Raw genomic sequence first — 57671 nt, 5'->3', positions numbered from 1 at the left:
ACTATTAAAAATGGCTTTTTAAGCATCTTTTTTCACCTGTTTCTATATTAAATGGATAGTGGGGAGGATATTACTCCCCACTAATTAAAAACCCTTATATTGAGGCTCTTCCTGCTCAATCTGTTGTACACGAGGCTCTACAGAGTTTAAAATGCTTTGGGTTTGTTGTGCAGCTTGCTCGTATAATTGTTTTGCTTGCTTATTTTCAGTTTGTAAAGCAAACTGTTCAAAGCTTGCTTGCACACTCTTTAATCCTGCAACAGCTTGTTTAATTTGACTTCCTACAGTCATATGAAGTTTCCTCCTCAAGTAGAAGCTCATTACCATTATCGTGACAGTGAGTTGAAATAGTGTATTTAAAAAAGGTGCTCCTCATTGGAACACCCATAGTCTTTGTATATTTAGTTTAATTTAACCACGTAAAAATCTGGTAACATGTTTTAGTACACCTGGAGCATGATGTCCTTGATTTCATCATTACTGTTTTCCAGTTCCTCTTTATAGGTAGGAGAGCTATCTGGGACTGATATTGACAAAGTATCTTCATCAATCCAATTCATGCTCGATAAGGTGAATAGAGATTAACAGGGAGATAAGCAACAATACCTATTTCTTGATAGTAGACGTGTTTAGAAATAGTTATCAATTTGAAAAAAATTTGGTACACTGAATTTATATAGAAGGATAGAAGGGAGGGGACACGATGAAGACGTTCCTACTAAAACAGTTACAAATTGTTGAAAGTAATAACGAAGATATCGTAAAGACAGAAGTTGAATTAATCGATGGTTTAGTCATAAATAGAGAAGATGGTAAAAACAGCTGGCTTATCGAGGCACTGATCAATAAGCAATATATGGCTTGGTTTGAAAATATGCAAAATACGCGTGACCAAGTTATGATTGAAGTGAAAATTTCAAAAATGAGCAATGCTCCTGCCACATTCATTACCTCCATTGATAGTATAAACAATATAGGTGAGCATATTAATGTCATTTTTACTGGTACTATTGTTGATAAACGAAAAAGTAAAATTGAAGAAATGTTAGGTGAGCTTATCGAACAAGGCTACCAAGGTGAACAATTATTAGAGAAGTTTAAAAAGCTGATGTAGAAAGAGGCTAGACAGTATGTAGCCTAGCCTAAAATATTATTGCGTATGATTACTTGTTTCATATGCCTCTAATAATAAGTCTACAATGTGGACAGCACGGATGGAGTGAGTTAGACCTTCGCGTTCTATCCCTAAGTTCATCTGGAGAAGACAGCCAGGGTTTGCTGTTACGACTGTTTTTGCGTTTGTATTTTTCGTCTGTTCCATTTTATAATCTAATATTTGCATAGACATCTCAGATTCAACAATATTATAAATACCAGCAGAACCACAACATCTACTTGCGTCCTTCATTTCTACATATGTGACACCTTGAATAGATTGTAATAATTTTCTTGGTTCCATAAAGGTATTTTGACCATTTTTTAAATGACAGGAATCTTGATACGTTACAATTTGATCCGGTAGGCTTAATCGTTCTTTATGAAAGTCTAATTCTACAAGGACACTAGTTATATCTTTAACTTTTGATGAAAATGTAGCTGCTCGCTCCTTCCATTCTGGATCATCCTTTAGTAAATAGCCATAATCAACAAGGAAAGCTCCGCAACCCCCGGCATTAGTAATGATGTAATCGACTTGCGCCTTTTCAAAGGCTAGTATATTTTTCTTCGCTAATTCCTTCGCTTTATTTCGTTCACCACTGTGACCATGTAAGGCACCACAGCAATTTTGTGTATTAGGGATTACAATTTCACATCCGGCATATTGTAGCAGTTTCATCGTTGCGTCATTTGTTGACATAAATATAGTATCCATTAAGCAACCTGAGAAGAAGGCAACTTTCTTCCTTTGCTGTTGTAGTGGTAATAGATGTGTTGGTCTACTCTTCAATTGTTTTTTCTTTGGCACAGGTGGAAGTACTTTTTCCATCGTTTTTAATGTGTCTGGGAAAAAATTCATAATACCACTTTTTCTAGCTATTTTCTGCAATCCTGACCTTTGATAGAAGCCTAGTAAACTGGTGGCATTGATTATTCGATTTTGTTTCGGAAATAAGTTGTGAAATACCATACTTCGTACAGTCTTTACCGGTAACGATTGTTTTTTATTTTGAAAAATAATATCTCTAGCTTGCTCGAGTAAATGTCCATATTTTACCCCTGATGGACAGACCGGTTCACAGGCTCTACACCCTAGACATAGATCTAACGAACGCTTAACATCATCATCTGGCTCGATATCCCCATCAACAACTGCTTTCATCATGGCAATTCGTCCTCTAGGAGAATGTGCTTCATCCATTCCTGATTCGATATAGGTTGGACAACTTGGAAGACAAAAGCCACATCGCATGCAGTTTAACAGCTCATCATAGTCCATTTTTTCTTTAAATTCATGAGCAATTCGTTCTTTTTCTCGCGTTTTCATCATTTATGAACCACCACTCTTCTTCTATCGGATTTAGCAAAGATTTTGCCTGGGTTCATAATATGGTTAGGGTCTATTGCTTCCTTGATATTACGCATAACCTCTATCCCTGCTTCTCCAACTTTTAAATGTAAATAAGGTAGTTTCATTGCACCAACACCATGTTCACCTGTAATGGTTCCTCCTAATTCAATTGCTTTAATAAAGATTTCCTCAAATGCTTTTTCCACACGTTTCATTTCTTCTTCATCACGAATATCTGTTAAGCAAGTAGGGTGTAGATTTCCATCACCAGCATGTCCGAACGTACAAATGTTAACATCGTAACGCTTGGCAATTTGTTGAATGGCGTTTACCATCTTCGCGATTTCAGATCGGGGAACAGTAGCATCTTCTAAAATAGTAGTTGGTCGTAAACGAGCGAGTGCAGAAAGGGCAGACCTTCTTGCTGTTGTTAAGGCTTCAGCTTCTTCAGCTGAAGAGGCTAATTGTACTTCTACAGCGTCATTGTTTCGACATATGGTAGTGATTTTTTCCATATCTTGATCAACTTCACGTTTAGAACCATCTTGTTCAATTAATAAAACCGCCTTGACATTCGTGGGTAAGCCGATTTGTGCAAAATCTTCTACAGCTTTTAAAGTGGGTTGGTCTAAAAATTCTAGTGTAGCTGGAATTATCCGATTGGCAATAATGGCAGATACAGAACGTGCAGCAGCATCGAGATCTTGATAAAGTGCTAGCATTGTTTTTTTCGTTTCTGGTTTAGGGATGAGTTTTAAGGTTGCTTCCGTAACGATTCCTAATGTGCCTTCAGAGCCAACAAATAAGCTAGTAAGATCATATCCAGCTACATCTTTTGCTAATTTTCCTCCAGTGCGAATAATTTCTCCATTTGGTAATACAATCTCTAGTCCCATCACATAATCACGTGTTACACCGTATTTAAGACCACGTAATCCACCAGAGTTTTCATTAATGTTACCTCCGATTTGAGATATTTTCATAGAACTAGGATCAGGTGGATAGAAGAACCCCTTCGATTCCACCGCTTCAATGAGGGTTTTGGTAATAACTCCTGGCTGAGTCCTTACGGTTAAATTTTCTTCATCTATTTCTAGTATTTTATCGAAATGCTTCATTAGGATGACAATTCCACCGTGTAAAGGGGTCGTACCAGCACTTAGGTTCGTGCCAGATCCCCTTGGAGTAATGGGGATGTTATGCTCGTTACAAAGCTTTACAATGTTGGAAACTTCTTCTGTATTTCGTGGAGATAGTATTGCATCGGGAAAGGATTGAAATCCTGGTGTAGCATCATAGGAATAGGTAAGTAAACTAGTTCTTGAATCCTGGAAGTTTTTCTCCCCGACTATGGTGATGAATCTTTGTTTCAGTTCTTCCGTAAACATAGGCTATTCTCCTAAATGTTTTTTATTTTATTCTAAAATAAATGCCTATGATTTAATATGGTGAAATATACAAAAAAATTTAATTATAAGCTTATTTTTTTGGGTTTTCATCCAAGAAGGAAAAAGCTATATAGAAAACAGCAATGGTATAGGTGTTTTTGGGATTCAGTCCTGTCAACTGCTCAATTCGACTTAAGCGGTAATGTAATGTATTAATATGGATATGCAGCTCCGAAGCAGTTGCCTTTAAATTTAAATTATTCTTTAGAAATACTTTTAATGTATTGAGTAAAGCCTCTTCTTTATCTAATGGGGACAGTACTTTGTTAATAAAGTCGATTCGAACATTATGACTAACTTCATCCAAGCAAGTCTCTAATAATAATTCATCATACGCTGTAATGGTATTAGCGTTTGTAAGAGATAGGGCTTTTGTTGCTTTTTGATAAGAGTCTTTAATGAAGAAAGAGTTTGATTTTGATCCAATACCAATTGAAAACGGTATACGTAACTTGTTTATTATGTAGCTCTGGAATGTTTCAAACTGTATTTTCAACGTATCCAATTCGAATTTATCTTCTTCAGTTAATAGTACGATACGATTATGTCCCCAGCGAATCGCTACACACGGCAGTTTTAACAAAAGGAGGTCTAGAATTTCATTTATGACATCCTTATGCTTGGAGAAATCGATTTCTATGATTGAGCACCTTAAAGGAGGGGAGAGATGAATATCAAGTAGTTTACCTCTTTTAAGGAATTCTTCAGATGGTTGCTCCATTTGCACCCACTCAAAGAAATAGGCTTCCATAGCCCGAGCGTGCCATTCAAGTTCTTGAACATAAATATTCTCCCGTATTAATAGCTCTGTCATTTTCTTCATGAGTGATGCAAGAGGAATAATTTCTTTTGGATTACCAGTAATGCCGATAACACCAATGACATGATTCTCGATAGTTATCGGTAAATTAACACCGGGACGTATTCCTTTCATGCTCTGTAGATGGTCCTCTGTTAATATTGTAGTCGTGTTGTTTTTAATTGTTTGAAGGGCGCCTTCGTGGAAATCACCTATTCTAGAGCAGTCGGTACTTGCTATAATGATGGCTTGATTATTGACAATAATAATATTTTCATTGATTAATTTCTTTGTTTCGTTTATTATTTTTTGTCCTAAGGTAGGGGTTAATTCCATTTACACTCCTCCAAGCGTATGTACAAGTCTTTCCAAATGGTCTTTTTTTCGTTATAATTTTTGGATGTTGTACTAATATTTTATAGGGAAACAAGCGAATTGTCGAAAGTAGAGGAAAATTTTTAGAATCGTGCTATAATTAAAACGAAAGAACACTCTGAATAAAAGTGGTCTAAGGAGTCTGTAAATACATGTTTTTACCAAAATCATTTTCTAGGTGGATTAACACACTTTCACCAGTACGTATTATTTTATTCTTTTACATAATAGCTGCAATATTTTCTACTATATTAATGAGTTTACCAATTGCTTATAAAGACGGGGTAGAGGTAGATTTTATTGATGTCGTATTTACCGCAGTTAGTGCATTAAGTGTAACCGGATTAAGTACGATTACGGTAGCAGACACGTTAAGCACAACAGGTATATTTCTTTTGGCGTTTATTCTTCAACTTGGTGCGGTAGGTGTTATGGCCATAGGTACATTTATTTGGCTATTGTTAGGGAAGAAGATCGGCTTAAAGGAACGTCAATTAATTATGACAGACCAGAATCAAACCAATTTTGAGGGCATGGTTCGTTTAATTAAACAAATTATTCTAGTATTACTTACAGTTGAGTTTATTGCATTTTTAGTGTTAGGTACATATTTCTTAAAATATTTCTCTTCTCCTGGAGAAGCTTATTTACATGGTTTCTTTGGAACAATTAGCGCAGTTACCAATGGTGGATTTGATATTACTGGGGAGTCTCTAATACCATTTCAGCATGACTACTTTGTACAGTTTCTAAACATTTTATTAATTATTTTTGGCGCTATCGGATTTCCTGTATTAATTGAAGTGAAGAATTTCTTATTTTCCCGTAATCGCATGTTAACCCATTTCAGTTTATTTACAAAGTTAACGACGTTGACTTTTGCAATTTTAATATTTGTTGGGACTATAGGTATCTTTTTATTAGACGTACAGCATTATTTTGTTGGAAAAAGCTGGCATGAGTCGTTATTCTATTCGTTGTTCCAGTCTGTTACGACTAGAAGTGGTGGACTTTCTACAATGGATGTTAGTGAGCTTTCGGAATCGAATCATTTGTTTATGTCGTTTTTAATGTTTATTGGGGCGTCACCGAGTAGTGCCGGCGGGGGAATTAGAACGACTACTTTTGCTTTAGCAGTTATTTTTATTATTACGTATGCACGGGGTGGAAGTAGTATACGGATATTTAGAAGAGAAATACATGAAGAAGATTTAATGAAAGCTGTAACCGTTACACTAATGGCAATCTTTATGGTATTTATCTCTGTATTATTCATTACTACATATGAACCTTTTACCATCACGCAAATTTTATTTGAAGTAACGTCTGCTTTTGGAACAGTAGGGCTCTCCATGGGTATCACATCAGAGCTATCAACCACTACTAAAATTATTTTAATGACATTAATGTTTATTGGTAGAGTAGGGATTCTTACCTTCTTGTTCATGTTTAAGAAAACAAAGCGATCAGGGGATTATCACTATCCAAAGGAAAGAATTAGTATCGGTTAAATTCAGAGACAAGTGAGGAGAAATCAAATGAGTGAGCAGCTTACCATGCCATTAAATAGCCAAATATTATCTTTTTTTAAAGAGGCAATTGTGTTTGTAAGCAAGGATGGAATGATTATTGAAGGTAATCTAAAGGCATATACCTTATTGAATGAAGAACAGATAATTAGTAATTCTATCGAAGATTACATTGATTTTAGATTATTGTTGGATGCTTCTCAATCTCACTTGTTAATGGAAATGAAAACAGAAAAGGGAAAATTATTAGAAGTTAAATCACTTCAAGTAAACGAAAATCTCTATTGTTTGATTCTTGATGAATTGTCCATCAGGAATCGAGCAGATGAAATTAAACGCTATATTAATCAAATCTCGAATAACTCCGTAGAGGGGATCGTTTTATACGGGAAAAGAGCTATTATAGATTGTGATGACACGTTTGCTACGATGTTTGGGTATCAAATAGAAGAATTGAAACGGAAAACGATGGATCAATTAATCGATGCAAAGAGCTATCGAAAGCTTATCGAGACTGATTTGGTTACTATTAATGGTGTACTTGAATTAAAAGGTGTACGCAAGGATGGAACATTATTTTATATTGAAATGGTCGAATACCCTTATTATAAGAATGGTAAGATTATACGTGCTGCTAGTGTGAAAGATATAACGGAACGAATTGAAGCAGAAAATAAAATTGAGTATATGGCTTATTATGATGAGTTAACCGATTTACCTAATCGAAATTTTTTTAATAAAGTGTTAAAAGATGCTATTATACAAGCCGAACAACAAGAAGAAAAAGTCGCAGTTTTCTTCTTAGATTTGGATTATTTTAAAGAAATTAATGATACTTTAGGTTATTCGTTTGGCGATAAGCTTTTGCAGGCTTGTGCGAATCGGTTGAAATTATTCCAGCAATTGGATACGTTTCTTGCTAGAATGGGGGGGGATGAATTCTTACTTCTTCAACGGCATACAGAGAAAGAAGATGCAATTGATTTTGCTGAAAAGCTAATTGCTGAATTTGAAAAACCGATCACGATAGATGATTATGAAATATATACTACTGTCAGTATTGGGATTAGCATCTTTCCGGATAACGGGTTAACAGCTTCTGATTTAATTAAACATGCAGACTCTGCTATGTATGTAATTAAGGAACGACATCGGAATTATTACAATATATTTGATTCTACTATCTCAGAGAATTTTAAATTAATGTTAACGATGGAGGCAGAACTGAGACGGGCCTTAAAAGAAGGACAGTTTGAATTGCATTACCAACCCCAAATAAATCTACTAACGAATGAAGTTGTTGGTCTAGAGGCGCTTATCAGATGGAACCATCCGGAGAAGGGATTTATAAGTCCGAGTGAGTTTATACCATTGGCTGAGAAGACAGGATTAATTATTGATATTGGGGATTGGGTATTATCGGAAGCATGTCGTCAGAACAAAGAATGGCAAGACAAGGGATATAAGCCAATCACAGTAAGTGTTAATTTATCTGCTAAACAGTTTTACCAACGTAATTTAGTTGAGAAGATTAACGATATTTTAGATGAAACGGGCCTGGAGCCTTCGTATTTAGAACTAGAAATAACAGAGAGAATGGCCATGTCCAATGAAGAAGAAATATTAGAGACGTTACATGCACTTAGAAAGCTAGGTGTTCTCGTTTCAATAGATGATTTTGGAACTGGTTACTCATCTTTTAAGTATTTGAGTGTTTTTCCAATTACAAAATTAAAAATAGATAAAATGTTTTTAGATGAACAAAAGAAGGAAAATCAAGCAATTGTAAAATCGATTATCCATATGTCCCACTCCTTGAATATGAAGGTGATTGCTGAAGGGGTTGAAACGAGGGAACAATTGGATTTTCTGACAAGTGAAAGATGTGATGAAATGCAAGGATATCTCTTTAGTAGGCCTCTACCACCAAAAAAACTAACACCGTTTCTAGGGTGATTAAGATAGAAGGAAGACCTCGGAGCTTCGTGATCATGATTAAAGAGCTCCGTGGTCTTCCTTCTTGATAGATAGGAAAGTAAAAAAAATACATTCCGAAAGCTGGATCATAAGAAAAAACTAACACACACACAATCGTTAGAAGAGGAGTGATTGTGCTGTTTTTTCTTATGATTAATCTTGTTCTTGATAGTCAATTCCTATAATCTTCAACTGGTCATTTTCATACCCGATGGTAAATTCATATTGGATTTGTTCTTCTAACTGTTCCTCTTCGTTTGGTTTATTTTGGGTTAATGTAACATCTACTAGAACAGATGCATGATTGCTATCCAAAATAGAAGTCGACTGGTGGGTATAGTTAACATCTACTATTTGGATATAATCTTCACGAAAACTAGCGTAAGAGGTCGTAGATTGAATGGAATCACCGAGTAGTGAATATGCAGCGACATAATCGCGAATCGTAATACTATCGATAAAGTACTCCATCACATATTCCGCATCCTGCTTCATTTGCTCGGGATTAATCGAATTAAGTAAATCCTCTGTACTTGTATAGGTCAATTCACTATTTTGAGCTTCCTTTGACCAGCCTTCAATCTCTTGAATGACATCAACAATAGGTATACTAAAGCCAATGGTTCCGTCTTCAGTTCCAACAGAATTTATTCCAATCACTTTGCCACTGTTGCGATTAATTAAGGGACCGCCACTATTACCATGTGTGATTGGAGCAGAGATTTGATAGGCATTTTTATAATCGTAACCTTCTACATAGAAGTTACGTTCACTACCTGAGATAATGCCAAGTGTAACGGTATTTTGAAATCCATGAGGGCTTCCTAACGCGATTACTTCATCACCAAGTTCAGCTAATTGATCTTTCTCTATAGAGAGACCTTTTTCCCCTGCTAGCTGAGGTACACGTATAACCGCTATATCGGTTTCTTCACCGATTCCAATGACAGCAGCAGGGTAGACACGGGCATTGGCAGTTCGGACATATATTGTATCTGCCTGTTTAATAACGTGTGCATTTGTTATGATATCGCCTTTTTCATTATAAAGAAATCCTGAACCGGTTAGGGTTTGGGAATCATTCTTAGCTTCAATTTGGACGACATTTTTCTCTGCCTCGTGAATAATCGTCTTTAAGTCAACCGTTTCATTGTCAGTTTGCACTTTACTAATGGCAGGATTATTTATTACTAATGGCTCTGATTGCCAAGATATATAAAGATAAATTGACGTAGCAATACCAATAACGATTATAATAGTCGTAATGATTATCGGGAATTTTCTTTTATTTTGTAACATAGTTTCACTCCAATAGAGTATTTAATAATTTGTATACCAGGTGATTTTGGATACCTTGACATCGAATTTCTTAACATCCTTGCCTATATCATAATGGGTAAATTCAAATTTTCCATTTTCATTAGGATATAGAGTATCTGGATAAACGTAAACACTATTCGAGAGAAATTCTGTATCCTTCGTCAGTAGGGAATATTCAACTTGAATGGAACTAATTGGAATGGTTGCCACACTCGTTACTTCACCTTTAACTACTAAGTTCCCATGGTCATCATTTTCCAGTTTAATTGATGTTAATTCAATAGCATCTGTTTCGTTCATTTCTCGTTCCTCTTCAGCTGTATCGATTGCCTGTTGAATACGCTGCTGTTGTGTAACCTCAAATGAAACCTTCTCTTTCTCTATTGTTGTTTTAAGACTTTGGAGCTTTTCTGAATTTGGGGCATACTTTAGCCCGTCATCCACTATAAATAAAGCATCACTGAACTGATTTTCGCTTAGTTGTTTACTGGCTTCTGTGAAGATGAATTCAACGATTTGGTTCCGGATAGTGTCAGTGATTTCCGTTGCTTCATTGTTTTTTATCGCATCTGCTTCCCAAAGTAATACCTTCAACTCATCAACAGATGGATTTTGATTCAATATGCTTTTCAGTTGTTCGATTTTAACATGATCACGAAAAGATACTATCTCATCTACTAGATCAGTGGTTGCTATTCCATTGAAGTTTGTTAAAGATGATTCTGCTTGACTAATTAAAGTAAGTGCAGTTTGAAATTCATTATTCTCTAATTCCTGATTAGCTTCCTCTAATAAAGAGGTAATATCGGATGTTTTTTGAATAAACTCTAATGCAACTTCACCTTGATTAAAATTTGGCTTTTCTTTCAAGGCAAGTGTAAAATACATGTTTGCTGCTTCATAGTCTCCTGCTTCAAGACTCTTCGCTCCAAGCTCGTAATGCTTTATTGCTTGTGAGGATTGATTTTGTAGAAAATTATAAAAAAGATTATTGGCTAATAACGTGATGAAGATGGTTATGATTGGTATAAACCATATTTTATTGAATTTCTTATTATTTATAGAACGTAAGTGAATATCATTAGGTAATTCTACACCACAGCTTACACAGTATAATTCCTCTTCTTTTACGATGGAGCCACATTTTGGGCAATGCAACAAAATATTCACCTGCTTTCTCTTTTATTTCGATTAACTTCGTCATTATTTTTACATATATCTTATCACATTTCTCTTTAATTAGGGGGCATATGTGGTATGATATAAAAGGCTAGTGTATTTTTATAATAGTGAAATAATACATATAATAAATTCTAGGAGGTGCTTCACTATGTTTGAAACATACTTTGGTATATTATGTTTTGTAATTTTATTGTACTTTATTGGAAGCTGTATATTAGATAACGAGAAATAATAAACAAAAAATAGGTTGTCTTTTTAGCCCATGTACTAAAAAGACAACCTTCCATATTTCATAATTATGGTTTATCGTGTTTTCGCTATTTCATTAAAGGGATAAAAGATAAACTCAGATCTACCGATAATTTCATCTTCCATGATAAATCCAAGCCCATTTCTTGAATCTTTGCTGATGGACCTGTTATCCCCCATAACAAAATATCTTCCTTTTGGTACTGTAATCGGACCATAATTACCCGTGTGATTCTTAGCATCCTCTGTTAGAAACGTTTGATTATGAAGCTTATTATTGATGTATAATTTATGGTCCTTAATCTCAATTGTTTCACCAGGTAACCCTATAATTCTTTTTACGTAATTCTTCTCAGGACGATGAATAATTACAATGTCTCCACGATTTGGTTCGTTAATCAAATAAACAAATTTATTAAATATAACACGCTCTCCATCTTGAAGCGTAGGGTCCATGCTATCACCTTCTACGATGGAAGTTGCGAATACAAATGTGCGTAATAAGAAGGCTAGAACAACGGCAATTAATATTGCTTTGCCCCATTCTTTCCATTCATTTTTTTGTTTTACTTCGGTCAAAGAAGACATTCCTTTCAACTAAAAAAAGTTCTATTATGTATTTCAGCTATATTTATTATAGCAAGAATAAAGGTAAATCAGTGTAAATTTTTGATACTTAAAAAAGAGTTGGTATTTCATTGTTAAAAAAAGCCTATTTATGCTAAATTAATAGAAATAGAAAAGGAGGTTTTGTTAATTTTGTGTGAAACAGACAAGCTCCTAAAAGAAATAGAAAAATTACGTAATAAAATGAGTTCTGTTGCCTTAACGCAAGGAATAACAAGTTTAGAATCCATAGCACTTAGTCAAGAGCTAGATCGATTATTAAATATCTATGAAAAAGTGAAAAATGAAAAGAATATGACCAGATAAGGATAAAGTGGCTAATAGGAGGGATATCCTAAGTGATGAATATCCCATCTAAACTTAGCCTTTAATATATCGATAGAAATACTCCTCAAGACGATTGAGGCCTTTTTCTAAAGTGGTGAAATCATATGCGTAAGATAACCTCATATACTGCTCTCCATACTCTGAAAAACTTCCCCCTGGTACTAATGCTACTTTCCCTTTTCTAACTATGTCTACCCCTAATTCCAAGGAGGACATACCAGGCTTTGAAATATTCGGAAATAAATAGAAAGCTCCGTTCGGTTTGTTAGCAGAAATCCCCATATTAGAAAAACGATCATATACATAATCTCTTCTTTTTACATAAACCTCTTTCATTTTTGGAGGATCATCAATTCCGTGTGTTAAGGCCTCCAAGGCTGCGTATTGACTGATAGAAGAGGCGCAAGCAACATTGTATTGATGAACTTTTAATAGATGTGCGGTAAGCCATCTCGGTGCAAGGACATAACCTATCCTAAATCCAGTCATCGAATGAGATTTGGAAACGCCGTTAATGACTATTGTACGATTTGCAACTTCTTGAAAGCTCGCAATTGATGTATGGTCAAAATCATAAACTAATTCACTATATATCTCATCAGCTAGTATAAATATATTCTTGTCTTTTAATACGTCTACGAGCTCTTTTAATTCTGAATGAGTTAAAGAGACTCCAGTAGGATTAGATGGATAGGGGAGAACAATACATTTTGTGTTATCTGTTATAGCTTGCTTTAATAGCTCCTTCGTCATTTTAAATTGGTGGTTAGAAGTATCAACATGAACCGTTTTCGCTCCTGCCAGTGTAATCAATGGCTCATAACCAGGATAGATGGGAGCAGGGAGTATTACCTCGTCACCCGGATTTAAAATAGTTCGAAGCACAATATCTATCCCTTGGGATGCTCCCGTAGTAACGATGATTTCATCTTCGGGATGGAAGCTAACATGATAATTCGTTTCATAATAATGTGCTATTGCCCTTCTTAATTCGATAATGCCAGCGTTACTCGTGTAGGTCGTTTTATTAGTTTTTACTGCTTTAATAGAAGCTTCCTTTATATGTTCGGGGGTATAGAAGTCTGGTTGCCCAATCGTAAGTGACACAACATCCTCAACATCTGTTACCATGTTAAAGAACTTTCGTATTCCAGATATTTCTATTGTTTTAACTTGTTGATTTAATAAATGCTCCATGGTCTTCCTCCAGGTTGTTTGATGATTAGTTAAGTTTGTAAAGATTTTCTTGGGTTGGTTTGCATGAGAATAACCGAACTTATAATAAGCGCCATACCTAACATCTGTACAAATGTAAACGATTCATGAAATACTAAAATGCCGATAAAAGTTGCAACTACCGGCTCAATGGTTGATAGAATAGATGCCTTAGATGCTTCGGTTTTTTTCAAGCCGTGTGTATAGACAATATACGCAATAGCCGTTGGAAAAAGTCCTAGTCCAAACGCATAAAAAAGCACCGCCGGTTCCGTTAATATTGTTAGCTTTTCACTATAGGGAAAGAACGGTAATAATGTAACGGTAGCAATAATAAATGTAAAGGCTGTTATGCTTAGACTAGTATATTTGGTTAACGCGTATTTGCTAAAAATACTATATAAAGCATATCCAATACCAGAGCCAACTCCAAATAGAATACTTTGATATGGGATGGCACTTAAATTGCTAGGTAACAGTCCAACTACGAAGCTTGTTCCAGCTATAGTGCCCATCAGGGAGAGTACTTTTCGACTTGTGAAAGTTTCCTTGAATAAGAAAAAAGATAAGATGGTAACAAAGGCAGGAGCCGTATAAAGTAAAGCTGTTGCAATTGGAATGGTAGATAAATCAATGGCCATGAACATACAGTAATTAAAAAATATAATACTAAAAATCCCTGTACCGATGAAGTATTTTACATCTGAAAAAGAATGTAGTTTTAATGCTTTAGGAGAATGATATAATACATAACTTACTAAAAGAATAGCAGTTGATGTTACTCGAAGTGTGACAACTTCCATTGGTGTAAAACCGTACATATATAAATTCTTTACAAACCAACCAATGGTCCCCCATAATGCTGCACCTACTATTATCCATATAACTGCTTTATTCAACCATCATACCACCTCTACATGATTCATTACTATATCAATTATAGCAAAATTAGTGAAAAATAAGCTAAATAAGAGAAGGGGAGTATAGTTTTCTCATAGTTCGTTTAGAATGGATAATAATAGAGGGTGCAGAGGTGAATGGTAGATGTTGATGGAATATATCTGGGGAATAAATTGGATCAATATATCACAATTACAATCTTTTGGAATATCAGAAGAGGCTTTTTTTACGCTGTTCATTTTTTTGGGAATTCTAGGTTGTTATTTTATTATACGACCAATTGCTCTAATTCTCATATCATTAAAATCTGAAAGGCTATTAAATTACATACTAAGCGGTCTAGCATTTATCGTCATTTTCTTTATAGTGGTGTTATTTATAGGCGATATAGAAATGTTAACTTATGAATTGTTTAAAATCTCCTTACAAGTATTAGCGATATTCGGTCTTGTGTTATGTGTAATGCATGTATTTAAGGGAATGAAACAGAGGAGGAAGAAAGTATAGAAGAGACGTGTTACATAGGGAGCACTATATTCGCGCGTGCGGTGGAGGATGTCGTACGGAAAGTAAAACAATAGTGCGACAGGAGGCAGAAGTTGCGGGGAAGAAGAGAAATCGCGCGTCAGGAGGCAGAAATCGCGCGGGAGTGGCAAGGACTCGCGAAGTGTAGTTTTTGTCGCGCGAAAGGTAAGTAAAGCCGCGCGAAATTTAGTTTGGCCTGCTCGTAAAGAATAAATTAATAAATTCTATTATCAAATCATATTTTCTAAAAGTTATGCTAAATCCAACGAAACCAAAAATCCTCATAGTTCTCACTATGAGGATTGCTCTGTTTATGGATATTATAAACTCATCGAAAGTTTTTCTTAGGTGGCCATTCCATTTTACCTAAAGAAGACGGCGTAAAGTAAGAGGAATTGTATTGTCTTCTTTTTTGCTTATGATTGACTGGTTTATAGTCAATATATTGATAGATTATTTTCTTTGCTTGTGATAATGACATTTTTGTTTGGGGATTTCGATAATTTTGATCGAGTGATCCTAAATGTTTAAGTTCCTGGAAGTCTTCCTTCGTTGGAGGGATATGAAAGTAATAGTCATCCACCTTAACTAAGAGGGTTGAATGCTGGTTACTAAGTTTGGGATGATCGGAGAAATGCAACCCGATTTTTTTTGCCCGTTTTTCCTTTAATAATTGTTTAATGGTTTCTTTCTTAATGAAGTATAGATGTTGTGGTTCGGGAGCAGTTTTGGCATGACGATTAACCGTATAAATAGCTCTGGCCAAATCACGCAAAGAAACCGTTTCACTATTTGGCATCGACAAACCTCCTTTCCATCTTCCTCTTGTATTTCTTTTTATAGTATCGCAAAGCTTGTCCACTTTCAATTAATAAATGAAGAAGCCGGGTCTCGGCTTCTTATAACATGCTATCAATGAATTCAACAACTTCTTCAATTTCTTCTTCTGTTAAATACATTCCATTATATTGCTTAATAGCTTTTCCTTCAGGGTTTACAATAGTTAATGATACACCATGTGCATATGTACCATCATTCATATCCTCAGCAATTGTCTTAAAAGAGGAAACCGCAAATTCCCTAATCGTATCATAATCATAACCGGTTAAAAACGTCCAATTACCATTTGCGAAATCAATTCCCCGGACTTCTCCATATTCTTTTAGTACTTCAGGTGTATCAACTTCAGGATCTATACTGAAGGAAACAAATTCAACTTCCTCAATACCTTCTTCTTTTAAAGCCTTTTCAATTCTTTGCTTGTTATAGGTCATTTGAGGGCATTCGGTTAAGCAGGTTGTATAAATGAAATCGGCAATCCAGATTTTACCTTCAAAATCATTTTTACTTACTTGTTCACCATCTTGGTTTGTGTAGGTAAAGTCCTTTACGTCTATAGAGAAATCACCTTCAGGTTTGCCGCCACATGCAGCTAACAAGAGAATGGAACCAAATAGCACGAACAAGGGAATTTTTTTAAACATGTAATTATCCTCCACTGTATGTAAATTCAATCTTCATTTATTCTAACATGGAAAGGTGAAGAAAACTATGAATAAACTGTTACAGCTAGCAAGAGGATGCATAAACTATAGGGTTGAGTAGCTAGAATTCTTGCTGACCTATACTGGATGTAGGACTTCTTATGGTCTCATTAGTTTATATCCAGTTTATCATAGCACTGTTTGAATTCTAGCCACCAAGTGTGGTTTAGGTCATCAGTAAGCCTAATCCATCTATTATAGATTATAACTTATTGAAGCTAATAATAACTTGTACCATACCCATAACTATTATAATAAGGAACGGGTACTGGGTATGGTAGAGGATATGGATAGCTGTAATATGGATTGAATGCTTGATATAATAATGGTCCAATTACTAAACCGGTTAGAAATGGAACAATTGGGAAAAATCGTTCATCTAGTTGGTTTGTATTATTTACAGTATAGTACTCAAAATCTAGAGATGGAGTAGTCATCTATAACGCTCCCTTTCATCAATGGACTAATAACAATATATGCATTTGTCCGTATGAAAGAGCCTGGTTATTGTGTTTTTAAAGTAAACAACGTGATCTCTGGTTTGCAAAGGAACCGGTAAGGTAGTCGTGTTGTACCAATGCCTCTACTTACATATAAGTCGAGATTACTAGATTCAAATCTATATTTTCCTTCTACATATTTCTCCGCGTATAACGGTGTATAAAGATGACCAACAAAAGGTAGTCTAACCTGTCCGCCATGACTATGACCTGATAGTTGAACATCGACAGGGAATTCCATTGATTTATCTGCAATATCAGGCTCGTGGGCTAGAAGGATCGTAAATAAATCAGGGTTGGTATTTTCTAATGTTTTAGAAAGATTTGGCTGTCCAAGCATAACATCATCGATTCCAGCGATAAGGATTCGGTCAACCTGTTGTTCGATGGTATGGTGACTATTTTTTAATAATTGAAAATTGGCTTGTCCCATGACTTCTTTTACAATTTCTGTTCCGTAGCCACCATGATCGTGATTGCCGTATATCCAGAACTTACCCTTTGGTGCATGTAATGAACTTAATAGATTAGTAAGTCTTGGATTCCAATTATATTGATTCGGTTTATCTACTAGATCACCGGTAAAAACAATTAAATCGGGTTCTAAAGCGTTTATTTTCTTAACTAGCTCTTGAAATTGATCAAGCGTATAATGAAATCCAATATGCGTATCGGAAAATTGAATGATTTTAAATCCATCAAATGAGGACGGTATTTTCTTGGATTGGATGGTTTCTTTATGTACGGTAAGCAATGCCGGTTCAACATTTCTTGCGTAATAATATGTACCTCCACTAATGCCAAAAAATGCAAGGGAACCAGCTAATAGTTTTTTTATAAAAGATCTTCTATTCATACTTTCACCTTCGTGAACATAATGTTTTTAAATTATAACATACCTATTCCAAAAATACGTATGACATGATAATACAAAAAATGGTATTTTGACTTTTTTGATAAATGGAAATACTATAGAGATAAAGAATTAAGTAAGGGGGAGTAAAAAATTGAATACGAAAACGGTAATCGTAACGGGTAGCTCAAGTGGTATGGGAAAGTACATGGCAAAAAAGTTTGCAGACGAGGGGTTAAATGTTGTCCTAACAGGTAGAACGAAAGAGAAGCTTGATATCGTTCGGGAAGAATTAACAGAAACTGCAAAAGGGGAACTTCTAGTTGTTCCAATGGATGTTCGGAGCCCAGAAGATGTAGAACGAATGGTAAGGGATACAGTACTTCATTTTGGAAGAGTTGATTATTTAGTAAATAATGCTGCTGGTAATTTTATCGTTCCGGCAGAAGAACTGTCTATAAATGGTTGGAATGCGGTAATAGATATTGTCTTAAATGGGACGTTCTATTGTAGTCGTGAGGTAGGAAAGTACTGGATAGAAAATAAAATAAACGGTTCCATTCTTAATATGGTAGCAACTTATGCATGGAATGCCGGAGCGGGTGTAATCCATTCCTCAGCAGCTAAAGCAGGTGTGCTAAATATGACAAGAACATTGGCAGTTGAATGGGGAACAAAATATGGGATTCGAGTAAACGCTATTGCTCCAGGACCAATAGAGCGAACTGGTGGAGCTGAAAAGTTGTTCTTATCCGAAGAAGCTGCAAAGCGTACGTTGGAATCTGTGCCGTTAAAACGATTAGGTAGGCCTGAAGAAATTGCTGAATTAGCATTATTCCTATTGTCAGAAAAGGCATCGTATATAAATGGTGAGGTCGTGACCATGGATGGTGGACAGTGGTTAAATAAATTTCCTTTTTAATAAAGTGATGAAGGATAAATTAGTAAACGACAGAATATCAGAAGTGCCCCCGGAGAAATAGGTGTATTTTCAATAAGAAGACAGGATCTGTTTTACTATACACTGGAGTGCTTACCCTGTCGTCATGGGATTAGGGAACCACTATTACGTTTTCGCTTCCGGGGTTCTCAAGCCCCTTCTATCATTCCTCTGAATTTAAGTACATTATCATATCTTTTTTATGATAGTATTTGACTTGTTTTCGGACATTGTTATCGTAAGAGCCATTCGCTTCATAGTATTTTTCAAAGTGGTACGTTGTTAATGCTTTTAGCGTTATATTTTTGTGAAGTAAGATATGTTGTACATGCTAAAACAACTTATAGTATGTTACAATTAATGTAGGTGATGATTACATTAGAGTAGGATAAGAAATGAAAGCCCCTTCGCAATTGAAATTGCACTATAGTTTTTTAAGGAGTGGGTACAATGAGTTTGTTGCAAGATCAAGAATTAACAGCATTAACGATTGCAGATATGATGATACCTTCTGAAAAAGTGGCTCATGTGCAAGTGAATAATCCATTGGAGCATGCTCTCTTAGTCTTAGTCAAATCTGGATATTCTGCAGTCCCAGTATTGGACTCCACATACAAACTGGAAGGTACAATTGGTAAGACAAAGATATTAAATGAAATATTAGGACTAGAACGCTTTGAAATTGATCGATTATCAGATTTGCAAGTTAAAGATGTCATGGTAACAGACGTTCCTAGGGTGTTAAAAGAGGATACATTAGCTGATGGGCTGAAGGCATTGATTGATTATCCGTTTGTCTGTGTTGTGGATGGAGAAGGATATTTTGATGGCATACTAACAAGAAGAGCTATTTTGAAAGAAATACGAAAAGATATTTATTCAGGAAAAAACAAACAAGGTCGTTAATACGGTTCCTTTGCAAAACTGCAAAGGAACTTTTTTTAAATTTAATATTTGCTCAAATGATAACAGTTTGTTAAAGTGAAAATTAGAAAAATTAGGAGGTGGCTGACCATGAAAATGTTAGATGCCAAAGAAATTATTAATTTTATTTCAAATAGTAAAAAAAGTACACCTGTAAAGGTTTATATAAAAGGTGATAACTTGAATGCACTATCCTATGGTACTATTCAAGCCTTTGTAGAGCAAAGAAGTGGGGTACTATTTGGTGAGTGGGATGAGGTTTCGGCATTTTTAAACGAACATAATAATGCCATTACTGACTTTGTAATAGAGAATGATCGTCGTAATTCGGCAATTCCATTATTAGACTTAAAAAATATTAATGCTCGCATCGAACCAGGTGCTATTATACGTGATCAAGTAGAAATTGGAGACGGTGTTGTTATCATGATGGGTGCCATGATTAATATTGGAGCAGTAATTGGTGACGGTACGATGATTGATATGAATGCGGTGTTAGGTGGTAGAGCGACGGTAGGAAAGAATTGTCATATTGGAGCCGGGACCGTGTTGGCTGGTGTGATTGAACCGCCTTCTGCAAAACCAGTAATAGTGGAAGATGATGTTGTTATTGGTGCTAACGTTGTTGTATTAGAAGGTGTGACAATTGGTGAAGGTGCTGTTGTTGCTGCCGGGGCAGTGGTTACTAATGATGTTGCGCCGAATACATTAGTTGCCGGAACACCTGCTAAAGTATTAAAAGAAATTGATGAAGGAACAAAGGCTAAAACGGAGATTATGCAAGAACTTCGTAATCTAGATAATTAGAGCAAGGAGAAAACCTATGGAGCTTGCGGAACTGAAGGAAATACGGAGAGATTTACATCGAATTCCGGAATTAGGGTTTCAGGAATGGAAAACCCAAGAATATTTATTACGGTTTATTCATGATATAGCAACAGATCGCGTATTGATACAGACATGGAAAACAGGTATACTCGTGAAGGTGTCGGGTTTAAATCCAAAGAAAAAAATAGGATACCGGGCAGATATAGACGGACTTCCGATTGAAGAACTTACTGGATCTGCGTTTGCCTCTACACATGAAGGGAAGATGCATGCATGTGGCCATGACTTTCATATGACGATTGCGTTAGGAGCCCTGAAATATGTTATAGAGCATCCTATTCAAGACGATGTCGTCTTTGTGTTCCAACCTGCGGAAGAGGGTCCAGGTGGAGCATTTCCTATGATGCAATCAGAGGAATTTCAAAGATGGAAGCCAGATTGTATTTTTGCACTTCATGTTGCACCTGAATATTCCGTTGGAACTATTGCTAGTAAGCCGGGGTTATTATTTGCTAATACAAGTGAATTATATATTGATTTTATTGGAAAAGGTGGGCATGCTGCCTTTCCGCATTTAACGAAGGATATGGCTGTAGCTGCAGGGAGCTTTATCTCTCAAGTACAACATGTTGTTTCTCGATCAATGGATCCTCAAGATAGTGCAGTTGTGACAATTGGAAAGATGTCGAGTGGACATGTGCAAAATGCCATTGCTGAAACAGCTAGGCTAGAAGGGACAATCCGAACATTAAATCCTGAAGCGATGACAAGAATAAAGCAAAAGTTAGAGAAAATGGCACAAGGGTTTGAGATTAGTCATGATTGTGAAATAAAATTAGACTATGGATCCAATTACTATCAAGTATATAATGATTCAGACTATGTCCAGTTATTCAAAGCTGTAGTGGAGCAATCTGAATTTACCTATTTAGGCGCTAAGAAAGCAATGACTGGGGAAGATTTTGGTTTTATGTTAAAGGAAATTCCAGGCTTTATGTTCTGGCTCGGTGTCGACTCACCCTACGGATTACATAATGCGAAACTGTCTCCAAAGGAAGAGGCTCTCGGGGTTGGTGTAAAAATAGTAAGCCAAATGCTTAAAACCATATCGTCAAAGGAATATTAATATAGAATATCTTCTTCACTTTCGGTAAAACTAAAGTTGTAAATTGCATACTTAGAGGAGTGAAGAAGATGGCTAGAATCGGGGTAGAAGAATCCCTTACTGATGTTAAGGAAGCATTAATGGCAATGGGTCATGAAGTAATTGAATTAAAATCAGAGGCTGACACAGCGCATTGTGATTGCTGTGTAATCTCTGGACTTGACAAAGACGTCATGGGTATGGCGGATACAAGTATAGCAGGACCAGTAATTAATGCGAGTGGACAGAACGCTGAAGAAATTGCTCAAATGGTAAACGAAAAATTAAGCTAGTAAGATCAAAAAGAGGCTCGTCACGTTTGGCCTCTTTTTTTATGTCTTTTTCATTATAAAAAATTTTTTAATAAATTATGAAAAAGAGGTGGTAATTTATTTCGGAAACCGTTATATTAGTAATTACGTGAATAAAAGAAAATAACTTCAGGGGGAGGGGAATGGATGGATACATTTAAAAAGCTTAAACAATTTTATTGGCCTTATAAAAACTACTTCTTTGGATCATTATTCTTCTTGTTTTTTGTAACGGTTATTACAGTTGTGTATCCTATCATTTTACAGTTAACAATTGATGAAGTTGTAGCAAAAGAAAAATATGAGTTAGTACCTTATATTGCTACAGTGTTTATTGTTCTAATGCTTATTAAGGGCATTGCAACATTTTATCACCAGTTTTTAGGGGACCGTTTTGGTGTAAGTACAGTCTATGAGTTACGTGATGCATTGTACAAGAAGCTTCAAGTCCTATCATTTAAATATTACGATAACGCTAAAACAGGAGATATTATGTCACGTCTAACGGCAGACGTAGAAGGTTTTCGCTTTTTCTTATCCTTTGGATTTTCCGAGTTGATAAGAATAATTTTACTTATCGCTATTAGTTTAAGTGTAATGTTTTATTACTCCGTGTCATTAACATTAGTCACAATGGCAGCAATGCCTTTCCTCATTTTAGTAGCGATGCGGTTTGAAAAGCTTGCACACGTGGCATTTAGAGGAATAAGAAAATCCTTTGGGAGACTAAACACAAGGGTACAAGAGAATATAAGCGGTGTGCAAACAGTCAAATCATTATCACGAGAAGATTTCGAAATTGGCAGGTTTTCCACAAGTAATGCAGACTATCGTCAAAATTACATTAAAACATCGGAGCTTTGGGCAAAGTACTTCCCACTAATGGAGTTTATTGGGAATGTGTGTGCTGTTGCACTACTTGGATTTGGTGGATATTTAGTTATTAATGGTAGTTTGAATCCTGGTGAGTTACTAGCATTCTTTAGCTTAGTTTGGTATATCATGGGACCATTAATGAATGTTGGTTACGTTATTAACATGTTTTCACAAGCGAAAGCATCAGGGGAAAGACTTCGTGAGATATTAGAAGAGAACGAAGAAATTGTAGTCAAAGAAAATGCCATTAAAGAATCAATTAAAGGTCATGTGACATTTAAAAATGTAACCTTGACCTATACAAAAGATGATGATTCTGCACTTAAGAATATTAACTTTGATGCGCCTCCAGGTAAGACAATTGGGTTAATCGGAGGTACAGGATCAGGTAAAACAAGTATTACGCAATTAATTACTCGTTTCTATGAACCTGAGAGTGGTGAGGTATTGGTCGATGGCAGACCTGTTCAAGACTATGATTTGAAGACGTTGAGAAGACATATTGGATTTGTGCTACAGGAATCGTTTTTATTCTCTACTACCATTCGTGAAAATATTGCGTATGGTAATCCAGATGCAACGGATGAACAGATAATAGATGCAGCAAAGCGTGCACAAGCACATGAGTTTATTATGGAAATGCCAAAAGGGTATGACACGTTACTTGGTGAAAGAGGTATGGGATTATCCGGTGGTCAAAGACAGCGTATTGCGATAGCGCGTGCCATATGTGTGGATCCGAGTATTCTCGTTCTTGATGATGCCACATCCGCTGTAGATATGGAAACAGAATTCCGTATCCAACAAGCATTAAAGGAAGTAATGAAGGGGCGTACTTCCTTTATCATTGCTCACCGAATTTCCTCCTTAAAACATGCGGATGAAATTATTGTATTAGATAATGGTGAGATTGTGGAAAGAGGTAGCCATGAGGAGTTATTAAAACAAAATGGTGCCTACAGGCGAATTTATGATATCCAATATCAAGACCATGATACGATTATGAATGCTGTGAACTAAGGGGGGATCAAGATGGCAAGTAAAAAAGAGAGTATTCCTGACAAAAGACATTTAAAACGATTTTATTATACGATAGATCAAGCGATAGAAAAGCCCTTTAACTGGAAGCAGATATGGCGTTTACTTGTATATTTAAAACCATACACGAAAACATATTTACTAGGTGCCATTATCGCTATGATTGTATCCACGGCTATTCGCTTAGCAATCCCTATCTTAATTAGTAAGGCTGCGTTTGATATAGCAATCGCGAATAAAGATACGAAACTGTTAATCAATCTCGTTATTATTATAGGGATACTGTACCTTCTAAGCTATATTGCGAACTATTTAAGAATTAAATGGGTGAATTTGCTAGGGCAAAATGTCATATATGATTTAAGACAGCATTTATTCACCCATGTACAGAGCTTATCTAATAATTTCTTTGATAAAAGATCTGCAGGCTCTATCCTAGTTCGTATTATGAATGATACCAATTCCTTACAAGAGTTATTTTCAAACGGTATCATCAATTTATTAATGGATATTGTTACATTACTTGGTATTGTTACCATTCTATTTACCTTAAGTCCTAAATTAGCAGTTGCAGTGATGGTTATTTTGCCGTTAATGTTTTATATTACAACAGTATTAAGAAGAAAGATTCGACGTACGTGGCAGGAAGTTCGTATTCAACAATCACGTATGAATTCACATTTGAATGAAAGCATTCAGGGTATTCGTATCACACAGTCGTTTACACAGGAAAAGGAAAACACTGAGTTCTTTGATGGGTTAAATACGGACACTTATTCTGCATGGATTGATGCAACGAGAAAAAGTGCTATGTTCCGTCCGTTTGTAGAAATGAGTAATGCCATAGGAACAGTAATACTAATTGCCTATGGTGCGCATTTAATTATTTTAGGACCCGATGCAGGTGGTATAGCAGTTGGTACCTTTATAGCCTTTGCCTTCTATCTAGGTATGTTCTGGGATCCTATTTCTCGATTAGGTCAGATGTATAATCAGTTGCTTGTAGCCATGGCTTCATCTGAACGGATTTTCGAGTATTTAGATGAAAAGCCGAATGTTGATGAAGCGGATAACCCTTATGAATTTACTGAAATGAAAGGGCATATTGAATTTGAGAAAGTTCAATTCTCCTATAATAATGACCGGATTGCACTACATGAAGTATCTTTAGAAATGAAGGCAGGTCAGACAATTGCGTTAGTAGGACATACGGGAAGTGGTAAATCAACTATTGCTAATTTAATTAGTAGATTCTATGATCCGACAAAAGGGCAAGTGAAGATTGATGGTCATAACTTACGAGATGTGTCATTAAAGAGCTTGCGTAAACATATTAGTGTAGTTTTACAAGATACCTTTATTTTCTCGGGAACGATTATGGAGAATATCCGTTTCGGCCGACCGGATGCAAGCGATGAGGAGGTATTGGAAGCTGCTAAAGTAGTCGGGGCAGATGATTTTATTAAACGTCTGGCAAAAGGCTACGAAACAGAAGTGGAAGAGCGAGGGAATATTCTTTCTGCCGGAGAAAGACAGTTATTATCATTTGCTCGTGCACTTTTAGCTAATCCTAGTATCATTATTTTAGATGAGGCAACAGCAAGCATCGATACGGAAACAGAGTTAAAAATACAAGCTGCACTACGAACATTATTGCATGGTAGAACAGCGATAATTATTGCTCATAGATTATCAACTATTAGAGAAGCAGATAATATTTATGTATTAGAGCATGGAAAGATTCTAGAGAATGGAAACCATGATGAATTAATGGCGCAAAAAGGAGAGTATTATCATTTAGTACGCTCACAATTTCAAATGCTCGATGCAATGTAAAACAGGAACACGAAGCAATTTTCGATAGGGAAATTGCTTCTTTTTCTTACAATTGTTAAAGTATAATTGATAGAAGGATATTGATGGAGGAACTCTAATGAGAAAAAAGGAATTTGCAGTTATTGGTTTAGGAAGATTCGGGGGGAGTATTTGTCAGGAATTAAGCCGTGAGGGAATGGAAGTATTAGCTATAGATCGTGATGAGGAAAAAGTGAATCAATTTAAACATATTGCTTCTCACGCAGTGATAGCTGACTCAACCGATGAAACGACATTGAAAGAATTAGGTATTAAAAACATTGACCATGTTATTGTTGCTATTGGTGATAACATCCAAGCTAGTATTTTGACAACCGTAGTATTAGTCGAATTAGGTGTACAGCGAATTACAGTAAAAGCTCAAAATGATTACCATGCCAAAATACTACATAAAATTGGAGCCCATCAAGTAGTACACCCGGAAAGAGACATGGGCCGAAGAATAGCTCATAGTATTATTTCCAATAATATTGTTGATTATCTAGAACTTTCAGATGACCACAGTATTGTCGAGGTAAAAGCAGGCAAGAAAATGACAGGTAAGTCTATTATTGAACTCGATATACGTGCAAAATTCGGGTGTACAGTTGTTGCGATTAAGCAGGGGAGAGATATAAACGTATCGCCAACTCCAGACGATATACTGACAGAAAACGATATATTAGTTGTAGTAGGTGCAGATAAAGACATTGCTAGATTTGAAAGGCAGCTAGTGATAGATGATTAATTTTCGTTTTAATGGAATGGAGTTTGTTCATATTACATAAAAAAGAAAGTCTTCTAAGGAGTCATACCCCTTAGAAGACTTTTTTAAACTTCCATAATAATCGGTAAGATCATTGGACGGCGTTTCGTTTTCTCATATAGGAATGGAGCAATTGTATCTGTAATTTCGTTTTTAATTTCAGACCATTGTGTCGTTTTTCTCTCCATTACTTTATTCAAGTGTGCAGAAACAAGCTTTTGAGCTTGATTAATCATGTCCTCTGATTCACGCATATAAACAAAACCACGAGAAATGATATCAGGTCCTGCAGCAATCTTGAACTCCTTCATGTTAATACTTACGACTACAATAACTAATCCTTCTTCCGATAGAATACGGCGATCACGTAAGACAATATTACCTATGTCACCAATACCGCTTCCGTCTACATATACAGAACCAGAAGGAATCTTTCCGGATACTTGTGCAGTATCTTTACTTAAAGCTAGCACATCACCATTATCCATAACGAAGGAATTTTCTAGATTTACGCCACACATTTCAGCTAATTTAGTGTGCTCCACTAACATACGGTATTCACCGTGAATCGGCATAAAGTACTTCGGCTGCATTAAGCGTAACATTAGCTTTTGTTCTTCTTGGCTTCCGTGTCCAGAAGTGTGAATATCATTTAATTTACCATGAATAACCTCTGCACCGGCACGGTACAACATATTGATGGTCTTGCTAACACTTAATGTATTTCCAGGGATTGGCGAAGAAGAAAATACTACTGTGTCACCAGGGATTATTTGAATTTGTCTATGTGTCCCATTTGCAATTCGAGATAATGCTGCCATCGGCTCGCCTTGAGATCCGGTACAAAGAATGGTTACTTCATTTGCTGGGAGACGATTAATCTCGTTTGCTTCGATAAATGTATCTTTTGGAGCTTGAATATAGCCAAGCTCTTGACCTAACTTAATAGCAGATTCCATACTACGCCCAAATACAGCAACTTTTCGATTATAGCGAACAGCAGCTTCTACCATCTGTTGAAGACGGTAAATATTTGAGGCAAAGGTAGCGAAAATAATTCTTCCAGTTACACGACTGAATATATCGCTAATATTTGCTCCAACTACTTTTTCAGACAAAGTAAAGCCTGGAACTTCACTATTCGTACTATCTGAAAGAAGACAAAGTACACCTTCTTTTCCTATTTCTGCCATTTTTGCTAAGTTTGCAGGTTCCCCAACTGGTGTGAAATCAAACTTAAAGTCACCGGTATGAACGATGTTGCCTGGTGGTGTCTTTACGACTATACCATATGCATCGGGAATACTGTGTGTGGTACGGAAAAAGCTAACAGATGTTTTACGGAATTTAATGATATCATCTTCTTGAATGGTATGTAATTTTGCATTTCTTAATAATCCATGTTCTTCTAATTTATTTCGAATTAAGCCAATCGCCAGCTTACCTGCGTATATAGGAATGTTAATTTCACGCAGTAAATAAGGAATTCCACCAATATGATCTTCATGACCATGTGTTACAATTAAGCCTTTTATTTTATCTTGATTTTGCACTAAATAGGTGTAGTCAGGAATAACATAATCAATACCAAGTAACTCATCTTCAGGGAATTTAATCCCAGCATCAATTAGAATTATTTCATCTTGAAATTGTACTCCGTACGTATTTTTTCCTATTTCACCAAGTCCACCTAGTGCAAATACTGCTGCCTGATCATTTTTTACGAATTTCATTTTTTAAACATTCTCCACTTTAAAATCTTCGGATTGTTTTTCATATGCTAAATGTGCTTCATCTAGTGGGTGGATGAATTCGATATTGTAGTTGCGATTGCTTAATTTTTGTCTTACTTCCTTTTCAGAATCTGCTTCAACATAAAGGCTTTTAGAACGTTCTCGTACTGGTATTTCTTGTCTAGATTCTTGGTATATTACTTTAAAAATCATACTATCTCTCCTGTCTCTCTCTATAACTTTATATTTACCATTCAAAAAATGTAAAGAAGATATCCGTTATTACTAATTAGCTTAAGCTCATTATGTAATTATTTCCGATTAGAATCGGTCCGTTTAATCCATTCATTTTAATATAACGATTGACTTAGAGTCTATCGTACATCCTAACTATATTCCGCATCTTTATAATCCGTTCACACCATGTAACTTAACAAAAAGACAGGTGAATGACTATGTTAGATTTATCATTATCGGTAGATTGGCTATCATTTATACCCTGCCTTTTTTTCTTTATTCTCTAAAAGTTGATGGTACACGTCCTCGGCCTAAAAAATCTTTCCAACGCTTCTTTAGCTTTTCTTTTAGGCGACGTAACATAAGGACATACACTCCTTTCAAAAGATTAAAGAAAAGCAAATATAATTTTCTACCGTCCAATCCCTCTTATTTATAGTATAGTATGGATTTGAAAATATTGAAATAAAAATCAACGATTTACTTTAAAAAACATTTTATTAAGAAAGCTATTTAAACGTTAGTTAGGTACCAAGGTCCAGTTTCTTAACCTTATGTTTCTCGAGAATACCGTTTTCTATGCATTGTATAAAAAAAGGGTCTGACCTTGTGGTCGACCCTTCATAACTAATCGATAGCTTTCGAATTTTCAGGAATTGCAAAAGGATTTTCTTTATCAATATGATCGTAGAACATAATACCATTCAAATGATCAATTTCGTGCTGGAATACAATTGCAGCATAATCCTTCAAACGAAGCTTTACTTGATTACCATTTATATCTGTTGCAGTAACGGTAATACGTGCATAACGTGGAACAAAACCTTCTACATTACGGTCAACAGATAGGCATCCTTCTCCCACCGTTAAATAAGCCTTCTCAACAGAATGACTTACAATTTTAGGGTTAAACAAACCGTAGCTATATTGATCGCCATTACCATCCTCGAAATGCACAGCCATCATCCTTTTGTTAATTCCTAATTGTGGTGCTGCAAGCCCTACACCAGGTCTCAAATTATATCGTGCACAGATTTTTTCATCTTGACTATTTTGTAAAAACTCAAGCATTTCTTTTAGTAAGGAAACTTCTTCCTCGGAAGGTGGAAGTGGTACTTCATTTGCAACTTCCCTTAATGAAGGGTGCCCCTCACGTACAATATCATTCATAGTTAGCATTTTGATTCACTCCAACTCTATAATGGTCCTATATTTATCATATTATAGTCAATTAAATAGTTTATCATATAATTAGTTTAGAAGGCATATTTTTACTTATAGAAGACAAGTAATAATTAATAAATGCTTTAATGATAATTTATGATATACTATTTAACAGTTCGACACAGAGTAGTTATTATACGAGAAGTTTTTGAGGGGGATAAGAAAACGTGAGATATAATCACTTAATACTAGTTATTATGTTAGGAATGGTTTTCCTATTAGCTGGGTGTGGAAATAGTCCGGAAACGCAAATATATAATCATTTGGAAGAGGCAGTTAAATTAGAAGAGGGTTTTCAGGAGCAACAAGATGAAATTACGAAGCTAGAGCAGGAAGAACAAGAATTATATAAACAAATCATTGAGCTAGGAATTGAAGAACTAGATCAAATAAAAGAATTCGCGGAAAGAGCGCTTGAGTCCATTGAGAAGAGAGACGAAAGAATAAGCTTGGAGAAAGAAAGCCTAGATGCTTCTCGCGCAGAATTCGAACAGTCTAAAGAGTTGATTGGCGAAATAAAGGATGAGGAAGTTAAAGAGAAGGCGTTAACGATGTATGACACCATGATTAATCGTTTTGATGCTTATGATATTCTAAACAAGACATATAATGAGTCCTTAGAGCTTGAAAAGCAATTATATGAGATGCTACAACGTGAGGATTTAGAGCAAGAAGCGTTGCAAGAACAAGTTGAGAAGGTTAATTTAAAGTATCAAGAAGTAATTGAAGCGAATAGCCTTTTTAATGACTATACTTCTGAATATAATGAATTAAAAAAGAACTTCTATGAAGTAGCTGAGATTAATGTGAAATATATTGATTAACGAAGCCTAACTTGTAAGAGAGCTTCCCTAGCATATTAGGGAGGCTCTTTTTTGTTTCAAAATGTAACAGAATAAAATTGTAACTATAACAGATTAGGGCAGTGTCCAAGAAACTGTCTTAATGAAGATGTGAAAATATAAAACAAAGTAGTTGACCTAAAGGGATTATATACGCTAAACTTTACATGTATTAAAAATTGTACCAGTATTTTTTGCGGAATTTATGTAACAGTTTTGGCTGTTTCTCCACTTATGATTACAACCGATTTGCATGTAGGCATAAATATGAGCAAATAGGTACAGATTTTCCAAGTTTTTGGGAAGGATAGTAAAGATAAATTTATAAGGATACATGAAAGGAAGAGGTGAACTATTTTGAAACACGTTTTAGAGAGTGTTGAAAGTCAGTTCGAAATGTTCCAGATTCTTAATGAAGATGGGAAAATTGTCAATAAGGATGACATGCCGGATTTATCAGATGATGAATTAAAAGAGCTTATGAGAAGAATGGTTTATACTCGTATTTTAGACCAACGTTCGATCGCGCTTAACCGTCAAGGACGTTTAGGCTTCTATGCTCCTACTGCAGGTCAAGAAGCTTCACAATTAGGTAGTCATTTTGCACTAGAAAAAGATGACTTTATTTTACCAGGGTATCGTGATGTGCCTCAGTTGATTTGGCATGGCTTACCACTATATCAAGCGTTCTTATTCTCTAAAGGACACTTCCATGGAAACCAAATGCCTGAGGGAGTTCATGCATTACCTCCACAAATCATCATTGGTGCTCAATATGTGCAAGCTGCTGGTGTTGGTTTAGGTCTTAAAATGAGAGGTAAAAAAGCTGTAGCAATTACTTATACTGGTGATGGTGGTACATCACAAGGTGACTTCTACGAGGGTATGAACTTTGCTGGAGCATATGGAGCTAATAATATCTTTATTGTACAAAACAATGGTTTTGCCATTTCTGTACCTAGAGATAAACAAACTGCTGCTAAAACATTAGCACAAAAGGCTATTGCAGCTGGTATTGAAGGTATTCAAGTAGATGGTATGGACGTTCTTGCTGTATATGCAGCGACAAAACATGCTCGTGAACGAGCAATTGCTGGAGAAGGCCCAATGTTAATTGAAACAATGACATACCGCTATGGTCCTCATACAATGGCTGGCGATGATCCAACACGTTACCGTTCTGCAGATCTTGATTCTGAATGGGAGAAAAAAGATCCATTAGTACGCTTCCGTAAATTCCTGGAAGGTAAGAAATTATGGTCTGAGGAAGAGGAAAATCAAGTAATTGAACAAGCAAAAGAAGATATTAAAGAAGCTATTAAAAAAGCTGACCAATATCCTAAACAAAAAGTTACTGATTTTATTTCTAATATGTTCGAGAAACTTCCAAATAATTTAGTAGAACAAATGGAAGAGTATAAAGCAAAGGAGTCGAAGTAAAAAATGGCACAAATGACAATGATTCAAGCAATCACTGATGCACTACGCGTAGAATTGAAAAATGATGAAAACGTGTTAGTGTTTGGTGAAGATGTCGGCCAAAATGGTGGGGTATTCCGTGCTACAGAAGGCCTTCAAAAAGAATTCGGGGAAGATCGTGTATTTGATACGCCATTAGCTGAATCTGGAATTGGTGGTCTTGCAATTGGTCTAGCATTGCAAGGATATCGCCCAGTACCGGAAATTCAATTCTTCGGCTTTGTGTATGAAGTAATTGATTCTATTAGTGGTCAAATGGCACGTATGCGTTATCGTTCTGGTGGTACTCATACTGCACCTATTACTGTTCGTTCACCATTTGGTGGTGGAGTACACACTCCAGAATTACATGCTGATTCATTAGAAGGATTAATGGCACAACAACCTGGTTTGAAAGTAGTTATTCCATCTACTCCATACGATGCAAAAGGACTATTAATTTCAGCTATTCGTGATAATGATCCTGTAATTTACCTAGAACACATGAAATTATACCGCTCTTTCCGTGGTGAAGTTCCTGAAGGTGAATATACAATCGAGCTTGGAAAAGCAGATGTAAAACGTGAAGGAAAAGACGTAACAATTGTAACTTACGGTGCAATGGTACATGCTTCTCTAAAAGCTGCAGAAGAGCTTGAGAAGAATGGAATTGATGTTGAAGTAATCGACTTACGTACGGTTTCTCCAATTGACATAGATACTATATTAGAATCAGTTAAGAAAACCAATCGTGTAGTTGTGGTTCAAGAAGCTCAGCGTCAAGCTGGTATTGCTGCAAATGTTGTTGCTGAGATTCAAGAAAGAGCAATTTTACATTTAGAAGCTCCAGTATTGCGTGTTACTGCACCTGATACGGTATACCCATTCTCAGAAGCAGAAGAAGTTTGGTTACCAAATTACAACGACATCATTGAAAAAGTAAACACAGTAGTGAATTTCTAAAAGTAAAAGGAGGCTATTTAAATGGCTTTTGAATTTAAATTACCGGATATTGGTGAAGGAATCCACGAAGGTGAGATTGTTTCATGGATGGTAAAAGAAGGCGACGAAGTTAAAGAAGATGACATTCTTTGTGAAGTACAAAACGATAAAGCTGTAGTAGAAATCCCTTCTCCAGTAGAAGGTACGGTAACAAAGATTTTTGTACAAGAAGGAGAAGTAGCTATCGTAGGTGATACACTTATTTCCTTTGATGCAGAAGGCTATGAAGATGCTGGAAGTGAAGAACCAGCTGAAGCTGTTGTTGAAGAAGCGAAAACAGAATCACCAAAAATGGAAGTTTCTCCAAATAACGCGCAAGCAGAAACTGTTGTAGATGAAACAAAGCGTGTAATTGCGATGCCTTCTGTACGTAAATATGCTCGTGAAAACAACGTTAATATCAAACAAGTAACAGGCTCTGGAAATAATGGCCGTATTACAAAAGAAGATATTGATAATTTCTTAACAGGTGGCACATCTCAAGCTCAGGGTACGGAAGCTACTGCTACAGAAACAGCACCAGCTGAAGAAAAATCTGCTAAAGCACCTGTACTAGAAGGTGACTTCCCAGAAACTCGTGAGAAAATGAGTCCAATTCGTAAAGCAATTGCGAAAGCGATGGTTAATTCGAAGACGAAAGCACCTCACGTAACGTTAATGGACGAAGTAGATGTTACAGAACTAGTTGCACATCGTAAGAAATTTAAACAAGCAGCAATTGATCAAGGAATTAAGCTTACGTACTTACCATACGTAGTAAAAGCTCTAGTTTCAGCTTTAAAACAATATCCTATTTTAAACGCATCTATCGATGATGCTACAGAAGAAATTGTTCAAAAACATTACTACAATGTTGGAATCGCTGCAGATACAGATAAAGGATTATTAGTTCCTGTAGTTAAAAATGCTGATCGTAAATCTATTTTCGCCATTTCTGCTGAAATTAATGAATTGGCAGAAAAAGCTAGAAGTGGTAAACTAGCACCAGATGAGATGAAAGGCGCTTCAAGTACTATTTCTAACATTGGTTCTGCTGGTGGTCAATGGTTTACTCCAGTTATCAACTATCCAGAAGCAGCTATTCTAGGTATTGGCCGAATTGCTGAGAAACCAATTGTTCGTGACGGAGAAGTAGTAATTGCTCCAGTACTTGCAGTTTCCTTGAGCTTTGACCACCGTATTGTTGATGGTGCAACTGCTCAAATGGCCTTAAATCAAATCAAGCGATTATTAAATGATCCACAATTAATCATGATGGAGGCGTAAGGATTATGGTAGTAGGAGATTTTCCAATTGAATTAGACACTCTAGTTGTCGGAGCTGGTCCTGGGGGATATGTTGCTGCAATTCGTGCTGCACAATTAGGTCAAAAAGTTACAATCGTAGATAAAGGCGCTCTTGGTGGCGTATGTCTAAATGTTGGTTGTATTCCTTCAAAAGCACTAATTGAAGCTGGTCATTCTGTTGTTCATGCAAAAGGTAATGAAGATTTAGGTATTAAATCTGAAAATGTTACATTTGATTTTGCGAAGGTACAAGAGTGGAAAGCATCTGTAGTTAATAAGCTTACATCTGGTGTAGAAGGTTTATTAAAAGGTAATAAAGTTGATATCATTAAAGGCGAAGTTTACTTTGTAGATAAAAATACAGTTAAAGTAATGGATGAAAAAACATCTCAAACATATACATTCAAAAACTGTATTATTGCAACAGGTTCATCACCTATTGAAATTCCGACATTCAAATTCTCAGAACGTGTACTTGATTCAACAGGTGCATTAAATCTTAAAGAAGTACCGAAGAAAATGGTAGTAATTGGTGCAGGATATGTCGGCAGTGAGCTTGGATCCGCTTATGCAAACTTCGGAACAGAAGTTGTCTTCCTTGAAGGTGCAAAAGATATTCTGAGCGGATTTGAAAAACAAATGACTGCTCTTGTTAAGAAACGTCTTAAAAATAAAGGTGCAACAATTGTTACAGAAGCAATGGCTAAAGGTGTTGAAGAAACAAAAGATGGCGTGAAAGTAACATACGAAGTTGGCGGAAAAGAGGAAGTTGTTGAAGCTGATTATGTACTAGTTACTGTTGGTCGTCGTCCAAACACTAGTGAAATTGGTCTTGAACAAGTTGGTATTGAATTAGACGAAAGAGGTCTAGTAAAAGTAGATAAGCAATGTCGTACAAATGTAGAAAACATTTATGCAATTGGGGATATTGTTCCTGGAGCGCCACTTGCTCATAAAGCTTCTTATGAAGGTAAAGTTGCTGCTGAAGCAATCAGCGGTGAAAAATCTGAGATTGACTATATCGGTATGCCTGCCGTAGCATTTGTTGAGCCTGAGCTTGCATCAGTAGGGTTAACGGAAGCAGAAGCGAAGGAACAAGGCTACAATGTAAAAGTAGCTAAATTCCCATTCGGTGCTAATGGTCGTGCATTATCATTAAATAATACAGATGGCTTCTTGAAATTAGTTACACGTAAAGAAGATGGTCTAGTTCTAGGTGGTCAAATCGCTGGCCCTAATGCAAGTGATATGATTTCTGAAATTGGATTAGCTGTAGAAGCAGGGATGACTGCTGAAGATATTGCATTAACTATTCATGCTCACCCAACACTTGGTGAGATTACGATGGAAGCAGCTGAAGTTGCACTCGGAACACCTATTCATATGCTTTAATTTTAAAGTAAAGAGTGATGTTTGGTTCTTGACGAACCGACATCACTCTTTTTTTGACCGATAATCTTCGTTTATTCATACAAAAGGATAAGGCTAATTAACCTAATCAGATACTTAGGCAATTTATGGCATAATAGTGAATTAACCTTTTCTTCTCATTTCGATTTCTTTTATTTCTTGTCTAAAAGACTTTATCAGTGAAACTACAATTAAAAGTAATATAATACTAAATGGGAAGGCAGCAATGATAGAAGCAGTTTGCAGTGCACCTAACCCACCTTGCCATAATAATACCGCGGCAGCACCAGACTGTATAATTCCCCAAATCAGCTTAACAGAATTGGGTGGATCTAGTCTTCCTCCAGTTGTTTGCATCCCTAAAACAAATGTCGCTGAATCTGCTGATGTAATAAAGAAGGTACCAATTAACAAGATAGCTAAAAGTGACATGATGGTGGATAATGGGAAATGTTCAAGTACGGCAAACAGGACAGTTTCTTCACCAAGTTCACCTACATAATGAAAAATATCTAGTCCTTCAAAGAATTCTAAATGTATTGCCGAACCACCGAAAACGGTAAACCAAAGCGCGCTAAAAATAGTAGGGACAAGTAAAACACCAAGTATAAATTCCCGAATGGTTCTTCCTCTTGACACTCTAGCGATAAATGTCCCGACAAATGGTGCCCAAGCAATCCACCATGCCCAGTAAAAAATAGTCCAGTCTTTGATCCATGAAGTATTATCTTCGTTAAAAGGTGTCATACGTAGGCTCATACTTGGCAAATTTTGAATGTAATTCCCGATGGATGTAGTAAAGTAATTTAACATAAACGTGGTAGGTCCTAAAAATAACAGGAATATCATTAAAGCTACTGCAAGGACAATATTAGAGTTAGACAAATATTTCATTCCTTTATTCAAACCAGCAGATACAGAGAGCATATACAGAATTGTCACAATTAAGATAATCAGCATTTGAAACAAGAAAGTTTGGTCGATTCCGAAGACAAATGATAACCCACCACTAATTTGTATCGCACCAAATCCAAGGGAGGTTGCAACACCAAATACAGTAGCAAATACCACAATAAAGTCTATTATACTTCCCCATACTTCTTTTCCTTTTAAACCAAACAAGGGAACTAATATATCACTAACTAATCCTGTTGAATGTTTTCTGAACTTAAAATATGCTAAAGCAAGTGCTATAGTGGCATATATAGCCCAAGGATGGAATCCCCAATGAAAAAGGCTATATTGAATAGCGGCTTTTGCTGCATCACTCGTCATGGAATCGCCATAGGGTGGATTATGAAAATGTGACAATGGTTCTGCCGCCCCCCAAAAGACTAATCCAATCCCCATTCCTGCACTAAACAACATGGCAAACCATGTCAAATAGGAGTATTCCGGCTTATCGTTTGGTCTACCTAATTTAATTCCACCATATTTAGAGAATATAAGAAATAGGCAAAATAAGAGAAAACATGATGCACTGATTAAATAAAACCAACCAAATTTGTCCACAATATACGTTTGAATGGTTGAAGTAACTGCTTCTAGGTTTCCATTGGGTAATACACTATCCGGAATGATGCCCCAAATAATGAATAACAGACTAATGATTACTGAAATATAAAAAACTTTCGTTACCTTATTCATATTAAATCATTCCTATCTGATTCTTTAATTCGTAGTGTCTATATTACTATCCCCAACTATTAGGAGAACTTTCGCAAAAATAAAGAGGTTGTCTTCTTTTTTTTCATCGATTAAACTGAGTATATTAGGAGTAAATCATCAGGAGGGTGTTACATGAGATTAGCAGTTTTCGTTTTTTCAACACTAGTTATTTTATTTTTATCTGCCTGTAGCCCCGGGCTCGAACAAATTGAAGGAAGCAAGTCAGATGATTTAGTAGGACAAACCAATCAAAAGTCTGAAAATCAAGTAAGTGGAATGGAAGAGGAAGAGGCATCTAACGGTATAACTAAGGTTAAGGAAGAGGAATCTAATCAAAAGTACGAGGAAAATACAGAAGAAATTAAACCACAATATCGTGTTTCTGAAGATTGGTCCGTTGTCCCAATAGAAGATGGAACCAATGAGAAAGTTGTGTTACTTACCATTGATGATGCTCCTGAGAAGTATGCCTTACAAATGGCAAAAACGTTACAGGAATTAGATGCTGGTGCGATATTTTTTGTCAATGGACATTTTATAGACACACCTCAAGAAGCAGAAGTATTAAAGGAAATTCACAATATGGGCTTTACCATAGGGAATCACACGTATTCCCATGTCAATCTTGAAAGCATAGTACATGATCCTGAAAAACAACGTGAGGAAATAGTTCTCTTGAATGATAAGATTGAAGAGATTATTGGAGAAAGACCTAAATTTTTCCGTGCACCTCATGGTATCAATACAGAAGACTCGAAAAAAATAGCGAAAGAAGAAAAAATGATTTTAATGAACTGGTCTTATGGCTATGATTACTTTACTCCTTATATGAATAAGGACAAGCTAGTAGAAGCTATGGTAACAGGGGAAGGGCCAGAGGTAGATGTTCCATACTCTTTACTAAAGCCAGGAGCTAACCTTTTAATGCATGATCGCGAATGGACGAATGAGGCGTTAAGGGATATTGTCGAAGGACTTAGAGAACAGGGATATGAGATTGTTGACCCTGATTTAATCGAGACGATAGAGTGAACGTAGGAAATGTTACCAGTGAAAATTATCGCTGGTACTTTTTTTGTTGATTGTGTTATACTAAATGTAATTTGTAATCTAATTGGTGCATACTATAGAATAAAGTGTTATACAAAAGGGGAGCTGGTTTTAAATGGGTACAATCGTTTGTCAACAATGCCAGGTTACTATTGAGCATTATGAAAATGAAAAGGTGGCAATATTGTATGGCACTTGCCCAAAATGTAAATCGAAGTAATGAATGCTTTAGATAATTAAAAACAGCGCAATACCATCCTCTTTCAAGTTGCATAGCCATGCAACTTTTTTTATATTACTTAAAAAGCATGGTAAGATGGATAAAGAACTATGGAATGGAGGGAATAGGATGAAATGGTCTACTAGAATTACAGATTTATTCCATATAGAATATCCAATTATCCAAGGTGGGCTTGCATATTTAGCATACGCAGATTTAGCTGCTGCTGTTTCCAATGCTGGTGCACTAGGACAAATTACTGCTATGAGTTTGCCTGGACCTGAAGAATTAAGAAGTGAAATTATACGAGTGAAAGAACTTACCGATAAACCCTTTGGGGTAAACTTTGCTATCGGGCAACATAATCGACCATATGAAGACATGGTGCAGGTGGCTATCGAGGAGAAAGTTCCGGTTGTTTCAGTGACAGGTGGTAATCCAAAAGGTGTTTTAGACATGGTGAAGGAACATCCCATCAAGACATTAGTCTTAGTAGCTGCGAAAAGACAAGCACAGAAAGCAGAGCAACTGGGAGCAGACGCTGTTATTGTTGTAGGACATGAAGGTGGTGGTCACCTAGGGAGAGCGGATACGAGTACTTTTGTATTAACACCGGATGTAGCTGATAATGTATCCATACCAGTCATCGCTTCCGGTGGTATTATAGATGGAAGGGGATTGATGGCTAGTCTTGCATTAGGTGCAGAAGGTATAGAGATGGGGACACGATTTATTGCAACGAAAGAATGTATTCATGCTCATCCAGTGTACAAACAGGCAATAATAGAAGCAGATGAAAATTCGACTGTTGTAATTAAACGTTCGTTAGGGACTCCAGCTCGGGCTTTAAAAAATTCCTGGACAGATAAAATATTGGAATTAGAAGAAAAAGAAGTTGGATATGATGGGTTAAAAGATTACATAAGTGGAGTAGCGAATAGGAATTATATTTATAAAGGCGAAACAGATAACGGGTTTGGTTGGGCAGGACAGGGGGTAGCTGGAATAGATGATATACCTTCTGTAAGAGAACTAATCGAAAGAATGATTGCTGAAGCGGAAGGAATACGCAAGAAGTGGAAGGAATGAGGTGAAGGAAAAGGATGAATTACACATACCCTTTTGATACAAGTTGGTCAAAAGAAGAAATAATTGATGTTGTCCAATTTTTTTCATTAATAGAGAGAGCTTATGAAAAAGGGATCGACCGGGATATTTTGCTTGCTGGCTATCGAAAGTTTAAGCATATTGTACCGGCAAAAAGTGAAGAAAAACGATACTTTCAAGAGTTTGAAAAAGACTCTGGTTATTCTTGTTACCAAGTCGTTAAAATGGCAAGAGATAGTGAGAGTGGACTAATTAAAATGAGATGAAAAAAAGGGAAGTTCCAAAAGTATGTGGAATTTCCCTTTTGCTATTATGATTGAAGTGCCATTCGGTAAAATGGAATTAACTGTTCATAGGTGTCCTTAATAAACTGAACTAATTCTTCTCCATTAGATACAACAGGATTGCTAGAAGAAAGATGTTTCCCAATAAGAAATTCAGCTTTTTTTACATCACGGAATCGTTCTACATGTTTAGCTTCTAGCTCTTGAATAGATAAAGAATCTTTTTTCATATGATCTAACGAAATAACAAAGTCTCCAGATAATTGCTTTATTTGATCAAAATTAGCTAAGTAAGCTTTGGCGATTTCACTCTTATTTTCTAATTCATAAATGCAAGCCATCCAAATAAACAAATGATCATCAAATAATCCAACCTGGAAATGCGGATGTTTTTTATACCCTCTATTATTATGAGAAATGGCTAACCAAGTATCCTTTGGCGGGTTTACTGTTCTTCTAGCATGCTTTGCAATATGGAGATAAACTTCATTTCCTAATTGAGTAGAAAGATATTCTACCAACTCCTGTCCAATTTCCTTGAACTTTGGTTGGATCCGAGTTTGTATTGCTTCCATTCTTGCATCTAATCCATCTATATGAAATGTGTCAAAATCACTTTTGACAAATCCTTTAATACTCATGAAAAACACCTTTCCTATTTATTTATAGTTATTATTATGAACAACTGAATATAAACTAGTCAAGTGATTAAATCGTTATAGTACGATTTGGACAGTTATAAATATGAACGAATTGAACCAAAAGTCATATATATAAAGAAACAAACAGATTGTTCACGAAAACTTGGACAACACAGGTTATTTACCTAGGAATTCGATTGAAGGGATGTGTAGGCTGTTGAAATATATATTAGAAGAAGTTAGAAGATTGGAAGAGAAGGAAAAGATTCCTATTATTAAAATGGAGATTGATTATGAATTATTAACGCTTTATGATGCTTTACAAGAAAATGATAAAGTTCAGATTATAAAATCGAAAGAAAGACTAAAGCAGTTACGCGAAAATCTATTAGAGCTCTTAGATAAATAACCTCCTTTACTCAAGGGAAGAAGCGCACAGCTTCTACTTCCTTGAGTGTTTTTTGGCAGATTGACTGTAAACAATTACTCACTTGAGCGAAGAGATACTTATCGATTAGTTATTGAATAAGTAATTATAGGTTTATTCTAGAAAGGTTAATGAAAAAGCCCTCAAGTATGACTAGCTTTTAAAATTCTGATACTATAAATAGGAGTAGACATATTGGAGGCTATACATATGGATAATTTAATACGTGAAGAGATATTTCATTATGCTAAGGAATGGGTATTGGAAGCCGGAAATATAATACGGAATACAATAGATGACCCTTTAGAAATTGGTACAAAATCAAATCCAAATGATTTAGTAACTACGATGGATAAAAACACGGAGAAGTTCATTGTAGAAAAAATTAAAACAACATTTCCAGATCATTTATTACTTTCCGAGGAAGGGTTTGGAGATGAGATTGATTCTCTAGATGGGACGGTTTGGATTATCGATCCTATTGATGGAACAATGAATTTTGTTCAGCAAAAACGAAACTTTGCCATATCGGTTGGGATTTATCAGGATGGCGTAGGGGAAATTGGTCTTATTTATAACGTGATGGAGGATGAATTATACACTGCTTTACGGGGGGAAGGAGCATTTAAGGGTGAGAAAAAGCTTTCGCCACTCAAAGAAGGAATGATTCTAGAAGAGTCTGTTATTGGATTAAATCATTTATGGCTTTGTGAGAACCGATTAGTTGATGAAAAAGTAATGCAGCAATTGGTGAAAACTGCACGTGGGACGAGAACATATGGCTCTGCAGCCTTAGAATTTGCTTATGTTGCAGAAGGAATATTAGAAGGTTATTTAACAATGGGCTTATCACCATGGGATATTGCTGCTGGAATGATAATTGTAAATGAAGTTGGTGGTGTAACAACGAATATTGATGGGGATCCGATTAATATGGTAGGAAGAAACGCTGTCTTTGTCGGTCATCCGGATGTTCATAACCGTATCATTAAAGATTTTATTGCAAAAGGAAGAAAGTGACTCACGCCTGTGAGCCGCTTTTTTTCTTTTTGTTTGCTATCCCAAATCCCATAATAGCAAACCCTAACACAATAAATAATACAATCAACCAAATGTTACGCATGGCAATTGCCAATCCTACTCCGATAAACATCGATACAACAACTAATGCTAGTAATAATGCTGGTATATTTATTTTTTTCATGTAAGACACTCCCTCTATTGTACAATATCTAGTATAAGTCTTTTTTGAGTGATAGGAAAGGTTAAATATCTGTTTTTCCTATATCAGACAAGGAGTCTTTTTCTTATACATAAAGGAACTGAGGATTTATTCAAAAAACTGTTATAATGAATAGTTGTTGTTACGTAAGTGGTATCGCACGATAAATTACGTACTTAGCTAACACTAGCAAGTTTATTTTTTATTTAGTATGATAGTGGTGAATATACATAATGGGGGATTTGAATGGTTTATAATTATGTCATGGAACAATACGGTGTAGATCAAGTATTTAATATACTATACGTTGCAAATTTAATTCTAGCTGCAATTGCATATAAATTAGGTTTTGCAAAAAAACTACCTATCTTAAAATCAGTTATAGTCTATATTTTGTTAGCCATAGGAATCTTCATCCTAAATATTTTATTTATTATTATGCCAGCAACTCTTGGCGCACAACCATTACCAATGACTGAGAGTTTAGTTGTAATTTGTGTAGTACTTGCCATCTATCGTATTCGCATGTATTTACAGAGACAAGCGAAAAAAGCATAAAAGTAGGATTCTGGAAGGACATTTATGTTCTTGTCAAATAACGTGGGTATTAGGTATTAGTCACGCTACCTGTAGCTATAATACGGAAAAGTTGAACGGATTTAATTTTATTATCCAATTAATAATGTAAAAAACAAAATTCCCGTACACAGTAAGTGATATGGGAATTTTGTTTGTTTTATCGGATACCTATATTAACTCATCTTCTTTTTTCTTTTCTTCGTATAAACGGAATTTGTTTGTTGCAAGGCGTTCTAACGTTCTTTCTTTTATACGTTCGTTACAGTTATCGCATAGGTACATATACGTTTTTTTATTTCTTAGTCTTTTAGCTTGAAGCGAAAAATCCTCTATATTCTCAACGACATCACATAATACACATTTTACTTGCACATAACCACCTCAAATTGGACTATATTACCACTATAACATAACGAATCAAAAATATGTTTATTTTCTATTAAGAAGAGGTACATTAAGAGAAAAGGTAGAAAGGATGGTTGACATGAAAAAACGTTATATCGTATCTGCTATTGGGGCAGGAATTGCAGGATATCTAATAGGTGCTAATAAATTTAAAAAACATCCTTCTTCAAACGACAGCGAAATTAGTGAAGACTTGACCTTCTTTAAGGCGGGTAAGCCAGATGAGGTAGATGAATTGGAACTAGATCAACTTGAAAATGCTAAAATGGTATCCGAGGGGTCCCAGTTTGGTGTTCAATATTATAACAACATAAAAGCGACGGAATAAGAAATGAGGTATCCAGAACTGGATACCTCATTCTTTATTCTTCACGCTTTTCTTTGTGATTATTAGACTGTTCATCCACTATGTCATCCATTTTTTGTCTTTCTTCATCATCATTTATAATTTGTTGGTTTTGATTAGGTTCTTCTGGTCGGTGCTCTGGCGTCGGGAAATCAGGCATATATCTACCAACAATAGCAGCTACTTCATCTACAATCCCTTGTACGGGATACCCTTGCGCAATTTTGTCATTCATTCTGCGGATTCTTTCTGTAATATCGGCATCTGCTACTACTACAGCTGTACGACCATATGGATCATGCTGAAGTGCTTCAATTACAGAATATTTAATGGTACCAACTCTTGACATATCTAATTCTTTATCAACATCTATCCCGACAACAGCATAGGGTCCAACAACGATGGCTACAGCGTCGTCAACTTCAGGAACATCGCTTGCCACATGGGCTAAGTGATCTGCAATTTGCTCATTCGAAAAATCGTGCTCTTCTCGAGGCGCAGAATTTTTTACATTAATTATTCTGTCATTTGGGTCTTCTCTTTCACTAGGTAGAGCCCGGTCCTCATCATTCTGTCCGCATCCTAAAAGAAAAAGGAAACATAATGCTATTAAGCTTAAACGAATATACATCTAAAACTCCTCCTAAAAATTGTGGATACAGGGAATAACTATACCGTTATTTTGGAGTATTAGATGCCAAATTATACAATAGAAAAAAGGATCCTAATAGAAACAGCGGTCTGCCTGCCTTTTAAGATCCTAATCATAGTTCATTAACTTACAATAATTTTGGTAATACCTTTAATTGGATTGTCCTTATTAGATCCGTCTTTGAATAATAAATGCACAGGGCCATTTTCAGTTAACGGTTTTCCATCCAATGCAAACAGTAAGTAACTGTTGTATAAATCAGATATCGAAATTATTATTTCTTTACTCTCTGTTACAAGTAGTGCTTCTTTTGCATCAGCTTTAATTTCAGCATGATTTAAAAAGTCTTCAATTGGCATTACATAGGAATATTTTAATATATTCTCCCGTTCGTGCTTAGCTAAACTTCTATTAACAGGAGGTTTCGATTGGAATCCTACTGCTCTTTCCCATCTCTCTTGTGCTTCTTGGACGTCATTTCGTTCATCTTTTTCTTCATGATTGGAGAATGCTTCTTCTAAAATAATTTTGCGATCATCAAATATCCATACGGTAGGATCCATTGTAATTTGGTAGGTAACATTACCAATAATAGGGACAATCATGTTTTTCCACCTTTCCGATAATATCTGTACCTATTAAGAATAGCAGACAACTACAATAAATGAAATCGCTAAGCATTATATTCTAACCTCAATTTTTCCTAGTATTTCATTGAAGGAAAAGATTGCATTTTATAGTAGTAAAGGATAATATAATATTAGAGTAAATGTATATGTACAAAGAAGAAAACAAGCTTATTATCCTGATAAGGTTTGTTGGTGGAGGGGATATATTGATGCCAGAGGTAACGATAGATCATCGTGAAAAAGCCTATGCCCTTCTAAAGGCTGATGCTGATAAAATATTGCGGCTTATTGAGGTACAAATTGATAATTTAACGATGCCGCAATGTCCATTATATGAAGAGGTTTTAGACACGCAAATGTATGGTCTCTCACGGGAGATTGATTTTGCTGTTCGATTAAATTTAATTAATGAAGATGAAGGAAAAGCACTTCTTGAGAATTTGGAGAGGCGTTTAAACATTCTTCATGAAGCGGCCCAAAAATCTGTGTAACACTTATGCATTTCGTGTGGAAAGATTTTTTGGTAAAAACTTTGCCTGCATATGAAATGGCAAGGTTTTTTTGTTTAAGTAAGTGGGACTTGACAAGACATTTACCACTTGACGAATAGACCTAATTCATTGAAAATTGATTAATTACCAATAGACTTGCACGGATAGCTAATTATATTCAGTTATCACAATTGGAGAGAGAAACGATGTTAACAAAATTAAAAGAATTTGATTTTACACTTCTTATAACACCATTAATATTAAGTGGATTTGGTGTTGTGATGATTTATAGTGCGAGCATGGTGCTAGCAATAGTGGAGGGCTATGAAAGCAATCATTATTTACTGAGGCAATTACAATGGTTTGCAATAGGATTATTTGGATTTCTATTTGCGACCTTTTTTCCCTATAAAAAGTATCAAAAATTAATCAAATTAATCGTTTTAGGGGTCATACTACTGTTGTTAGCGGTAAGGTTTTTTGGGTATTCTGCGGGTAACGCAAAATCCTGGATAAATATCGGGCCGATTAATTTACAACCTTCTGAATTTGCTAAGCTTGGTATCATCATGTATCTAGCTTCCGTATATTCAAAGAAACAGGCATATATCAATAATTTCAATCGAGGGGTATTACCACCTTTAATTTTAACAGGGTTTATTCTAGCATTAATTGTAGCTCAGCCTGATATTGGAACAGCTGCCATTATCTTTTTAATAGCGTGTACCGTCATATTTAGTTCAGGTATCCGTTTTAAACATTTATTTATATTAGTTGCAATAGGGTTATTATTATTAGCAATCGCCGTTCCTAATATGGTAACTGATGAAAGGATTAGCCGTTTTACGGGGGCCTATGCACCATTTGAGTCACCACATCTTGATGGCTATCAATTAATCCAATCGTATGTAGCCATTGGTGTTGGAGGGGTAACAGGAGAAGGTCTTGGACAAGGGGTACAAAAGCTAGGGTACTTATTTGGTCCACATACGGACTTCATTATGGCTGTAATTGCTGAAGAGTTGGGTTTTCTAGGTGTCATCATTGTTATTGGTGCTCTAGCGATCATTGTATTACGGGGAATATTTATTTCACGTAAATGTAAGGATAGTTTTGGAGCGTTACTAGCGCTAGGTATTTCTTCTATGGTAGGTATACAAACATTTATTAACTTGGGATCGGCAAGTGGTATTTTACCGATAACGGGTGTTACGTTACCATTTGTTAGCTACGGTGGATCTTCATTACTCATATTATTAGTATCCATGGGAGTATTAAATAATATTGCGATGAATGTGAAAAAACAGGAACGTGAACCAGTTCCTGCAATGAAACAAGATATACCAAATAATCCATTTATTAAAGGAGGAACAAGATGGTCAAGTTAAATAAAATTAAAAAAGTACTCGTTGCCAATCGTGGGGAAATCGCAATCCGTGTGTTTAGGGCATGCACAGAGTTAAACATTCGAACAGTTGCTATTTATTCAAAAGAAGATTTAGGATCCTATCATCGCTATAAGGCAGATGAGTCTTATTTGGTAGGGGAAGGCAAAAAACCTATTGATGCTTATTTGGATATTGAAGGAATTATAGCTATTGCCAAACGTGTTGGGGTAGATGCAATTCATCCTGGTTATGGATTCCTATCGGAAAATATAGAATTTGCTAAACGCTGTGAGCAGGAAGGTATAATCTTTATAGGTCCTAAAAGTGAACACTTACATATGTTTGGGGATAAAGTAAGAGCAAGAACACAAGCACAAAAAGCTGGTCTTCCAGTAATTCCAGGTAGTGATGGTCCTGTTACGTCGCTAGAGGAAGTAGAAGCTTTTGGTCAGGAGCATGGCTATCCTATCATCATTAAAGCAGCTCTAGGTGGTGGTGGACGTGGCATGCGGATTGTACGAAGTGCCAATAATGTTCGTGAAAGCTATGAAAGAGCTAAATCGGAAGCAAAAGCAGCTTTTGGTAGTGAAGAAGTATATGTTGAGAAATTAATAGAACAACCGAAGCATATAGAAGTTCAAATTATCGGGGATGAATTTGGAAATATTGTTCATCTATATGAACGTGATTGCTCCATTCAACGTAGACACCAAAAGGTAGTAGAGGTTGCGCCAAGTATATCATTAACAGATGAATTACGGGAGAGAATCTGTTCTGCAGCTGTTCAACTAATGAAAAATGTGAACTACGTAAACGCAGGTACGGTTGAATTTTTAGTGAAGGAAAATGACTTTTATTTTATTGAGGTAAATCCACGCGTTCAAGTAGAGCATACGATTACAGAATTAATTACTGGGGTTGATATCGTACAAACTCAAATCAAAATTGCGGATGGTCAACATATCCATGAACCATCAATCGGAATTCCTGAACAAGAATCGATTACAACTCAGGGTTATGCTATTCAATCCCGTGTAACAACAGAAGATCCATTAAATAATTTTATGCCAGATACAGGGAAAATCATGGCTTATCGGACTGGTGGTGGATTCGGTGTTCGTTTAGATGCTGGAAATGGATTCCAAGGTGCAGAAATTACCCCACATTATGATTCATTGCTTGTAAAGGTGTCTACTTGGGCATTAACTTTCGAACAAGCTGTTTTAAAAATGGTGCGTAATCTTAAAGAGTTTCGTATTCGAGGTATTAAGACGAATATTCCATTTTTAGAAAATGTCATGTTACACAATCAATTTATGACTGGTGAATACAATACGACTTTTATAGATGAAACGCCGGAATTATTTGTTTTCCCTAAGCGAAAAGACCGTGGAACAAAAATGTTAACCTTTATCGGGGAAACAACGGTTAATGGATTTGAAGGCATTACTAAAAAAGAAAAACCGAACTTTGATACACCAATCGTTCCAAATGTAGAACATCTTGATTATGCGCATGGAACGAAGCAAATTCTTGATGAAAGAGGACCAGACGGGCTTGCGCAGTGGTTAAAAGAGCAGAAGGTAGTACAATTAACCGATACGACGTTTAGAGATGCTCATCAATCGTTACTAGCGACTCGAGTTCGTACGAAGGATCTGGTTAAAATAGCTGAGCCAACTTCTAAACTTTTACCTAACCTATTCTCTGTGGAGATGTGGGGAGGAGCAACTTTTGATGTTGCGTATCGATTCCTTAAGGAAGACCCTTGGGAAAGATTGTTAAAGCTGCGAGAAAAAATGCCAAACGTATTACTTCAAATGCTTCTACGCGCAAGTAATGCAGTAGGATATAAAAATTATCCAGATAACTTAATTCAGGAATTTGTTGAAAAAAGTGCAAATGGCGGAATAGATGTTTTCCGTATTTTTGATAGTTTAAACTGGGTAGATGGTATGAGACCTGCTATCCAAGCAGTTCGGGATAATGATAAGATTGCAGAGGTTGCTATGTGTTATACAGGGGACATTCTGGATCCAAACCGTACCAAATATGATTTAGCTTATTATAAGAAATTAGCTAAAGAGCTCGAACAATCAGGTGCGCATATTTTAGGAATTAAAGATATGGCTGGATTACTTAAACCGGAAGCTGCGTATCGTTTAGTAACAGAGCTAAAAGAAACAGTTGATATTCCAATCCATCTTCATACCCATGACACAAGTGGAAATGGAGTTTATATGTATGCTAGAGCGATTGATGCTGGAGTAGACGCTGTTGATGTTGCTAATGGACCGATGGCAGGGCTAACCTCACAACCAAGTGCGCAAACATTATATCATGCGTTAGAAGGTAAAGAACGACAGCCGAAAGTGGATATCGAAAACTATGAGAAACTAGGTCATTATTGGGAATCTTTACGGCAGTATTACCAAGAATTTGAGAGTGGTATGAATGCTCCGCATACTGAAATATATCAACATGAAATGCCTGGTGGGCAATATTCTAACTTACGACAGCAAGCAAAAGCTGTAGGCTTAGGAGATCGCTGGGATGAAGTAAAATCTATGTATCGTCGTGTGAATGATATGTTTGGTGATGTAGTAAAAGTAACCCCTTCATCAAAAGTAGTAGGGGATATGGCACTATTCATGGTACAAAACAATTTAAGTGAAGATGATGTATACGAAAAGGGAGAAACCATTGATTTTCCAGATTCAGTCGTAGAATTTGCTAGTGGCTATATTGGTCAGCCATATCAAGGATTTCCAAAAGAATTACAGCGAATCATTTTAAAAGGAAAAAAGCCGATTACAGAAAGACCTGGACAATTATTAGATCCAGTAAATTTTGACCACTTGAAGGAAACCTTATTTAATACATTAGACCGTCAAGTAACTAGTTTTGATATGATTTCATATGCTTTATATCCGAAAGTATTTATGGATTATCACCAATTCTATGAATCATATGGGGACGTATCTGTATTAGATTCACCAACATTCTTCTATGGGATGAAGATTGGTGAAGTAGTTGAAGTAGAGATCGAGCAAGGAAAAACACTGATTGTTAAATTAGTATCTATTTCTGAACCTAGAGAAGATGGTACAAGAGTAGTTTACTTTGAATTGAATGGCCAGGCTCGCCAAGTTAATATCCGGGATAAGAGTGTCCAAACGAATGTTATGTTAAGACAGAAGGCAGATAAAACGAATGGTAAACATATTGGAGCAACGATGCCTGGAACAGTGCTTAAAGTAGTGTGTGAAAAAGGGCAAGAGGTAGAAAAGGGCGATGAGCTAGTTATTACGGAAGCGATGAAGATGGAAACAACTGTTCAAGCTCCGTTTACCGGTGTAGTAAAAGCTATCCATGTACAGAATGGTGACACAATTGAAGTGAATGATTTATTAATTGAATTGGAATAGAATTTATCAGCTTTTAAAGTGCGTGCTGATGTAATTGGGTTAATAATGTTAACTTACCTTAAAACCCCCGTATCTTGATAGAAGGATACGGGGGTTTTACTTCGTTTATGTTTAATGATGTATAGGATGTTACTTTTTTATTTTATGTTAGAAAGAGCCTCTTCTGGAATAGCGTTTTTACGAGCCATTACAGCACTTCTTGTTGATAAGAGACAGAAATAGCTTAGCATTCCGAAATAACATGTAATAACTAGTGCATGCATTAACGCGACACCTAAATTTAATAACGTAAAGATAATGAGAGCACCAAATATAACTTGTAGAAGTATCAATGTAAAGGTTGCTGTCCAACCCCACTTCATAATGTTACTTTTTGGATAATCTTTTAGAATGCGAATAAATAGACTTAGTGTCCAAATAAATAATAATCCAGCAAACAAACGATGTCCCATTTGAATCCATTGTTCAAATGTAAAGCTTGAGAAATCGAATGGTGCTGTATTTTTACAGAACGGCCAATCCCCACAAACTAAGTTTGCGTTTACATGTCTTACGAGTGCGCCTGTATAAACAACGAGTAAGGTAAATATGGTTAGAGCATAGATTTCAACACGGTGCTTCTTTTTTATGTAAAGTGAATCAGCATCAAATTTCTTATCAATTTCAAAAATAAGTAACATTAATAAGAAAATGGTTGCAAAGGAAATAAGTGAAATTCCAAAATGTGCTGCTAAAACGAAGTCAGATTGTCCCCACATTACAGCGGCGGCACCGATTAATCCTTGCAAAACTAAAAAGAAAACAGAGGAAATAGATAGAAACTTCACTTCCCTAATATTTCCAATATGCTTCCAAGACAGATAAGCTAGGATAAGAACGATAATACCAACAGAACCAGATACTAAACGATGACTCAATTCAATAATTAATTCCATATCGATTTCAGATGGAATTAATTCTCCTTTACATAGTGGCCAACTATCACCACACCCATCACCTGACTCGGTTTTAGTCACTAGTGCCCCTCCGATAAGGACAAACGTCATTCCGATGACCGCTAGAACCGAGAGCCATTTTAATAATTTTATCATACTATCAATATCCTCACTTCTACTTTGTTGTTATGTATTACGACAATATTATTATACCACTCTCCATGATAATCTTTTTTTCGCGTATAAAGCAAATCTTTTATGCAATATAAAGACAATTGACACAGAATTGTTAAACAATAGATGGATTTAAATATCGAACAGATTGAAATAAGAAAAAACCCTTGCAAAGTTTTTCATTGTCTGCTAGAAATAATATAGGGGATATACTGTAAATTAGTAGTTAAACTTCTGACGAAAGCAATTACATAGGTGGCTGAATTTTTGAAGGCGTTTTAGCCTTTTATTTGTTTACAATATAAAATTCACATAATTGTCAGAAGTTCGTGCGAATTATGACAGTGTTATCCTAGAGGCAAATGGATTGTAAGATGGAACCGTGATACAATGAGCATTAATAGATAGCATACTTTATGGGAATATGAACAATGTTAGGATGAGTATGCTTCTTTTATATGTCCCTTTTATTTTGGGGGTTAAAGGGGGGATATACAGGGTGCGTTCAAATGAGACAACTTCCTCAAAAATTGGGCGATGCTATTGTACATACGGGAGTAAAAAGTGATAGTAAATTTTGATGGATTTACTGAAAAAGAATGAATTGGTACTTGCCTTAGTTACTTTCCTTTTAAATACAATATTTTTAGCTTTGTTAGGAATATTAAATACTGTCTTCTTAAATTGTATTAAAAAGGAATGTATCGATAACGAATGGGGAATAGGTACATATATAATTAAGGTTTCCCATTACTAATTATCATCCTTACTATTTTCTATATAAGGAAGGAAAATTTGAAAGAGAGGTATTAATACATGAAAGGTTGGATGGGAAGATTCAAAGTATTATCCCTATTGGGTTTAGTAGCATTATTTCTATCAGCCTGTGGTAGGGAGAACTTGACAGCGTTAAACCCTAAAGGCTACGGCGCGGAAAAATCTCTAGATCTAATTATTCTACCTACTGTTATCATGACTGTTGTTCTAGTAATTGTAATGGTTATATTTACAGTAGCGCTTATTAAATTCCGTAAGAAAAAAGGTCAAGAAGATGTTATTCCAAAGCAAGTTGAAGGAAACCAAACATTAGAAACAATCTGGACTGTTATTCCGATTTTACTTTTAATCGTAATTGCGGTGCCAACAGTAATCTATACGTTTGATTTAGCTGATGAAGCGGATGCTAGTGATTCATTAAATGTTAACGTTACCGGTAACCAATATTGGTGGCATTTTGATTATGATGGACTAGATATCCAAACAAGTCAGGATGTATATATTCCTGTAGGTGAAAAAGTTTACTTTAACATGTTATCTTCCGATGTTATCCATTCATTATGGGTTCCTGCACTTTCTGGTAAGCTTGATGTTAACCCAGAAAATGAAAACACATTTTATCTTCAGGCTTATGAAGAAGGTGTGTATTGGGGTAAATGTGCGGAGCTTTGTGGACCTTCACACTCACTTATGGACTTCAAGGTTGTCGTAGTAAGTCAAGAAGAGTTTGACCAATGGGTCGCTGATATGCAAAACTTTGATCCAGAAACAGAACCAGAAACACAAACAGCAGTTGATGGTAGAGCATTATTTGAAGAGAACAACTGTATTGCATGTCACGCAATTGGATCTTCACCTGTAGCAGTCGGTCCTAACTTAACCAATTTTGGAGACCGTACAAAACTAGCAGGTACAGCAGATATGACAAAAGAAAATATCATTCAGTGGATTGTAAATCCAGAAGAAATGAAACCAGGAAATAAAATGACTGGTATGTACCCATCAGTTAGTGAAGAGGATGCTGCATTAATTGCAGAGTATCTATTACAGTTACGCCCTTCAGAAATTACTCCGGAGAGTGCGGGTAACTAACTTTTGATTTAAGGTTTGTATGATTGAAAAGGGAGGTTTATTTTGTGAGTTCAGCAACTGCTCAGAAAACAAGCTTCGCTGCCGTATTATGGGATTATTTAACGACTGTTGACCATAAAAAAATAGGTAAACTATATCTTTATGGTGGGGGTTTCTTTTTCCTACTCGGTGGATTAGAAGCTTTAATTATTCGTATTCAACTAATGAAACCAGAGAACGATTTTATATCTGCTGGTCTATATAATGAAATGATTACTATGCATGGAACAACGATGATTTTCTTTGCGGCCATGCCAATATTACTAGGATTAATGAACGTCGTCATGCCGTTACAAATTGGTGCTCGTGATGTTGCGTTTCCATTTGTTAATGCATTAGGTTTTTGGTTATTCTTGTTTGGTGGAATTATGCTAAATGTCAGCTGGTTAACTGGTGCACCAGATGCTGGTTGGACAGCATATACTCCACTATCAACGTCATCGCCAGGACATGGTGTAGATTATTATATTCTAGGTCTACAGATATCGGGTGCTGGTACGTTAATGGGGGGAATTAACTTCCTCGTAACGATTGTTAATATGCGTGCACCTGGTATGACATATATGCGTATGCCATTATTCACATGGACAACATTCGTAATCAGCGTATTAATATTATTTGCATTTCCAGCCTTAACAGTTGGTTTATTCTTACTAATGTTCGACCGTATGTTTGATTCAGCATTCTTTGATGTAGCACTTGGTGGTAACAGCATCATTTGGCAACATCTATTCTGGATCTTTGGACACCCAGAAGTTTATATTCTAATCTTGCCAGCGTTCGGTATTTTTAGTGAAATTTTTGCGACATTCTCTAAAAAGCGTCTATTTGGATATACAGCAATGGTATTTGCGACAATCCTTATTGCGTTCTTAGGCTTTATGGTATGGGCTCACCATATGTTTACAGTAGGTATGGGTCCAGTTGCGAATTCTATTTTCGCTATCGCTACGATGGCAATCGCTGTTCCAACTGGTATTAAGATTTTCAACTGGTTACTAACCCTCTGGGGTGGAAATATTACAATCAATAGTGCAATGCTTTGGTCATTAGGATTCATTCCTTCCTTTACACTAGGTGGAATGACAGGGGTTATGGTAGCAACTTCTGTTGCGGATTATCAATACCATGATTCTTACTTCGTTGTAGCCCACTTCCATTATGTAATTGTTGGTGGGGTAGTATTTGGAATTCTTGCAGCACTACATTACTGGTGGCCATTAATGTTTAGAAGAATTCTTAATGAGAAATTAGGTAAGCTTGCATTCTGGACATTCTTTATTGGATTCCATTTAACATTCTTTATCCAACATTTCCTTGGGCTAATGGGTATGCCTCGTCGCTATTGGGTTTTCTTAAAAGATCAAGGGTTGGATGTAGGTAACGCTATTAGTACAGTCGGTGCCTTCTTTATGACATTCGGTGTACTAGTATTCTTATTCAATGCATTTTATTCTTGGTTTAAAGAAAAGCCTGCACCGCAAGATCCATGGGATGGACGTACATTAGAGTGGGCAGTTGCTTCACCGCCACCACATTATAACTTTAAACAACTTCCACTTGTTCGTGGACTTGATGCATTATGGATTGAGAAGATGGAAGGTAATGGTAAAATGACACCTGCAGAACCTGTAGGAGATATCCATATGCCAAATGGATCTATTCTACCGTTTATTATGTCATTAGGTTTCTTTATTGCAGGATTCGGGTTTATTTACCATAATCAATCTACTTTTGCTTATGTATTGCTTTTCGGTGGCATGGGGCTAGCATTATTATGTATGCTACTTCGCTCACTGAAAGATGACCTTGGATATCATATCCATAAAGAAGATCTCGAAAAGGAGGCTGAATAATATGGCTAATGATCATACCTTAAATCCAGAAACAATGCCACATCATCCCGAAAAAGCAACACTTGAAGGGAAAAATAAGTTTTTAGGATTATGGTTTTTCCTTGGCGGAGAAACAGTATTATTTGCTAGCCTTTTCGGAACATACCTTGCATTGAAGAATTCGACTGCTGGTGGACCTAGTTCTGAGGATTTATTTGGACTCGAATTAGTATTCTTTATGACCATGCTATTATTAACTAGTTCTTTAACTAGTGTATATGCCATGTATCATATGAAGAATAATAATTTCGCAAAAATGCAGCTTTGGCTTGGAATTACCGGTTTACTTGGTCTAGCTTTCCTTGCATGTGAGATTTACGAGTTCTATCACTATATTCATGAGTACGAATTTACATTCCGTTCTTCTGCTTTTGGATCTGCGTTCTATACATTAGTAGGCTTCCACGGTGGACACGTACTTTTTGGTCTTTGTTGGTTAGCTGCTCTTATGATTCGAAACGCAAAGCGTGGATTAAATCTTTACAATGCACCAAAATTCAATACATTTAGTTTATATTGGCACTTTATTGACGTTGTATGGGTATTCATCTTTACAGTGGTATACCTAATGGGGAAGGTGGGGTAACTGATGGCAAATAACACCAAAACCAATGAATTTCACAAACAACAAAATAAAGAGGAAATGAAAAAGCAGCTGATTACCTTTGCTACAATGATAATCTTTACTATTATTGCTTTTGTCATTGTTGGTTCAGGCATAATGAGTAAGATGCTCGCGATTCCATTATTACTAATTCTTGCTGTAGTACAAGTAGCATTCCAATTCTACTACTTTATGCATATGAAGGATAAAGGGCATGATATGGTCGCTATTATGATTTACGGTGGAGTATGGGCGGCAGTATTAACCGTAGCTGCACTTAGCTTAGTAATATGGTGGTAATCTAAATAAGGATCAGGGAATTGTTTTCCCTGGTCCTAATTTTTTGGATATGAAATGAAGAATGCAATGAGGATATTCATAATTGTTCTTCTAGTATCTAACTAGTCTTTAAAAAGTTGTCACAGTTTACCAGTGTTTACCGTATATTTATAGGTTATAATGGAACTTAGATAATAGGATAACTATGGAGTGAATGATATGTTGGTTAATTTACAACTTTTTGGATTTCGTGCTTTATGGAGTCCATATTTCTTTTTATTTGTTTTGGGTTTAGGAATTACATATTACTTGATTACTGGGCCACTGCGCCATAAGTTTGGCTCCGTTGAAGGCCCAACAACGAAACAAAAGATTTTTTTCTATATCGGACTAGTATTACTTTATATTGTTAAGGGATCTCCAATAGACTTGTTAAGTCATATTACCCTTACAGCTCATATGATGCAAATGGCAATTTATTTAATTGTATTTCCAATTCTTATGATAAAGGGGATCCCGGCTTGGATTTGGAAGGGTGTGCTTTTTAAACCAGTTATTAAACCTGTGATGAAAGTACTTACGTTTCCGTTAATTTCAATTTTATTGTTTAATACGTTATTTTCTATTTACCATTTGCCAGCTATTTTTGATATGACGAAATCTTCACCGGCTATACATACTTCATTCCATATTTTGCTTTTATTATTTGGATTTTTAGTATGGTTCCCAATTATGTCGCCTATTAAAGAATGGCAAATTAAACATCCGTTAGGGAAGATTTTCTATATATTTGGTAATAGTGTATTGATAACACCAGCCTGTATATTGATTATTTTCGCAGATGTACCGTTATATGCAGCATATAGTTCGAGTGGTGCTTGGATTCAAGCTATGGCACTATGTGTACCAGGTGACGTTCTAAGTGGACTAACTACTACTTCTCAAATCACTGGGCCAGAAATGTTCTCATCGATGTCTACGTTAGAAGATCAGCAGCTTGGTGGTATTATTATGAAAATAATGCAAGAAATTATTTATGGTGTCATTTTAGCTAAAGTATTTTATGCTTGGTTTAGCCCGGAAACCTTAAAGGTAGACCCATTACCGAATACGGTTGCTAATACAACAGAATAAATAATGGAAGGGGAGAAGCATTTCACTTCTTTCTGATTTAGGAGAGGGATAAGATTATGGAAATTTTACCTACTATAAGTACTTTCTTTATATTTTTAAGTGCAGTATTAGTTGCAATTGGATGGCGTTTGATTGCGACGAATCGACCTAAAGCACATAAGAAGACGATGATTGCAGCGGCAATCAGTGCGTTATTGTTCTTTATTATTTATATGTCTCGAACTGTTTTTATTGGAAACACGAGTTTCGGTGGTCCAGATGAATTGAAAATCTACTACACGATATTTTTAGTTTTCCATATAACATTAGCTACAACAGGTGCGGTTTTTGGGCTTGTAACGCTATACTTAGCATTCAAGCGTAAAATCGGAAAGCACAGAAAAATTGGTCCGATTACTTCCATTATCTGGTTCGGATCTGCGAGTACTGGTATTGTCGTATACTTCTTATTAT

59 protein-coding genes (2 of these 59 running past the window's edge) are annotated in these 57671 nt (G+C 35.9%); 35 read left to right on the top strand and 24 right to left on the bottom strand.

Annotated features, from left to right (window positions below; genetic code table 11):
• Both KGF86_RS08365 and KGF86_RS08360 read right to left on the bottom strand, forming a co-directional pair.
• Positions 1-26 carry the 5' end (the start) of a hypothetical protein gene (locus tag KGF86_RS08365; RefSeq protein WP_211741561.1) on the bottom strand. It extends 439 nt beyond the left edge of the window, so 26 of the gene's 465 nt are visible here — the first part of the coding sequence; its start codon is at positions 24-26; its stop codon lies beyond the left edge, outside the window.
• A gap of 58 nt (positions 27-84) precedes the next feature.
• Positions 85-291, bottom strand: a complete 207-nt coding sequence (locus tag KGF86_RS08360) for a DUF1657 domain-containing protein (protein ID WP_010096853.1) — start codon at positions 289-291, stop codon at positions 85-87.
• Positions 292-703: 412 nt separating this feature from the next.
• On the opposite strand from KGF86_RS08360, the gene KGF86_RS08355 reads away from it, so the two are divergent.
• Positions 704-1114 carry a YwpF family protein gene (locus KGF86_RS08355; protein ID WP_211741560.1) on the top strand — a complete coding sequence of 137 codons (411 nt, stop codon included), beginning with the start codon at positions 704-706 and terminating at the stop codon, positions 1112-1114.
• Positions 1115-1150: 36 nt separating this feature from the next.
• On the opposite strand, the gene KGF86_RS08350 is transcribed toward KGF86_RS08355, so the two are convergent.
• The 3 genes from KGF86_RS08350 to KGF86_RS08340 all read right to left on the bottom strand — a co-directional run bounded on the left by KGF86_RS08350 (position 1151) and on the right by KGF86_RS08340 (position 5092).
• The gene (locus KGF86_RS08350) at positions 1151-2485 is read right to left on the bottom strand and encodes a (Fe-S)-binding protein (RefSeq protein WP_246521419.1); all 1335 of its coding nucleotides are present in this window, start codon (positions 2483-2485) and stop codon (positions 1151-1153) included.
• On the bottom strand, positions 2485-3897 hold the full coding sequence (glcD, locus tag KGF86_RS08345) for a glycolate oxidase subunit GlcD (protein WP_211741558.1): 1413 nt from the start codon (positions 3895-3897) through the stop codon (positions 2485-2487). Before glcD ends, KGF86_RS08350 begins: the two co-directional genes overlap by 1 nt.
• 91 nt (positions 3898-3988) lie before the next feature.
• Positions 3989-5092 carry a CdaR family transcriptional regulator gene (locus KGF86_RS08340; protein ID WP_186868514.1) on the bottom strand — a complete coding sequence of 368 codons (1104 nt, stop codon included), beginning with the start codon at positions 5090-5092 and terminating at the stop codon, positions 3989-3991.
• A gap of 191 nt (positions 5093-5283) precedes the next feature.
• Here KGF86_RS08340 and KGF86_RS08335 point away from each other — a divergent pair, with 191 nt between their 5' ends.
• Together KGF86_RS08335 and KGF86_RS08330 are read left to right on the top strand one after the other, a co-directional pair.
• On the top strand, positions 5284-6642 hold the full coding sequence (locus tag KGF86_RS08335) for a TrkH family potassium uptake protein (RefSeq protein ID WP_186868515.1): 1359 nt from the start codon (positions 5284-5286) through the stop codon (positions 6640-6642).
• A 27-nt stretch (positions 6643-6669) separates the two neighbouring features.
• The gene (locus tag KGF86_RS08330) at positions 6670-8616 is read left to right on the top strand and encodes a sensor domain-containing protein (RefSeq protein ID WP_211741557.1); all 1947 of its coding nucleotides are present in this window, start codon (positions 6670-6672) and stop codon (positions 8614-8616) included.
• A gap of 174 nt (positions 8617-8790) precedes the next feature.
• On the opposite strand, the gene KGF86_RS08325 is transcribed toward KGF86_RS08330, so the two are convergent.
• The 3 genes from KGF86_RS08325 to lepB all read right to left on the bottom strand — a co-directional run bounded on the left by KGF86_RS08325 (position 8791) and on the right by lepB (position 11967).
• Complete coding sequence (locus KGF86_RS08325) at positions 8791-9936, bottom strand: S1C family serine protease (protein WP_211741556.1); 1146 nt, start codon at positions 9934-9936, stop codon at positions 8791-8793.
• A 21-nt stretch (positions 9937-9957) separates the two neighbouring features.
• Positions 9958-11118, bottom strand: a complete 1161-nt coding sequence (locus KGF86_RS08320) for a zinc ribbon domain-containing protein (protein WP_211741555.1) — start codon at positions 11116-11118, stop codon at positions 9958-9960.
• A 324-nt stretch (positions 11119-11442) separates the two neighbouring features.
• Positions 11443-11967, bottom strand: a complete 525-nt coding sequence (gene lepB / locus KGF86_RS08315) for a signal peptidase I (RefSeq protein ID WP_255488069.1) — start codon at positions 11965-11967, stop codon at positions 11443-11445.
• 180 nt (positions 11968-12147) lie between these two features.
• On the opposite strand from lepB, the gene KGF86_RS08310 reads away from it, so the two are divergent.
• Positions 12148-12321 carry an aspartyl-phosphate phosphatase Spo0E family protein gene (locus KGF86_RS08310; protein WP_186868519.1) on the top strand — a complete coding sequence of 58 codons (174 nt, stop codon included), beginning with the start codon at positions 12148-12150 and terminating at the stop codon, positions 12319-12321.
• A gap of 54 nt (positions 12322-12375) precedes the next feature.
• Here KGF86_RS08310 and KGF86_RS08305 read toward each other — a convergent pair whose 3' ends face one another.
• Entirely contained in the window at positions 12376-13539 is a 1164-nt protein-coding gene (locus KGF86_RS08305) for an aminotransferase A (protein WP_186868520.1), read from the bottom strand.
• Between the two features lie 29 nt (positions 13540-13568).
• Positions 13569-14456 (bottom strand): DMT family transporter, encoded by an 888-nt coding sequence (locus KGF86_RS08300; protein WP_211741554.1) that lies wholly within the window; start codon positions 14454-14456, stop codon positions 13569-13571.
• A gap of 145 nt (positions 14457-14601) precedes the next feature.
• Between KGF86_RS08300 and KGF86_RS08295 the strand changes: the two genes are divergently transcribed.
• Positions 14602-14964, top strand: coding sequence for a hypothetical protein (locus KGF86_RS08295; protein WP_186868522.1), 363 nt, complete (start codon positions 14602-14604; stop codon positions 14962-14964).
• Between the two features lie 346 nt (positions 14965-15310).
• Here KGF86_RS08295 and KGF86_RS08290 read toward each other — a convergent pair whose 3' ends face one another.
• The 4 genes from KGF86_RS08290 to KGF86_RS08275 form a co-directional block, all read right to left on the bottom strand.
• Positions 15311-15781: a YkyB family protein gene (locus KGF86_RS08290; RefSeq protein WP_186868523.1), complete on the bottom strand. Its 471-nt coding sequence runs from the start codon at positions 15779-15781 to the stop codon at positions 15311-15313.
• Positions 15782-15881: 100 nt separating this feature from the next.
• Positions 15882-16466 (bottom strand): SCO family protein, encoded by a 585-nt coding sequence (locus KGF86_RS08285; RefSeq protein ID WP_186868524.1) that lies wholly within the window; start codon positions 16464-16466, stop codon positions 15882-15884.
• A gap of 278 nt (positions 16467-16744) precedes the next feature.
• Positions 16745-16963 carry a hypothetical protein gene (locus KGF86_RS08280; protein WP_186868525.1) on the bottom strand — a complete coding sequence of 73 codons (219 nt, stop codon included), beginning with the start codon at positions 16961-16963 and terminating at the stop codon, positions 16745-16747.
• A gap of 67 nt (positions 16964-17030) precedes the next feature.
• Entirely contained in the window at positions 17031-17882 is an 852-nt protein-coding gene (locus tag KGF86_RS08275) for a metallophosphoesterase (protein ID WP_186868526.1), read from the bottom strand.
• A gap of 151 nt (positions 17883-18033) precedes the next feature.
• Here KGF86_RS08275 and fadH point away from each other — a divergent pair, with 151 nt between their 5' ends.
• From fadH to KGF86_RS08235, 8 genes are all read left to right on the top strand, one after another.
• Positions 18034-18801 (top strand): 2,4-dienoyl-CoA reductase, encoded by a 768-nt coding sequence (fadH, locus tag KGF86_RS08270; RefSeq protein ID WP_186868527.1) that lies wholly within the window; start codon positions 18034-18036, stop codon positions 18799-18801.
• Between the two features lie 468 nt (positions 18802-19269).
• A complete protein-coding gene (gene cbpB / locus KGF86_RS08265) occupies positions 19270-19725 on the top strand; it encodes a cyclic-di-AMP-binding protein CbpB (protein WP_211741553.1) in 456 nt (151 codons plus the stop codon).
• Between the two features lie 108 nt (positions 19726-19833).
• Positions 19834-20550 carry a 2,3,4,5-tetrahydropyridine-2,6-dicarboxylate N-acetyltransferase gene (gene dapD, locus KGF86_RS08260; protein WP_211741552.1) on the top strand — a complete coding sequence of 239 codons (717 nt, stop codon included), beginning with the start codon at positions 19834-19836 and terminating at the stop codon, positions 20548-20550.
• Positions 20551-20566: 16 nt separating this feature from the next.
• Positions 20567-21697 (top strand): N-acetyldiaminopimelate deacetylase, encoded by a 1131-nt coding sequence (locus KGF86_RS08255; protein ID WP_211741551.1) that lies wholly within the window; start codon positions 20567-20569, stop codon positions 21695-21697.
• 68 nt (positions 21698-21765) lie between these two features.
• Positions 21766-22008 (top strand): YkuS family protein, encoded by a 243-nt coding sequence (locus KGF86_RS08250; RefSeq protein WP_211741550.1) that lies wholly within the window; start codon positions 21766-21768, stop codon positions 22006-22008.
• 165 nt (positions 22009-22173) lie between these two features.
• The gene (locus tag KGF86_RS08245) at positions 22174-23922 is read left to right on the top strand and encodes an ABC transporter ATP-binding protein (RefSeq protein WP_211741549.1); all 1749 of its coding nucleotides are present in this window, start codon (positions 22174-22176) and stop codon (positions 23920-23922) included.
• A 12-nt stretch (positions 23923-23934) separates the two neighbouring features.
• Positions 23935-25776, top strand: a complete 1842-nt coding sequence (locus KGF86_RS08240; RefSeq protein ID WP_211741548.1) for an ABC transporter ATP-binding protein — start codon at positions 23935-23937, stop codon at positions 25774-25776.
• A 97-nt stretch (positions 25777-25873) separates the two neighbouring features.
• Entirely contained in the window at positions 25874-26542 is a 669-nt protein-coding gene (locus KGF86_RS08235; RefSeq protein WP_186868534.1) for a potassium channel family protein, read from the top strand.
• A gap of 83 nt (positions 26543-26625) precedes the next feature.
• Here the strand turns inward: KGF86_RS08235 and rnjA are convergent, their stop codons facing one another.
• The 3 genes from rnjA to def form a co-directional block, all read right to left on the bottom strand.
• Positions 26626-28293, bottom strand: a complete 1668-nt coding sequence (gene rnjA, locus KGF86_RS08230; protein ID WP_186868535.1) for a ribonuclease J1 — start codon at positions 28291-28293, stop codon at positions 26626-26628.
• A gap of 3 nt (positions 28294-28296) precedes the next feature.
• Positions 28297-28506, bottom strand: a complete 210-nt coding sequence (locus KGF86_RS08225; protein ID WP_186868536.1) for a DNA-dependent RNA polymerase subunit epsilon — start codon at positions 28504-28506, stop codon at positions 28297-28299.
• A gap of 651 nt (positions 28507-29157) precedes the next feature.
• Positions 29158-29709, bottom strand: coding sequence for a peptide deformylase (gene def, locus KGF86_RS08220; protein ID WP_186868537.1), 552 nt, complete (start codon positions 29707-29709; stop codon positions 29158-29160).
• A 212-nt stretch (positions 29710-29921) separates the two neighbouring features.
• On the opposite strand from def, the gene KGF86_RS08215 reads away from it, so the two are divergent.
• From KGF86_RS08215 to lpdA, 5 genes are all read left to right on the top strand, one after another.
• Positions 29922-30578, top strand: coding sequence for a YkyA family protein (locus KGF86_RS08215; RefSeq protein WP_343221435.1), 657 nt, complete (start codon positions 29922-29924; stop codon positions 30576-30578).
• A gap of 414 nt (positions 30579-30992) precedes the next feature.
• Positions 30993-32036 carry a pyruvate dehydrogenase (acetyl-transferring) E1 component subunit alpha gene (gene pdhA / locus KGF86_RS08210; RefSeq protein WP_186868815.1) on the top strand — a complete coding sequence of 348 codons (1044 nt, stop codon included), beginning with the start codon at positions 30993-30995 and terminating at the stop codon, positions 32034-32036.
• A gap of 3 nt (positions 32037-32039) precedes the next feature.
• A complete protein-coding gene (locus KGF86_RS08205) occupies positions 32040-33017 on the top strand; it encodes an alpha-ketoacid dehydrogenase subunit beta (protein ID WP_186868538.1) in 978 nt (325 codons plus the stop codon).
• Positions 33018-33038: 21 nt separating this feature from the next.
• Positions 33039-34322: a dihydrolipoamide acetyltransferase family protein gene (locus KGF86_RS08200; RefSeq protein WP_186868539.1), complete on the top strand. Its 1284-nt coding sequence runs from the start codon at positions 33039-33041 to the stop codon at positions 34320-34322.
• A gap of 5 nt (positions 34323-34327) precedes the next feature.
• Positions 34328-35734: a dihydrolipoyl dehydrogenase gene (lpdA, locus tag KGF86_RS08195; RefSeq protein ID WP_186868540.1), complete on the top strand. Its 1407-nt coding sequence runs from the start codon at positions 34328-34330 to the stop codon at positions 35732-35734.
• Positions 35735-35875: 141 nt separating this feature from the next.
• Here lpdA and KGF86_RS08190 read toward each other — a convergent pair whose 3' ends face one another.
• Complete coding sequence (locus tag KGF86_RS08190) at positions 35876-37399, bottom strand: glycine betaine uptake BCCT transporter (RefSeq protein WP_186868541.1); 1524 nt, start codon at positions 37397-37399, stop codon at positions 35876-35878.
• A 153-nt stretch (positions 37400-37552) separates the two neighbouring features.
• On the opposite strand from KGF86_RS08190, the gene KGF86_RS08185 reads away from it, so the two are divergent.
• From KGF86_RS08185 to KGF86_RS08170, 4 genes are all read left to right on the top strand, one after another.
• Positions 37553-38452: a polysaccharide deacetylase family protein gene (locus KGF86_RS08185; RefSeq protein ID WP_211741547.1), complete on the top strand. Its 900-nt coding sequence runs from the start codon at positions 37553-37555 to the stop codon at positions 38450-38452.
• Positions 38453-38585: 133 nt separating this feature from the next.
• Entirely contained in the window at positions 38586-38690 is a 105-nt protein-coding gene (locus KGF86_RS08180) for a GapA-binding peptide SR1P (RefSeq protein ID WP_211741546.1), read from the top strand.
• A 129-nt stretch (positions 38691-38819) separates the two neighbouring features.
• A complete protein-coding gene (locus KGF86_RS08175; RefSeq protein WP_211741545.1) occupies positions 38820-39779 on the top strand; it encodes an NAD(P)H-dependent flavin oxidoreductase in 960 nt (319 codons plus the stop codon).
• A gap of 14 nt (positions 39780-39793) precedes the next feature.
• On the top strand, positions 39794-40063 hold the full coding sequence (locus tag KGF86_RS08170) for a UPF0223 family protein (protein WP_186868545.1): 270 nt from the start codon (positions 39794-39796) through the stop codon (positions 40061-40063).
• A 44-nt stretch (positions 40064-40107) separates the two neighbouring features.
• Here the strand turns inward: KGF86_RS08170 and KGF86_RS08165 are convergent, their stop codons facing one another.
• Entirely contained in the window at positions 40108-40722 is a 615-nt protein-coding gene (locus KGF86_RS08165; protein ID WP_186868546.1) for a YktB family protein, read from the bottom strand.
• 217 nt (positions 40723-40939) lie between these two features.
• Here KGF86_RS08165 and KGF86_RS08160 point away from each other — a divergent pair, with 217 nt between their 5' ends.
• Both KGF86_RS08160 and KGF86_RS08155 read left to right on the top strand, forming a co-directional pair.
• Entirely contained in the window at positions 40940-41131 is a 192-nt protein-coding gene (locus KGF86_RS08160; RefSeq protein ID WP_186868547.1) for a hypothetical protein, read from the top strand.
• Positions 41132-41359: 228 nt separating this feature from the next.
• Entirely contained in the window at positions 41360-42169 is an 810-nt protein-coding gene (locus KGF86_RS08155) for an inositol monophosphatase family protein (RefSeq protein ID WP_211741544.1), read from the top strand.
• 1 nt (position 42170) lies between these two features.
• Here KGF86_RS08155 and KGF86_RS08150 read toward each other — a convergent pair whose 3' ends face one another.
• The gene (locus KGF86_RS08150; RefSeq protein ID WP_186868549.1) at positions 42171-42353 is read right to left on the bottom strand and encodes a DUF5325 family protein; all 183 of its coding nucleotides are present in this window, start codon (positions 42351-42353) and stop codon (positions 42171-42173) included.
• 264 nt (positions 42354-42617) lie between these two features.
• On the opposite strand from KGF86_RS08150, the gene KGF86_RS08145 reads away from it, so the two are divergent.
• Positions 42618-42929 carry a YlaH-like family protein gene (locus KGF86_RS08145; protein WP_186868550.1) on the top strand — a complete coding sequence of 104 codons (312 nt, stop codon included), beginning with the start codon at positions 42618-42620 and terminating at the stop codon, positions 42927-42929.
• A gap of 189 nt (positions 42930-43118) precedes the next feature.
• On the opposite strand, the gene KGF86_RS08140 is transcribed toward KGF86_RS08145, so the two are convergent.
• Positions 43119-43322, bottom strand: a complete 204-nt coding sequence (locus KGF86_RS08140; protein ID WP_186868551.1) for a DUF2197 domain-containing protein — start codon at positions 43320-43322, stop codon at positions 43119-43121.
• Positions 43323-43434: 112 nt separating this feature from the next.
• On the opposite strand from KGF86_RS08140, the gene KGF86_RS08135 reads away from it, so the two are divergent.
• Positions 43435-43683 carry a hypothetical protein gene (locus KGF86_RS08135; protein ID WP_211741543.1) on the top strand — a complete coding sequence of 83 codons (249 nt, stop codon included), beginning with the start codon at positions 43435-43437 and terminating at the stop codon, positions 43681-43683.
• Positions 43684-43717: 34 nt separating this feature from the next.
• Here KGF86_RS08135 and KGF86_RS08130 read toward each other — a convergent pair whose 3' ends face one another.
• Together KGF86_RS08130 and KGF86_RS08125 are read right to left on the bottom strand one after the other, a co-directional pair.
• Entirely contained in the window at positions 43718-44332 is a 615-nt protein-coding gene (locus KGF86_RS08130; RefSeq protein ID WP_211741542.1) for a YhcN/YlaJ family sporulation lipoprotein, read from the bottom strand.
• Positions 44333-44475: 143 nt separating this feature from the next.
• Complete coding sequence (locus KGF86_RS08125; protein ID WP_186868554.1) at positions 44476-44958, bottom strand: hypothetical protein; 483 nt, start codon at positions 44956-44958, stop codon at positions 44476-44478.
• Between the two features lie 233 nt (positions 44959-45191).
• Between KGF86_RS08125 and KGF86_RS08120 the strand changes: the two genes are divergently transcribed.
• From KGF86_RS08120 to pyc, 3 genes are all read left to right on the top strand, one after another.
• Positions 45192-45473 carry an Fpa/YlaN family protein gene (locus KGF86_RS08120; protein ID WP_186868555.1) on the top strand — a complete coding sequence of 94 codons (282 nt, stop codon included), beginning with the start codon at positions 45192-45194 and terminating at the stop codon, positions 45471-45473.
• Positions 45474-45679: 206 nt separating this feature from the next.
• Positions 45680-46861: a putative lipid II flippase FtsW gene (ftsW, locus tag KGF86_RS08115; protein ID WP_211741541.1), complete on the top strand. Its 1182-nt coding sequence runs from the start codon at positions 45680-45682 to the stop codon at positions 46859-46861.
• Positions 46849-50289: a pyruvate carboxylase gene (gene pyc, locus KGF86_RS08110; protein WP_211741540.1), complete on the top strand. Its 3441-nt coding sequence runs from the start codon at positions 46849-46851 to the stop codon at positions 50287-50289. The genes ftsW and pyc overlap by 13 nt, the downstream gene beginning before the upstream one ends.
• 137 nt (positions 50290-50426) lie before the next feature.
• Here pyc and KGF86_RS08105 read toward each other — a convergent pair whose 3' ends face one another.
• The gene (locus KGF86_RS08105) at positions 50427-51380 is read right to left on the bottom strand and encodes a COX15/CtaA family protein (protein WP_186868558.1); all 954 of its coding nucleotides are present in this window, start codon (positions 51378-51380) and stop codon (positions 50427-50429) included.
• Positions 51381-52214: 834 nt separating this feature from the next.
• On the opposite strand from KGF86_RS08105, the gene coxB reads away from it, so the two are divergent.
• The 6 genes from coxB to KGF86_RS08075 form a co-directional block, all read left to right on the top strand.
• Positions 52215-53267: a cytochrome c oxidase subunit II gene (gene coxB / locus KGF86_RS08100; protein ID WP_186868559.1), complete on the top strand. Its 1053-nt coding sequence runs from the start codon at positions 52215-52217 to the stop codon at positions 53265-53267.
• Positions 53268-53311: 44 nt separating this feature from the next.
• Positions 53312-55162: a cytochrome c oxidase subunit I gene (ctaD, locus tag KGF86_RS08095; RefSeq protein ID WP_211741539.1), complete on the top strand. Its 1851-nt coding sequence runs from the start codon at positions 53312-53314 to the stop codon at positions 55160-55162.
• A 1-nt stretch (position 55163) separates the two neighbouring features.
• Complete coding sequence (locus KGF86_RS08090) at positions 55164-55787, top strand: cytochrome (ubi)quinol oxidase subunit III (protein ID WP_186868561.1); 624 nt, start codon at positions 55164-55166, stop codon at positions 55785-55787.
• Positions 55788-55790: 3 nt separating this feature from the next.
• A complete protein-coding gene (ctaF, locus tag KGF86_RS08085) occupies positions 55791-56105 on the top strand; it encodes a cytochrome c oxidase subunit IVB (RefSeq protein ID WP_186868562.1) in 315 nt (104 codons plus the stop codon).
• Between the two features lie 198 nt (positions 56106-56303).
• A complete protein-coding gene (gene ctaG, locus KGF86_RS08080) occupies positions 56304-57218 on the top strand; it encodes a cytochrome c oxidase assembly factor CtaG (RefSeq protein ID WP_211741538.1) in 915 nt (304 codons plus the stop codon).
• A gap of 56 nt (positions 57219-57274) precedes the next feature.
• Positions 57275-57671, top strand: the 5' portion of a protein-coding gene (locus KGF86_RS08075) for a DUF420 domain-containing protein (RefSeq protein ID WP_186868564.1). Its footprint extends 59 nt past the window's final position; only the first 397 of its 456 coding nucleotides appear in the window; the start codon lies at positions 57275-57277; its stop codon lies off the right edge, out of view.

It is taken from the genome of Ornithinibacillus massiliensis, assembly GCF_018310345.1.
GTDB classification, from domain to species: domain Bacteria; phylum Bacillota; class Bacilli; order Bacillales; family Amphibacillaceae; genus Ornithinibacillus; species Ornithinibacillus massiliensis.
The sequence above is the reverse complement of the archived record's forward strand: the minus strand, read 5'-3'. Positions and strand labels throughout refer to the sequence as shown.

What these genes read in the sequence shown, in the direction of transcription:
- KGF86_RS08185 (WP_211741547.1), top strand. Translation starts at nt 37,553, where the DNA reads ATGAGATTAGCAGTTTTCGTTTTTTCAACACTAGTTATTTTATTTTTA.
- KGF86_RS08225 (WP_186868536.1), bottom strand. Translation starts at nt 28,506, where the DNA reads ATGATTTTTAAAGTAATATACCAAGAATCTAGACAAGAAATACCAGTA.
- KGF86_RS08325 (WP_211741556.1), bottom strand. Translation starts at nt 9,936, where the DNA reads ATGTTACAAAATAAAAGAAAATTCCCGATAATCATTACGACTATTATA.
- KGF86_RS08250 (WP_211741550.1), top strand. Translation starts at nt 21,766, where the DNA reads ATGGCTAGAATCGGGGTAGAAGAATCCCTTACTGATGTTAAGGAAGCA.
- KGF86_RS08255 (WP_211741551.1), top strand. Translation starts at nt 20,567, where the DNA reads ATGGAGCTTGCGGAACTGAAGGAAATACGGAGAGATTTACATCGAATT.
- KGF86_RS08180 (WP_211741546.1), top strand. Translation starts at nt 38,586, where the DNA reads ATGGGTACAATCGTTTGTCAACAATGCCAGGTTACTATTGAGCATTAT.
- ctaG (WP_211741538.1), top strand. Translation starts at nt 56,304, where the DNA reads ATGTTGGTTAATTTACAACTTTTTGGATTTCGTGCTTTATGGAGTCCA.
- KGF86_RS08245 (WP_211741549.1), top strand. Translation starts at nt 22,174, where the DNA reads ATGGATACATTTAAAAAGCTTAAACAATTTTATTGGCCTTATAAAAAC.
- KGF86_RS08205 (WP_186868538.1), top strand. Translation starts at nt 32,040, where the DNA reads ATGGCACAAATGACAATGATTCAAGCAATCACTGATGCACTACGCGTA.
- KGF86_RS08340 (WP_186868514.1), bottom strand. Translation starts at nt 5,092, where the DNA reads ATGGAATTAACCCCTACCTTAGGACAAAAAATAATAAACGAAACAAAG.
- dapD (WP_211741552.1), top strand. Translation starts at nt 19,834, where the DNA reads ATGAAAATGTTAGATGCCAAAGAAATTATTAATTTTATTTCAAATAGT.
- KGF86_RS08130 (WP_211741542.1), bottom strand. Translation starts at nt 44,332, where the DNA reads ATGTATATTCGTTTAAGCTTAATAGCATTATGTTTCCTTTTTCTTTTA.
- def (WP_186868537.1), bottom strand. Translation starts at nt 29,709, where the DNA reads ATGCTAACTATGAATGATATTGTACGTGAGGGGCACCCTTCATTAAGG.
- cbpB (WP_211741553.1), top strand. Translation starts at nt 19,270, where the DNA reads ATGAGTTTGTTGCAAGATCAAGAATTAACAGCATTAACGATTGCAGAT.
- KGF86_RS08135 (WP_211741543.1), top strand. Translation starts at nt 43,435, where the DNA reads ATGAAAAAACGTTATATCGTATCTGCTATTGGGGCAGGAATTGCAGGA.
- KGF86_RS08200 (WP_186868539.1), top strand. Translation starts at nt 33,039, where the DNA reads ATGGCTTTTGAATTTAAATTACCGGATATTGGTGAAGGAATCCACGAA.
- KGF86_RS08090 (WP_186868561.1), top strand. Translation starts at nt 55,164, where the DNA reads ATGGCTAATGATCATACCTTAAATCCAGAAACAATGCCACATCATCCC.
- KGF86_RS08240 (WP_211741548.1), top strand. Translation starts at nt 23,935, where the DNA reads ATGGCAAGTAAAAAAGAGAGTATTCCTGACAAAAGACATTTAAAACGA.
- KGF86_RS08275 (WP_186868526.1), bottom strand. Translation starts at nt 17,882, where the DNA reads ATGAATAGAAGATCTTTTATAAAAAAACTATTAGCTGGTTCCCTTGCA.
- ftsW (WP_211741541.1), top strand. Translation starts at nt 45,680, where the DNA reads ATGTTAACAAAATTAAAAGAATTTGATTTTACACTTCTTATAACACCA.
- KGF86_RS08105 (WP_186868558.1), bottom strand. Translation starts at nt 51,380, where the DNA reads ATGATAAAATTATTAAAATGGCTCTCGGTTCTAGCGGTCATCGGAATG.
- KGF86_RS08360 (WP_010096853.1), bottom strand. Translation starts at nt 291, where the DNA reads ATGACTGTAGGAAGTCAAATTAAACAAGCTGTTGCAGGATTAAAGAGT.
- KGF86_RS08165 (WP_186868546.1), bottom strand. Translation starts at nt 40,722, where the DNA reads ATGAGTATTAAAGGATTTGTCAAAAGTGATTTTGACACATTTCATATA.
- KGF86_RS08335 (WP_186868515.1), top strand. Translation starts at nt 5,284, where the DNA reads ATGTTTTTACCAAAATCATTTTCTAGGTGGATTAACACACTTTCACCA.
- KGF86_RS08350 (WP_246521419.1), bottom strand. Translation starts at nt 2,485, where the DNA reads ATGAAAACGCGAGAAAAAGAACGAATTGCTCATGAATTTAAAGAAAAA.
- KGF86_RS08150 (WP_186868549.1), bottom strand. Translation starts at nt 42,353, where the DNA reads ATGAAAAAAATAAATATACCAGCATTATTACTAGCATTAGTTGTTGTA.
- KGF86_RS08155 (WP_211741544.1), top strand. Translation starts at nt 41,360, where the DNA reads ATGGATAATTTAATACGTGAAGAGATATTTCATTATGCTAAGGAATGG.
- KGF86_RS08285 (WP_186868524.1), bottom strand. Translation starts at nt 16,466, where the DNA reads ATGTTTAAAAAAATTCCCTTGTTCGTGCTATTTGGTTCCATTCTCTTG.
- KGF86_RS08175 (WP_211741545.1), top strand. Translation starts at nt 38,820, where the DNA reads ATGAAATGGTCTACTAGAATTACAGATTTATTCCATATAGAATATCCA.
- KGF86_RS08355 (WP_211741560.1), top strand. Translation starts at nt 704, where the DNA reads ATGAAGACGTTCCTACTAAAACAGTTACAAATTGTTGAAAGTAATAAC.
- KGF86_RS08125 (WP_186868554.1), bottom strand. Translation starts at nt 44,958, where the DNA reads ATGATTGTCCCTATTATTGGTAATGTTACCTACCAAATTACAATGGAT.
- pdhA (WP_186868815.1), top strand. Translation starts at nt 30,993, where the DNA reads ATGTTCCAGATTCTTAATGAAGATGGGAAAATTGTCAATAAGGATGAC.
- KGF86_RS08290 (WP_186868523.1), bottom strand. Translation starts at nt 15,781, where the DNA reads ATGCCAAATAGTGAAACGGTTTCTTTGCGTGATTTGGCCAGAGCTATT.
- rnjA (WP_186868535.1), bottom strand. Translation starts at nt 28,293, where the DNA reads ATGAAATTCGTAAAAAATGATCAGGCAGCAGTATTTGCACTAGGTGGA.
- KGF86_RS08170 (WP_186868545.1), top strand. Translation starts at nt 39,794, where the DNA reads ATGAATTACACATACCCTTTTGATACAAGTTGGTCAAAAGAAGAAATA.
- KGF86_RS08145 (WP_186868550.1), top strand. Translation starts at nt 42,618, where the DNA reads ATGGTTTATAATTATGTCATGGAACAATACGGTGTAGATCAAGTATTT.
- KGF86_RS08305 (WP_186868520.1), bottom strand. Translation starts at nt 13,539, where the DNA reads ATGGAGCATTTATTAAATCAACAAGTTAAAACAATAGAAATATCTGGA.
- KGF86_RS08330 (WP_211741557.1), top strand. Translation starts at nt 6,670, where the DNA reads ATGAGTGAGCAGCTTACCATGCCATTAAATAGCCAAATATTATCTTTT.
- coxB (WP_186868559.1), top strand. Translation starts at nt 52,215, where the DNA reads ATGAAAGGTTGGATGGGAAGATTCAAAGTATTATCCCTATTGGGTTTA.
- glcD (WP_211741558.1), bottom strand. Translation starts at nt 3,897, where the DNA reads ATGTTTACGGAAGAACTGAAACAAAGATTCATCACCATAGTCGGGGAG.
- ctaF (WP_186868562.1), top strand. Translation starts at nt 55,791, where the DNA reads ATGGCAAATAACACCAAAACCAATGAATTTCACAAACAACAAAATAAA.
- lpdA (WP_186868540.1), top strand. Translation starts at nt 34,328, where the DNA reads ATGGTAGTAGGAGATTTTCCAATTGAATTAGACACTCTAGTTGTCGGA.
- pyc (WP_211741540.1), top strand. Translation starts at nt 46,849, where the DNA reads ATGGTCAAGTTAAATAAAATTAAAAAAGTACTCGTTGCCAATCGTGGG.
- KGF86_RS08190 (WP_186868541.1), bottom strand. Translation starts at nt 37,399, where the DNA reads ATGAATAAGGTAACGAAAGTTTTTTATATTTCAGTAATCATTAGTCTG.
- KGF86_RS08235 (WP_186868534.1), top strand. Translation starts at nt 25,874, where the DNA reads ATGAGAAAAAAGGAATTTGCAGTTATTGGTTTAGGAAGATTCGGGGGG.
- KGF86_RS08280 (WP_186868525.1), bottom strand. Translation starts at nt 16,963, where the DNA reads ATGACTACTCCATCTCTAGATTTTGAGTACTATACTGTAAATAATACA.
- KGF86_RS08295 (WP_186868522.1), top strand. Translation starts at nt 14,602, where the DNA reads ATGTTGATGGAATATATCTGGGGAATAAATTGGATCAATATATCACAA.
- KGF86_RS08120 (WP_186868555.1), top strand. Translation starts at nt 45,192, where the DNA reads ATGCCAGAGGTAACGATAGATCATCGTGAAAAAGCCTATGCCCTTCTA.